Origin of the sequence: Achromobacter sp. JD-1, from assembly GCF_038594925.1 — a bacterium.
GTDB classification, from domain to species: Bacteria; Pseudomonadota; Gammaproteobacteria; order Burkholderiales; family Burkholderiaceae_B; genus Achromobacter; species Achromobacter spanius_C.
In genome coordinates, this window is sequence record NZ_JBCGCS010000030.1 from 1 (window position 1) to 57,671 (window position 57,671).

The following is a 57,671-nucleotide window of genomic DNA, read 5'->3' on the forward strand; positions in this document are numbered from 1 at the left end:
GAACGCATAGAAACCCTGCTGGAGCAGTATGGAGATCGCTGTACGCAGGTGCTGTTGGTGACGCACTCAATGGGCGGTCTGATTGCCCGGATGTGCGCGACCCTGCCCGGCATGGAGACCGCAATCTGCGGAATTATCCACGGCGTCATGCCGACCAACGGCGCCCCTGTGGCCTACAGGCGGTGCAAAGTTGGCATGCAAGATGAGGACTACGGAACCTCGCTTGTAATCGGCGGCAGCGGGCAGGAAGTGACGGCGGTTTTTGCTCAGTCGCCAGGTGCGTTGCAATTGCTGCCGACGCGGCGCTATGCGCCGGGATGGCTGAAGCTCTTGCGCGAAGAACAATCGCGCACCGTTCCAGCCATGCCGGCGGTTCCGTCCCCTTCGCAATGCCCGTATGAAACCATCTATCTGGAAAGAGACAGGTGGTGGGGTCTGGTCAAGGAAGAATGGCTGGCGCCGAAAGGCGGGACGACCATCGAATGGACCCATTACACGCGTGCCATTGGATTTGCTAAAGAGTTCCACGAAGAGTTGGGCACTTACTACCATCCAAATACCTACGTCTTCTACGGGTCGGATACCAAATTCGCCAGCTTCGAATCGATCCGATGGACGATACGCCCGGGGTTGCGCCCAGCACGCGCCACACAGCCACCTATCCCGATCGAAGCCCTTCTTGAAGCCCGAAACTCGGACATTCAGCACAATGGCCGCACGCCGCTTTATGCAAGAGGACAAAGCCGCGTGGCTTCTCCCTCGCTACGGTATGTCGACGCCACTTCCCCGCCGGAAAAATTGCAATACAGCGATTGGGAGCTGCACTGCGACATGCAGGACGGCATTGGGGACGGCACGGTCCCCATCAGTTCAGGCCGCGCACCGCTTGATCAGGCCAAGCGCGGCCAAGTGAAAGAACAACTCGAAATGCAGGGGTTCAAACATGAAGGCCCATTCCGAAATGAATTGGTCCAGCAGATCACGTTGCAGTGGATCCTGAAACTAGCGGCCCAGGCGAGGAAGTCATCATGAAAACCCGCGTCGTTGCCGCCGCAATTGCGCTTGCGGCCCTCGTAGCCGGCAGCATCCTGCTCCTACAACACAAGGACACCCCCGTGACCAACGCAACCACAGACATCCGCACCTGGGCATTCGGCCGACACTTGATTGATTTGCCTTCGAACTGGTTTTACAGCACAGGCAGCTACGTCACGTTGTATTACGGATTGGATACCGATTTCAAAACCGTCGAAGTCAGGGTGTTAGGGATGGAAGTCTCCCCCGAACGCTTTGCGGACGCGGTGAACGACAGATCATCCCAGATTAAAAACGTCGATCATGATTCAGGTGGCTCGATGATGGTGGCCCAAATCAAGTTGAGCGAAACGAAAACGTTGCTACGTTTCTTTCATAGTCCCGAACTGAGGAATTACCACACCCATGAAATCCACCTTCTCGTGGACGACGTCTATGTCCTGATCAAGGCTGATTCATTCGAGAACGTCATCGCGCCAGTCGAAGCCCGCATCCAAACCCTGGCCAAGACCATCTCGAAGATCGACGACCCGCAGAGTGCCGGACCAGGCTTTGGGCTCGGTCCCGTCATCATCCGCGAACATCACGATCAGGAAATCGGCATGCTGGAGTTCTATGTAGACGGCTCCAACATTGAACTGGAAGCCCGAATTACCGCCCTGCAGCCAGACTCATCCACCGGCCTTCAAGCACGCGCCAAGAAACAGCTATCCGGTATCTGGCATAACAGGTTGCGCGCGGGAAAGCTGACCCTTGCCGCCATGCAAGCGGAACAGTTTGCGTTCGGATACACGGACACCGACCATCATGCCTTCCTCTTTTTGGCGGAAAGCTACCGGGACACGCCGGGATTTACCCAGCCGTCCATTCACTTGACCATGAGTGGCGGCGGCGCGCTTATGCAGACCGTTCCCGACGAAGTCAAACTGGACCTCGTCCGCTGGTCCCTGCCCCGCTTCGTCCCCGACAAACACGCCATTCCCCCCTGGAAACGTCCACCCGCGCCGCCCCGCGTGAACGCGGCCCTGTCCGATAGGGAAGCCGGCAAGATCTGGGACGCCATGTTGGCGTCAATACGCCTGCGTTACCGAGCCGTCGCGCCCAAACCGCCATCGGTGTTCGATCAGGTCGGCAACCCGGAGAAGGCAGCTGCCGACAAGAAGGCGCTGGACGATTTTCTCAGCACCGATGAAAACGGAATGCCCTGGACGCCGCCGGAATCTGGAATTGAGTGACGCCATGACGCCATGCTCGGCCATCCCGGCTTATGCGGTCGTCTGATTGCGATAGGCTCAAGGACACTTGAATAGTGTGGCCGCGCTAGTGGTTTTCCCTGAAATCCGTTAATTAGGCGGCCCAGCCCGTTCACAAGCCGCACGCGCTCCGGTACATTTCGTCCAGTGGCCTGACCACTGGACCATCAGGCATCTCAACAAAATCCAGCCACGCTTACGCCCACGCAAGACACCACCACCCCAAACCTATTACGCTCAGCGTCCCGAACACTTCAACCCGCCACACGATGACTTCCCTACAGGCCGTAGCCTCAACCCGCCTTTACCGCATGATTGCCGACCAGATCGCCGCGCGCATCAAGGCGGGCGACTTTCCCGCTGGGGGCCGCCTGCCCGCCGAGCGCGAGCTGGCCGAGCAATTGCAAGTCAGCCGGGCGTCGGTACGGGAAGCCTTGATCGCCCTGGAAATCGAGGGCTATGTGGATGTGCGCGTGGGCACGGGCGTGTTTGTGTGCCAGCCGCGTGAAGATGGCCAGTATCAAGACCCGGCGCCGACCGCCGCCGCCGACAGCGTCGAAGCCACCGACATCGGCCCCTTCGACCTCTTGGAAACGCGCTTGCTGATCGAACCGGAATGCGCCGCCCTGGCCGCGCAAAAGGCCTCGCCCGCGCAAATTGCCGCCATCCGCGCCGCGCACGACGGCATGTCGCTGACCGAATCGCCCAGCGTGCATGACCGCGCCTTTCACAGCGCCATCGGCGCCGCTTGCGGCAACGCCGCCCTGGCCGCCGCCATTTCGCACATCTGGCACCTAAGCACTTTGAGCCCGGTGTTCCATCGCCTGGAAGAACACTTCGTGACCACCAAGGTGTGGATCGAAGCCCAGAAAGAACACGAACGCATCCTCGCGGCCATTGTCGACCGCGATCCCATCCGCGCGCGCCACGCCATGCACGACCACCTGGTCGGCATCCTGGCGCGCTTGCGGGAAGACTTCGGCAACGTTGGGATCCGATGATTTGACGAACTTCTAATCCGCCACGCCTGAGACGCATCAGGCCCCTTCCCTGACCGACCGTGCATGCACCGCCGGCGCAATATGCGCCGCCCGCGGCAAGGGGAGCGGCTTGCCTGTCGATAGGAAAAAAGCGCAACCAACGCAGCACCGCAAGACCGCAGCACAGCACCCCGTAGGCCCCACACATAAAACATATCAAGGTGAAAACATGCAGCTAACCCGTACCGTGAAGTTCGTGAGCGCGGCGCTACTGGCGCTGGGCGCCCATGCCGCCCAGGCCAACAAGGCCGACAATTCCCTCAACATTGCGTTTGACGCCGCGCCCGCCACGCTGGACGCCTACAAGGAATCGGACCGTCCCGGCCTGGCGCTCGCGCGCATGGTCTTCTCGGGTCTGCTGCAAAAGAACCAGGACACGGGCGAGTTCGGCCCGGCCATCGCCACGGGCTACAAGTTCGTGGACGACACCACCATCGAACTTCCCATCCGCCGCGACGTGAAGTTCCACGACGGGTCGTTGTTGACCATCGACGACGTGCTCTACACGCTGAACCTGGTGTCGTCGGACGCGTTCAAGGCGCGCTTCCAGAACCAGGTGGCCTGGATTGCGAAGGCGGAAAAGGTCGGTGACGACACCGTGCGCATCAAGATGAAGACGCCCTACCCGCTGGCGCTGGAAATGTTGTCGGAAAACCTGCCGATCTATCCGCGCAAGTATTACGAGGCGAATCAGTCGGACATGGGCGCCAAGCCCATCGGCACGGGCCCGTATCGCCTGACCGACAGCCAGCCCGGCAGCCGCTATGTGTACGAACGCTTTGACGATTACTTCGGCCCGAAGCCCGCCGTGCAAAAGCTGGTGGTGCGCGTGCTGCCTGATGCCAACACCCAATACGCCGAGCTGCTGTCCGGCGGTCTGGACTGGATCTGGCGCGTGCCGCCCGATGTGGCCAAGCGCATGGAGAAAACGCCGTCGGTCACGGTGAAAAGCAGCAGCATCATGCGCATCAGCTATATCTCGCTGAACCCGCGTTTTGACGACGGCAAGTCGCCGCTGGCCAAGCAGGAAGTGCGCCAGGCCATCAACCACGCCATCGACCGCGAAGCCATCCGCAAAGCACTCGTGGGCGGTGCGTCCAAGGTGATCAACACGGCCTGCAACCCGGCGCAGTTCGGTTGCACGACAGACGTGCAGTCCTACAAGTTCGACCCGGCGCGCGCCAAGCAACTGCTGGCGCAAGCCGGCTACCCCAATGGCATCACGCTGGACCTGGTGATCTCGGCGCCGCCGCGCAGCATCCTGGACGCCGCGGCCGCCCAGATGGCGCAGGCCGGCATCAAGGTGAACCTGGTTGAACAGCAGTACGGCACCGCCATGACCAACTGGCGCGAGGGCAAGACCGCCATGCTGGCGTCCAACTGGGGTTCCTACGGCATTGCCGACGCGGCGCTGTCCACCAGCAACTTCTTCCGGGGCGGCCCGGATGACCAGGCGCGCAACCCGGAGGTCATCAAGCTTCTGGAAGCGGCCGACACGTCCGTCGACCGCGACCTGCGCGCCAAGAACTACGCGGCCGCGCTGAAGATCGTGGCCGACCAGGCGTACTGGGTGCCCTTGTGGAACCACTCGCTGAACGCCGTGCAGGCCAAGGGCCTGAATTTCTCGGTGGACGGCGACGAGTTCCCGCGCTTTTACAAGGCCTCCTGGAAATAAAGCTTGCGGCGCTTGCGCCCAGGCCTTGTTCCAAGCGTTGTGCCATTCCGGTCCGGGCGCGTGTAAGCCCCCGGCCGGAACGGCGCGCGCCGCTGCACGTCGACGCGCGCCGACGCAAGCCCATAAAGGTTGACCCATGATTGCATTCCTGTTTCGCCGTGTGCTGGTCGCCGCCCTGCTGGTGGTGTTCGTGTCGCTGATCAGTTTTTCGCTGGTGTTTGCGTCCGGCAACCCGGCCGCCCGTCTGGCTGGCGAAGGCAGCGCGGCGGATGCCGCCCGCCTGTCGGTACAGCACGGCTTTGACGACCCCATCCTGCTGCAATACGGCCGCTGGCTGACCGGCGTAGTGCGCGGCGATTTTGGCGACAGCCTGTATTTCAGCCGCCCCGTGGCCGAACTGCTCAGCCAGCATTTTCCCGCCACTGCCAAGCTGGGCCTGGCCGCCATGGCGTTTGCGCTGCTGCTTGCCATCCCCTTGGGCGTACTGGCCGGCATGCGCAAAGGCTCGCTGGCGGACCGCGCCACCATGTTGCTGTCGGCCTGCGCGCAAGCCATGCCGCCGTTCTGCCTGGCCTTCCTGTTGATCATCGTGTTCAGCGTGCGCAACCAATGGTTGCCTGCCTCGGGCTTTGACACCTGGAAGCACTACGTGATGCCGGTGGTGGCGCTGGGGCTTTTCGCCATGCCCGCCATGCTGCGCCTGATGAAATCCGAAATGGAAACCGTGCTGGCCACCGACTACATCCGCACCGCCCGCGCCATGGGCCTGGGCGGCCCCAGCGTGGTGCTGAAGTACGCGCTGCGCAATGCGCTGCGCCCGCTCGTGTCGCTGGCGGCGGCGCAGATGGGCACCTTGCTGGCGGGCTCCGTCGTCATTGAAACCGTCTTCGCCATCAACGGCGCGGGCCTGCTCGCCTGGACCTCGATCCTGCGCGGCGACTTTCCCACGATGCAGGCGCTGATCCTGATCTTTGCGCTGATCTACATCGTCCTGACTCTCGTCGCCGACCTGATCAACGGTTGGCTGGACCCCCGCGTGCGAGCCGCCTGATGAATACCGCTATCCCCTCCCCCCTGCCCGTCGCGCCGCGCGGCGACCGCCTGGCGCGCGCCGGCCAACGTGTGGGCCTTATCGTGCTGGCCCTGCTGGTGCTGGCCGGCTTGATCGGCCCCTGGCTGATTCCGCACGACCCGTATACGCAAGATCTGCTGGCCCGGCTGCAAGAGCCGGTGTGGGCCGAAGGCGGTGACTGGAATCACATCCTGGGCACCGACCAGTTGGGCCGCGACGTGCTGGCGCGCGCGCTGTACGGCGTGCGGGTGTCGGCCTTGATCGGCCTGTCCGTTGCACTGATGGGCGGCTTGATCGGCACCACCTTGGGTGTCGTCGCCGGCTACTTCGGCGGCGGCGTGGACCGCGCCGTGTCCTTCCTGATCACCGCGCGCCTGGCCTTGCCCATCATTCTGGTGGCGCTGGCCGTGGTGTCGGTGGTGGGCGCGTCGCTCACCGTGGTGGTGCTGGTGCTGGGCCTGCTGCTGTGGGAACGCTACGCGCTGGTTGCACGCACCATGGCCGCCGGGCTGCGCAACGCGGAATTCGTCACGGCCTCGCGCTTGCAAGGCTGCACGCATCTGCAAATCATCTGGCGCGACATCCTGCCGAACCTGGTGGGCAACCTGCTCATCATCGGCACCGTGGATGCGGCCATGGCCATCACGCTGGAAGCCTCGCTGTCGTTCCTGGGGCTGGGCGTGCCCGCGCCGATGCCGTCGCTGGGCCTGATGATTGCCGAGGGCAAGGAAAACATGCTGTTCCAGCCCTCGCTGGTGGTCATCCCCAGCATCGTGCTGTTCGTGCTGGTGCTGTGTGTGAACCGGGCGGGCGAAACGCTGCGCGCCATCCAGATGAAGAAAGGTTGACGCCATGACCGCCACTTCCCACTCCCTGCTGCGGGTTGAAAACCTGCACATCGACATCCATACCGCCACGCACACCAAGCACGTGGTGCGCGCGGTGGACTTCACGCTGGAACGCGGCAAGACGCTGTGCATCGTGGGCGAATCCGGCTGCGGCAAGTCGTTGACGGCGCTGGCGTTGCTGGACCTGCTGCCCGCCGCCGCGCGCCGCCGCATGACGCGGCTGGAGTTCGCCGGGCAGGACCTGTCCACGCTGAACGCGCGCCAGTTGGCGGAATTGCGTGGCGCACGCATCGCCATGATCTTCCAGGACCCGATGACGTCCTTGAACCCGGTGTTTCAGATAGGCACGCAGCTGATCGACGTGATGCGCCGTCACAAGCGCGTCAGCCGTCGCGAAGCCGCCGAGCGCGCCGAATACCTGCTGCGCCGCGTCGGCATCACCAACCCCGAAGAACGCATGCGCCAGTATCCGTTCGAACTATCGGGCGGATTGCGCCAGCGCGTGATGATCGCCATGGCGCTGATGTGCGGCCCCGAACTGCTGATTGCCGACGAACCCACCACCGCGCTGGACGTCACCGTGCAGGCCGAACTGCTGGACCTCTTGCGCGACATCCAGGCCGAGTTCGGTTTGGGCATGGTGTTCATCTCGCACGATATGGGCCTGGTGGCGCGCATTGCCGACCACGTCATCGTCATGTACGCCGGCGACATCGTGGAAGGCGGCACCGTGCAAGAGGTGCTGACCCGCCCCAGCCACCCCTACACCGCCATGCTCCTGAACTGCATACCCCAGCCGGGCCGCACCGCCCCGCGCACTGACCTGCCCACCATCGCGGGCGCGGTGCCGTCGCTGGACGTGGCCATCCGGGGCTGCGCCTTTCGTGAACGCTGCCCGGTGGCCGAAGCCCGTTGCGCGCAGCCGCTGGTGTCGCGCATGCAAGGCAGCCACCGTTGCCTGTGCGTGAAGCCAGGCGCGTTGCTGGCGACGAAGATTGCGGGAGTCTCGGCATGAACGACAAGCTGAAGTCCGCCAGCATCCGCCTGAACGCGCTGTCCTTCCAATACGGCCGCGCCGGCCTGTTCTCGCGCCGCCCCGCGCCGCGCATCCTGCATGACATCGACCTGCACGTACCCGCCGGCCAGACCATCGGCCTGGTGGGCGAATCCGGCAGCGGCAAGTCCACCATCGCCAAGCTCATGCTGGGCCTGTTGGCGCCCACCCAGGGCCAGGCGCTGCTGGACGGCCAGCCGCTGGCCGCGATGCCGGCGCGCGCCCGCGCCCGCCGCATCCAGATGGTGTTTCAGGACCCGTATTCGTCGCTGAACCCGCGCCGCACCATCAATGAAATCCTGACCGCGCCGCTGCGCGTGCATGGCATCGGCAATGCGGCGTCTCAGGCGGCATCGGTGCGCCGCATGATGGACGCCGTGGGTCTGGTGCCCGCCTTTGCCGCGCGATATCCGCGCGAACTGTCCGGCGGCCAACGCCAGCGCGTGGCGATTGCGCGCGCCCTGATGCTGGAGCCGCAACTGCTGATCTGCGACGAACCCACGTCCGCGCTGGACGTATCGGTGCAGGCGCAAATCTTGAACCTGCTGATGCAATTGCAGCGCGACCGTGGCCTGGGCTATCTGTTCATCAGCCATAACCTGGCGGTGGTGCAGCACATTGCCGATGACATCGTGGTGCTGCAAGGCGGCCGCATCGTCGAACGCGGCACGGCCGATCAGGTTTACTTTTCGCCCCAGCATCCTTACACCCGGCAATTGATCGGCGCGACGCTGGCTGTGCCCGACGCGCAGGAACTGGCCGCATGAGCGCCGCGCCGCATTACCTGCTGGTCGGCAACGACGAAAAAGTCACCTGGGACGACGGCCAGATTCGCTTCCTGGCGCCCGGCCGCGACACGCTCAGCATTTTCGACGCCGCCGCCAACCCGGCCGCGCCGATGCATGTGGCGACGCTGCCCCTGCCCAATTCGCTGTTCGGCCCGCCGGTCAACCTGGCGGTAACGCCGGACCAGCGGCTGGCGCTGATCGCCGATTCCATGGCATGGCCGGAACGCCCCGACGGTCAGGGATGGCAGCCCACGCCGGGCCGCGATCTATACGTGGTGGACCTGGCCGCCACGCCGCCCGCCATCGTGCAAACGCTGCAAGTGGGCCTGCAACCGTCCGGCCTGTCGATCAACCGTGCCGGAACCATGGCGCTGGTGGCGAACAAGGCGGGGAAGTCGGTATCGGTGCTGAGCATCAACGATGCCCGCGTCAACGTTGTCGCAGAAATCGACCTGGGCACGCCCGTTGTCGCCGTGTCGTTCTCGGCCGATGGCCGCCGCGCCTTCGCCGTCAAGACCGACACGCACCGGCTGGCCGTGCTGCACATCGACAACAGCGGGCCCGTGCCGCGCGTCACGCATGACCCCGCCGAAGACCTGACCACGGGCCTCGTGCCCTTCAACCTGGTGGTGTCGCCCGACGGCGCGCTGGCCTTGGTGGTGGACATGGGCAGCCCGACGGCCTCCGACGGCCATGCGGATTCCATCAGCGTGGTGGATCTTCAAAGCGCGCCGCCGCGCGTCATCGACCGCCTGATGGTGGAAGACGGCCCCGAGGGCATCGCCATCAGCCCCGATGGCCGCCATGCCGCAGTCGCCATCGTGCAGGGCTCGAACAACCCGTCATCTGAATGGTTTCACCACCCGCGCGGCCAGATCGTGCTGCTGCGCATTGAGGGCTTGCGCGTGACGCGCGCGGGCGCCATCGAGGTGGGCGCGCTACCCGAAGGCATCGCCTTCAGCCCCGACAGCCGCTATCTGTATGTCGGCAATTTTCTGGACGCAAGCTTGCAGGTGCTGGCCGTGGGAGACAACGGCCTGACCGATACCGGTACGTGTATCCCCCTGCCCGGCCACCCCGCATCCATGCGGGGGCAATCCTACTGAGCGGGGCCGCACCCCGCCGCCTGTTGAACCCACCCCACCTTCTCTTTTCGCATCTGGAGTACCCCCATGACCCACGCTCCCCAAACGTTTCGCGCCCTGATCGGTGGCGCGCTTGTCGCCATGGCCGGCTTTGCGCCGCTATCGGCCCATGCCATGGACATCAAGCTGGGCCACGTGCTGGCCCCCAACCATAGCTGGAACAAGGCCGCCGAAGGCTTTGCCGCCGAGGTCAAGGAAAAGACCGACGGCCGCGTCAACTTCGTGCTGTTCCCCAGCGGCCAGTTGGGCAATGAAAAGACCATGCTGGAAGGCTTGCAGATCGGCAGCCAGGGCGCGGCCATCATCGGTTCGGGCTCGTTGCAGCCGATTGAACCGAAGTTCGGCGTGGTGGAACTGCCCTACACCTGGTCGTCGTCGCAGCAGGCCTACAAGGCCTTTGACGGCGAGCTGGGCGCGGCGCTGGCCAAGCTGGCCGACAAGAAAAACCTGACCATCATTTCCTGGTGGGAAAACGGTTTCCGCCACGTGACCAACAACCGCGGCCCCGTTGCCAAGCCCGCCGACCTGGCCGGCCTGAAAACCCGCGTCACGCCCGACAAGATGCGCCTGGACACCTTCACCGCCCTGGGCGCCAACCCGGCCCCGCTGGCCTTTGGCGAGCTGTACTCGGCATTGCAGCAAAAGGTGTTTGACGCGCAAGAGAACCCGCTGTCCATCATCTACACCTCGTCGTTCTTCGAAGTGCAGAAGTACCTGTCGCTGACGGGCCACGTGTGGGGTCCGGCCAGCCTGATCATCTCCAAGCCCGTCTGGAACCGAATTTCGGCCGACGACAAGAAGGTGGTGCAGGCCGCCGCCGACAAGTGGCGCGACGCCCAGCGCAAGATGATCACCGACGGCGATCAGCAATTCGTGGCGCAGCTGAAAGAGAAAGGCATGCAGGTCAACGAGGTCGACAAGGCCGCCTTTGCCGCCGCCGTGCAACCCGTGTGGAAGACCTACTCGGTCACCTACGGCCCTGAGTTGATGGCGCTGGTGCAGAAGTACCGCGAGGCCAAGTAATGCTCAACCGACTGTCCGCCATTCTGTCGGGCATCAGCAAGGCCTTCGCCGCCCTGGCGGTGGCCTTGCTGGCGATCCTGATCTCTTACGTGGTGTTCTCGCGTTTCGTCACGCACACCACGCCGCATTGGGCCGAGGAATTGCCGCGCCTGGTGCTGGTGTGGTCGGCCTTCATTGGCGGCGTGGCGTGCAGCCATGACCGCTCTCATCTCATGGCCGGCCTGCTGCCCTTCATGGTGCGCAGCCCGCGCGTGCTGAACGTGGTTGAACGCGTCAACCAGGCGCTGGTCATCGTGGGGCTGGCGGTGTTGGGTTACGCCGGCTGGCAGTTGGCCGAACTGACCGGCGACCAGACGCTGCCCGCGCTGGATGTGTCCGCCGGCACGGTGTACCTGGCATTGCCGTTCGCGTGCGCCATCACCATCGTGGTTCATCTGGCGCAGCTATTCGCGCCCACCCCCGCCATGGCAAAGGAATAACAAGATGTCTTCGGGAGCTCTCTTCCTGATGGGCGTGTTCACGATCACGGTGCTGATCGACATGCCCATCGCATTCGGCCTGGTGCTGGCGTGCCTGGCCTACCTGGCCGTGTACGACGCCGCGCCCATGATGGTGGCCGCGCAGCAGTACGTGGTGGGGCTGGACAGCTTCACGCTGCTGGCCATTCCGCTGTTCATCCTGGCCGCGCAACTGATGAACGGCGCGGGCCTGACGCAGCGCATCGTGCGCTTGTGCGCCGCCATTGTCGGAGACATCAAGGGCGGCCTGGCGGTCGTGGCCGTACTGGCCTGCCTGATGTTTGGCGCGCTGTCCGGCTCGGGCGTGGCCGACGTGGTCGCCATCGGCAGCCTGCTGTTGCCCGCCATGGCGCGCAGCGGCTACGACAAGGGCTTTTCCTGCGCGCTGGTGGGCAGCGCGGGCGCCACGTCCACCATCATCCCGCCCAGCATCGTGCTGATCGTCTACGGCACCATCACCGATACGTCGGTGGGCAAGCTGTTCGTGGCCGGCATCGTGCCGGGAATTCTGCTGGGTTTCTCCTTGATTGGTGTTGCCATCTGGCAGTCGCGCAAGCACAACTGGGCGGGCGGCCAGCCGTTTTCCTGGGGCGAACTGCGTGCCGCCACCATCGATGCGCTGCCCGCGCTGATGGTGCCCGTGCTGATCATCGGCGGCATCCGCTTCGGCATCTTCACCGCCACCGAGGCCGCTTCCAGCGCCATCGTCTACGCCTTGCTGATCGGCTTTTTCTGGTATCGCTCGCTAAGCCTGAAGTCGCTGTGGAGCAACCTGAAGTCCACCGGTGAAAGCAGCGCGTCCATCTTGCTGCTGATCGGCGCATCCGGCCTGTTCGCCTGGGTGCTGGTGGCCGAGCAGGTGCCGCAGGCACTGTCCACCCTGCTGGTGGAATGGACCGACAGCAAGACCGCCGTGCTGCTGGTGCTGACGGTGGTGTTGCTGCTGCTGGGCACCTTCATGGAAGCCATTCCCGTCATCATCATCGTGGCGCCCGTGGTGATGCCGGTGCTGGCACACTACAACATCGACCCGGTGCATTTCGGCATCCTGCTGTCCATCAACATGGCCATCGGCGCCAATACGCCGCCGGTCGGGGTGGACCTGATGGCCGCTTGCAAGATTGGCGGCATCAACATGATGCAGACGCTGCGCCCGCTGTCCTGGATGATGCTGGCCATGACCGCCGTGATGTTGCTGCTGACCTTTGTTCCTGAACTGGTGCTGTTCCTGCCGAGGCACGTGCAATGACAACGACCGCTTATCTACGCCGCCCCGCCGCGCTGCGCCGCAGCTGGATGTTTGTGCCCGGCATGGACGCGGCCGCGCAGGCCGCGGGCCTGGCCAGCGGCACGGACGCGCTGGTGGCCGACCTGGAAGAGTTCACCGCGCCCGTCGAGCGGCCCGCCGCCCGGCCGCGCATCGCCACGCTGTTCGCCACCTGCCGCGCCCAGGGCGTGGTGGCCGCCGTGCGCATCAACAAGCTGGAAGACGACGGCCTGGCCGACCTGCGCGGCGTGATGCCCGGCGCGCCGGACGCGGTGTTCCTGCCGCACGCCGAAAGCGCCGCGCAGATCATCGCGCTGGACCAGGCCATCAGCACGCTGGAAGCCGAACTGGGCCTGCCGGCCGGCAGCACGGAAATCGTGCCCACGCTGGAATCCGCGCTGGGGCTGGTGCGCGCCTATGACATCCTGACCGCCAGCCCGCGCGTGTCCGCCTGCCTGCTGGCCGCCGAAGACCTGACGGCCAGCCTGGGCGCCGAACGCGGCAAAGACGGCATCGAACTGCACGCCGTGCGCGCCCGCTTTCTGGTGGACTGCACCGCCGCCGGCTGCGTGCCGATCGACTGCCCGTTCAACTACCGCGACCTGCCCGCGCTGGAAGCGGACTTGCGCTGGGCGCGCCGCCTGGGCCTGAAATCCAAATGCGCGACGGTGGCCGAGCAAGTGCCGCTGATCCACCAGGTGTTCACGCCCAGCGCGCCCGACGTAGACGCCGCGCGCAACTGCGTGGCCCGCTTCGAGGCCCAGCGCGCCGGCATGCATGACGCCGAACGCATCGACCCGCCCACCTACAACACCGCGCGCCGCCTGTTGGCGCGCCACGACCAATTCGAACGATGGGCCGCCGAGCGCCGCGCGCAGGCCGTCCCACAACCAGGAGACCTTGCATGACGTCATCCGCACTTCCCGAACGCAACGGCGGCCAGATCCTGATGCAGCAGTTGCGCATCCATGGCGCGCGCCGCGTGTTCATGATTCCCGGTGAAAGCTACCTGCCCTGCATCGATGCGCTGAACGAACACACCGACGCCATCGAACCCATTGTGTGCCGCCAGGAAAGCGGCGCGGCCTACATGGCCGAGGCCTATGGCAAGCTGACGGGCGAACCCGGCATCTGCTTTGTGACGCGCGGCCCGGGCGCCACCAACGCCAGCATCGGCGTGCACACCGCCTACCAGGACTCCACGCCGATGATCCTGTTCGTGGGCCAGGTGGGCAATGACTTCATGGAACGCGAAGCCTTCCAGGAAATCGACTACCGCCGCATGTTCGGGCAAATGGCCAAGTGGGTGGCGCAGATCGACCGCACCGACCGCATCCCCGAATTCATCTCGCGCGCCTTCGCGGTAGCCACGAGCGGCCGGCCCGGGCCGGTGGTGCTGGCCTTGCCGGAAGACACGCTGTGGGGCACCGCCCGCGTGGCGGACCTGCCGCGCTACCCGCGCGTGCACAGCCACCCCGGCGCGGCCGATCTGACGCGCATGGTCGACTTGCTGAACGCCGCCGAACGCCCATTCCTGCTGCTGGGCGGCAACGGCTGGCACCAGACCGCCATCGACCAGATCGCCGGTTTTGCCGAGCGCTTCGAGCTGCCCGTGGGCACCGCGTGGCGCCGCCTGGAGTGTTTTGACCAGCGCCACCCCAACGCCGCCGGCCACGTCGGCTGGGCCATGACGCCCGACCTGCGTCAGCGCTTGAAAGACGCCGACCTGGTGCTGGCCGTGGGCACGCGCCTGGGCGAAGCCACCACCGAAGGCTATACCGTCATTGAAAGCCCGCTGCCGCGCCAGAAGCTGATACACGTCTACCCCGACGCCGCCGAACTGGGCCGCGTGTTTTCGCCCACGCAGGCCATCGTGGCCGACGTGGCCAGCTTTGCCGCCAGCGTGGCTGACCTGGCGCCCGGCCATGCCACACCGCGTGGCGAGGCCGTGCGTATCGCGCATCAGCAACTGACGGAGAGCCTGACGCCGCTGCCCTCGCCCGGCGCGATGAGCCTGGACGCGGCCGCCGCCTATGTGGACGCGCATCTGCCCGCCGAGGCCTGCGTGACCGTGGGCGCGGGCAACTACGCGCTGTATCCGCACCGCTATCGTCGCTACGCAGGCCCGGGCACCAGCCTGACGCCCACAGTGGGCTCGATGGGCTACGGCCTGCCCGCCGCCATTTCCGCCAAGCTGGAAGACCGCCAGCGCGACGTGGTCTGCTACGCGGGCGACGGCTGCTTTCAGATGAACATGCAGGAACTGGGCGTGGCCTTGCAGTACAAGCTGGGCGTGGTGGTGCTGGTGTTCAATAACGGCATCTGGGGCACCATCCGCGCGCATCAGGAACGCGAATTTCCCGCGCGCACCATTGCGTTGGGCTTTGAAAACCCTGACTTCACGCAGATCATCCGGGGTTACGGCGGCCATGGCGAAGCCGTGGAAAACACCGCCGACTTCGGCCCGGCGTTTGAACGCGCGCTGGCGTTTGCGCGGCAACACAACCTGCCCGCACTGCTGGAAATCCGCTACGACGCCAACGGCATCGCGCCGGGCGAAACGTTGATGGGCATCCGCGAAGCCGCGCAGGCCCGCCTTGCCCGCGGTATCGGCACTAACAACACTGGCAATAACAGCGCCAGCGTCTGACAGGACCTGACTCCATGACAAGCACCATTTCAATCAACGGACAGCGGCTGTGGCAGTCGCTGATGGACCTGGCGCAAATCGGCGCCACGCCCAAGGGCGGCAACTGCCGGCTGGCGCTGACCGCGCTGGACGGCCAGGGCCGCGATCTCGTCACCGGCTGGATGCGCGACGCCGGCATGACGCTGCGCGTGGACCAGGTGGGCAATATCTTTGCCCGCCGCGCCGGCCGCAATAACGACCTGCCGCCCGTCATGACGGGCAGCCACATCGACACCCAGCCCACCGGCGGCAAGTTCGACGGCTGCTACGGCGTGTTGGCGGGGCTGGAAGTCATGCGCAGCCTGAACGACCACGGCGTCGTCACCGAAGCGCCGCTGGAAGTGGCCATCTGGACCAACGAAGAAGGCTCGCGCTTTCTGCCGGTGATGATGGGCTCGGGCGTATTCGCCGGCAAATTCCCGTTGGAAGTCGCGCTGAACGCGCGCGACCACGACGGCAAATCCGTGGCCGACGAGCTGGCCGCCATCGGCTACGCCGGCCCGGATGCGGTCGGCGGACGGCCGGTCGGTGCGTATTTCGAGGCGCACATCGAGCAAGGCCCGATTCTTGAGCACGAAGAAAAAGTGGTTGGCGTGGTGACGGGTTCCTTGGGCGTGCGCTGGTACGACGTGGTCATCACCGGCATGGAAATGCATGCCGGCCCCACGCCCATGCCCATCCGCCGCGACGCGCTCTACGCCGCTACCTTCCTGTTGCAGGCGGTGATCGGCATCGCCAACGACAACCAGCCGCACGGACGCGGCACGGTCGGCGAAATCCACGCGCACCCGGGTTCGCGCAACGTCATCCCCGGCCAGGTGCGCTTCACCGTGGACCTGCGCCATGAAGACGAAGCCACGCTGACGCAGATGGACGAGCGCTGGCTGGCCGCCTGCACCGACGTCGCCGAACGCCACGGCGTCACCGTGGACGTGAAGCAGGTGCAGTATTTCCCCCCCACCCCGTTCGACCCGGACCTGGTCGCCAAGGTGCGCGACGGCGCCACGCGGCGCGGCCTGGCCGCCATGGACATCGTCACCGGCGCCGGCCACGACGCCGTCTACATGGCCAGCGTCACGCCCACCGCCATGATCTTCGTGCCCTGCAAGGACGGCGTGAGCCACAACGAAATCGAAGACGCCAAACCCGCTGACCTGGAAGCCGGCTGCAACGTGCTGCTGGACGCCATGGTCGCGCGCGCCAACCACACCGGAGACCCAGCATGAGCCAACACGATCACGCTTACTGGCAAGCCCGCGCCGCCGCGCTGAACTTCAATGGCCAGGCCTACATCGACGGCGCCTACTGCGACGCCGCCGACGGCGCCACGTTCGCGGCATCCAGCCCCATCGACGGACGCAAGCTGGCCGACGTGGCCGCCTGCGGCCAGGCCGATGTGGACCGTGCCGTGGCCGCCGCCCGCCGCGCCTTCGAAGCCGGCGTATGGAGCCAACTGGCCCCGCGCCAACGCAAGGAACGCCTGCTGCGCCTGGCCGCCCTGATCGACCAGCACACCGAAGAACTCGCCCTGCTGGAAACGCTGGACATGGGCAAGCCCATCCGCGACGCGCTGGCCTTTGACGTACCGGAAACCGCCCGCTGCTACGCCTGGTACGCCGAAGCCATCGACAAGATCTACGACGAAATCGCCCCCACCGGCCCCGACGCGCTGGCCACCATCACCCGCGAAGCGCTGGGCGTGGTGGCGGCCGTGGTGCCGTGGAACTACCCGCTGATGATGGCCGCATGGAAAGTGGCGCCCGCCCTGGCCGCGGGCAACAGCGTCATCTTGAAGCCGGCGGAACAGGCGTCGCTGTCGGCCATCCGGCTGGCGGCGTTGGCCGAAGAAGCGGGCATCCCCGCGGGCGTCTTCAGCGTGGTGCCCGGCTTGGGCGCGGTAGCGGGCCAGGCGCTGGGCCGTCACCCGGACGTGGACTGCGTGGCCTTCACGGGCTCGACCGCCACCGGCAAGCGCTTCATGACCTATTCCGGCGAATCCAATCTGAAGCGCGTGTGGCTGGAATGCGGCGGCAAGTCGCCCCACATCGTGTTTGACGACTGCCCCGACCTGGACCGCGCCGCGCAAGCCGCCGCGCTGGCCATCTTTTCGAACCAGGGCGAAGTCTGCATCGCGGGCTCGCGCCTGTACGTGCAGGACGGCATCTACGATGCCTTCATGGAAAAAGTGGCCGCCTGCGCCGCCACGCTGCAACCCGGCGACCCGCTGGACCCCGCCACCGCCATGGGCGCCATGGTGGACGAACGCCAGATGCAAGGCGTGCTGGCCCGCATCGCCGCCGGCCAATCCGAAGGCGCCACCTTGCGCATCGGCGGCAAGCAAGCCCGCAGCGCGTCGGGCGGCTACTACATCGAACCCACCATCTTCGATTGCGCCCACCAGGATTCCGCCCTGGTACGCGAAGAAATCTTCGGGCCGGTGTTGGCAGCCCAACGTTTCAGCACCGAAGACGAGGCGATCCAGTTGGCCAACGATTCGGTGTACGGCCTGGGCGCCGGGCTGTGGACGGCCAACCTGTCACGCGCGCATCGCTTGTCGCGCCGCCTGCGCGCGGGGCTGGTGTGGGTGAATTGCTATGCGGACGGCGACATCACGGTGCCGTTCGGCGGCGTCAAGCAATCGGGCTCCGGGCGCGATAAGTCGCTGCACGCGCTGGATAAATATTCGGACCTGAAGACCACCTGGATCAGCTTGACCGTGTAATCGTGTCATGGCTCACGCCCTTGGGCAGAATCACCGCCAAGCGGGTAGGTGATTCCGCCCAAGGGCAAGCTAAAACCACGATCTTCGAGAATCCAGGTGCTGAGCCAAGTCCATCACATCGTGCAGCACTCGGCCGATTGGATAGCCGATAGACCCACATTACTTCCTCATGTTTACCCTGGCGGCAGCCTGCGCCCCAAGCTGTTCGATGAAACTCTCGAGCTGATCGTCTGTGACATCGGTAAAGCGCCCTGCGGCGATGTCAGCCCATCCCTTGTCGGCGGCGTCGCGGAGCACGTTGAGCTTGGCTTCTTCTATCCCAATCATCCACCCTTCATCCCTCAACATCGTCCACCCCTCCGTACAGCGATGGCAGCAGCACAGGCAATGCATCCAGGGCGAAGGCAAAGCGCACGGGGCCGCGCGGGGTATCGGATGCCACCAATCCACTTTTCAATGCCGCCGCCAACAACGATCGCCCCGTGCGTTCGCCCAGCCCCGTCATCTGAATAAACTCGCCTCGGCTGACGGGGCCTGCGGCAAACAAAAAGTAGATGGGTAAGGCCGCCTCGGCCCGCAAGCGGCCGTGCGCGGCTTCCACCTGCACGGCGGCATGGATCTTCGTTTTCATCGAATCCAAGGCCAGCATGCGCGTCATGTAGGCCACCTGATCTTCACAAACGTCCAGAAAGTATTCAACCCACTGCACCAGGCCCTTTTCGCTCAGGTTGCCGCGGCCGTCCAGGTCACCCTGGCGCGGCGCGTCCGCGCACGCCAGATAGCCGTAGTAGTCGTTCACGCTGCGCGCCAGGCCACGGTTGACGGACCAAAGCCCCTGCGTGATCGGCAGCATCGCGGCATGGGTCTGTAAGCGCGACGCGCGGCCATTGCCATCGGCAAACGGATGCATCCACGCCATGCGATGGTGCGCGCAGGCGATGGCGATCAGCTGCGCGTCGGCGGGCCTGGGGCGGTCATAGTGCTGGGTGAATGCCGCCAGGAATTGCGGCAATGATTGCCAGGCGGGAGGATGATGGCGGCCTACCGTGACATCGATCGTGCGCAACGCGGCAGGCTGCACCACGTAGCCGTCCTGGGTGGTTCTGTCGCGGGCGTCCAGATGGCTGTACAAGGCGCCATGCGCGGCGGTGGCAAAGTCAGCGCCCAGCGCGCCCTGGGTATCGGCCAGGCGAGACATGGCTTTTTCAGCCTGGATATGCGCCACGGCAATGCGCTGCAATTGCGCCACCTCGGGCCGGTCTGAAAATTCCTGATGCAAGGCGGCTTCGATGTTGCGGGGCGTGGTGCTTTGGCCTTCGATCCGGTTGCTGTAGTAGGAATTCATGTTGCGCAATAGATCGCGCAAGGCGTCGCGCGTGGCGGGATGCGCCAGCGCCCCGAGTTCTACCGATTGGTGAACGATCGCGCGAGCGCGTTCCAGCAGCCGCACGGATGTGGCTTCGGCGGGCTGGAGGGGCAAGAATTGATGCGGAGAATCGTACATTTGGCCCGAGCATTTTCCGGTTCTTTTGCCGGTTTTTTTGCCGATTATTATTGCATTTATCAAATTGATAAATAAGCAATATATTTAATTAATTCGGTGATTGTACGAAATTTCTTGCCGGTTTCTTTGCCGGTTCATTCTCCCGCTGTTTCAGCGCGCTAAGCTCCCTTCACCACCCGATGCACGAACTGCAACTTCCCGATCACCTGCGCCGGCAGCACGAATGGATAGAAATCCCGTTGCCCCATGCTGCGGGCCAGTTCGTTCAGCACGCCGGTCAAGGCGACCCAGGCGTTGACCAAGTCCAGGAACGCCTGCCCTTCCGGGTCGTCCGGGTCGTATAGCGCGTCCTTGGTGAAGGGTTCATAGGACTGCTCGACCGTCGTCCGCGTGATGCCGAAGCTGATGGCGGTGTCCAGCGTGTCCATCATGTGCAGGTAGTGGGCCCAGGTTTCGGCCCAGTCTTCCCAGGGGTGGCAGGACGCATAGGTGCTGATGTAGTGCAGCGCCCAGTCGGCGGGGGGGCCTTGCTCGTAGTTGCGTTGCAGCGCCTGGGCGTAGTCGGCCTGTTCGTCGCCGAACACCTGACGAAACGGCTCCAGCCAGGGGCCGCCGGCAATGCGCTGGTCCCAGTAGTAGTGGCCGATCTCGTGGCGGAAATGGCCGAGTAGCGTGCGGTACGGCTCGCGCATGTCTTCGCGCACTTTCACGCGGTAGGCGTCGTCGGCTTCCTGGATGTTGATGGTGATGAGCCCGTGCGCGTGCCCGGTCAGCAAGGGCGCGCCGTCGGCGCCGGGCGCCAGCAGGTCGAAGGCCAGGCCGCCGTCATCGGGCGTTTCCGAGCGCCGGATGGGCAGGCCCAACATCAGCACCTGCGCGATCATCTGGCGCTTTGCCGCTTCCACCTTGCACCATAGCGGGCCGTTTTCGGGCACCGACAGGTCAGGAATGGTGTGGTTCAAGCTACAGGCCAGGCACAGCGTGTCGGCCGATTGGGCCGGCAGCAGCCAGTTGCACAGGGCCGGCATGGCGAAATTGGCGCAGCGTTTGTAAGTCCTGCCACGCACCTTGCCCGATTCACGCAGGATGCCGCTGGCCGGCTCCACGTCCAGCGCCACCACGTGCCCGCGCTTGGGGTCAAAGCCCAGTTGGCGATGGCAGTTCAGGCATTCCGTGTTGCTGAAAAAAATGGGCTGCCCGCACACGCACTGAAAGGCCTTCGCCCGCGCATGCCGCACGCGTGCGCGTTTCGGGGCGCGCAGTTGGCGGTGGATCGCGTCGAAGAAGTAGGTCATGCATCCATTCCAGTCGGAAACTCGTCTATGGGCGCGACGGTCACGCGCACATCCAATTCATGGCCGCCGCCTCGGATGACACCCCGTAAGGGCGTCACGTCGGCGTAATCGCGGCCGTAAGCCAGCACCACATGCGCCGTGCCCGGCACCACGTCGTTGGTGGGGTCCAGGTCAATCCAGCCGCCATTGACGTCCACCCCCGCGCAATGCACCGACACCCACGCGTGCGAGGCGTCGGCCCCGATCAGGCGCGGTTGGCCGGGTGGCGGCTGCGACATCAGATACCCGCTGACATAGCGCGCCGGCAAGCCGATGGCGCGCAGGCAGCCGATCATCAGATGCGCAAAATCCTGGCACACCCCGACGCGCTCGTGAAAGACGTCAAGAATGGGCGTGGACACCTGCGTATGCGCCGGCTGGTAGCTGAAGTCGGCGTGGATACGGTGCATCAAGTCCAGCGCGGCTTCGGCCACGGGCCGCCCCGGCGTGAATGACAGCAAGGCGTATGCCCGAAGCTCGGCATGCAGCGGCACGTAGGTGGAGGGAAAGCTGAATTCCGCTTCCGGCGCAAACGGCAAGGCGGGGTCGTACCGCAAGCGCCGTGCCGCGTCTTCCCAGGGCAAACCCGCCGTGGGGTCCAGCGCGCCAAAACGCGGGTAAACGGTGACGCGGCTGGTGGCGCGCACGGTCAGCGCGTCATGCGGGGCGTACAGGGCGAAGAGGCAGCGCGTATTGCCAAAGCCGTCCACGGTCTCGGTGATGGCGGGCGGTGCTGGCGTGACGCTCAGTGTGTAGGCGTCGACCGCCTGGCAAGCGTCGTTCAGCGGGCGTAAATAACCCAGGTGATGCGCCAACTCCACGGGCGCGGCGTAGCGGTAAGCGGTTTCGTGGTCCACGCCCAGGGTCATCCCTTGGGTCGCCTCCACGGCCACCTCCGGGGCGTCGGCGGGTGCATCCAGGTAGGAAGTCGAAGAATTCATGGGTGCGGGGCCGGTAAATTACGCGCTAAGCGTCTGGTCATGGCCGGCTGCGTGGCTGAAGTAGCGCAGGCTGATGGCGTTGGACAGCGCACTGGCGGCGTCCTCAAGTTGTGCGGTCAGCGCCAGCACGCCGCCGTATTGGCTTTGGCCTTGGCTTTGGTGCTGTCCACACAGCTCCGCCAATGTCACGCCCACGCCGTCTTCTGGCAACAGGCGGACCAGGTCCGTGGCGGGGCCCGCCACCGTATCGGGCAGGCGCGCCACCTCTTTGCGCAGCACGTTCAGCACGCAGGCGAGCGACCGCGGGTTGGCGGGTTCCTGCACCAGCAGGTTCAGCAGCGCCGGCACTTCCTGGCGGCCCGGATAATACGCGCGGTAGGTGATCTTGCTATCGAATAGGTCCAGCAGCATGTTGAAGCCGCTATCGCCCAGCACCGCATTCTGGCGAAACAGCGCGCCCAGCAGACCGGCCATGGCGGACAGGCGTTCAATCTGCCGGCCGATTGTCAGCAGGCGCCAGCCATCGTCGCGCGTCATGCGGTCGGTTTGCGAGCCGGTGATGGCCGATAGCTGCATGCCCAGGCTTTTCAATCCGCGCAGCACGTCCGGCGCGGACATCGGCGGCGTGTCCGACCCCGACTCCGGCACCCCGGGTTCGCCGCCCTTGCCGCCGGACGCCATGCGCATGAAGCCTTCGTGCGCCGTCACAACCAGCCGCCAATGCTCGGGCGACAGCCGGTCGCGAATCTGGCCCGCGGCGAATGCCAAGGCGCCCAGGTTGCGCGCCACGCCGCCTTGCGTCGGGCCGCCCGCCAGCTCGGCCACCAACGTGGCTTCAAACATGCGCACCGACAAGGTGGGCGCGGCCGGCACCAGGCCGCTGCGCTGGCACAAGGCATCGACGGCGGCAAACAGTTCGCCGGCATTGTCTTCGTCGCTATTCAACCAGGTCAGCGCCACCGTGGCCAGGCGCACGTCGTTCTCCGCGCGTTCGGTGTAGCGGCCCATCCAGAACAGGTTTTCGGCGGCGCGGCTGGATACCGGGCGGCTCGCCGGCACCAGCTCTTCGGGCCGCAGTTGCACGGGCAGCATCGAAAATGTATCCACCGCGCCCCGGGTGGTGACCCAGGTGTCCATGCTGCTGCCGCCGCGCTGCATGGACACGATCTGCTTTTCTCGGCTGGCGATGCGGGTCAGCCCGCCTGGCAGCACATTCCAACCGCCCTCGCCGTCCGCGATGACGAACACGCGCAGCATGGCCGCGCGCGGCACGATGTGGCCGGCGGACCAACTGGGTGCTTGCGACAGCGGCAGGTATTGCTGGATGGTGTAGGCGTCGGGGTGGTCGGCGATGCGGGCTTGCAGCGCGGCATGTTCGGACGGCGGCACGGCGCCCCCGATCACGGGTTCGAAGCCGCCCCGCATATTGTTGGGATAGGTGGACTTGACCACCGTGCCCGGCAGGTTGGCCAGCACCTGTTCGCGCGCGGCCGCTTCCCCGCACCACCACGACGGCAGCGACGGCAGCAACAGGTCGGCATCAAACAGGTGGCGACTGATGGCGGGCAGGAAACCGTTGATGGCGGGGGATTCCAGAAAGCTCGTGCCCAACGAGTTCGCCACCAGCACGTTGCCCGCGCGCATGACTTGCAGCAGGCCCGGCACCCCTAGCGTGGAGTCCGAGCGCAGCTCGAGCGGGTCGCAGAAATCGTCATCCAGCCGGCGCAGCACGGCGTGTACGCGCTCCAGGCCGTGCAGCGTTTTCAGGTACAGCATCTGATCGCGCACGACCAGGTCGCCGCCTTCCACCAACGTAATACCCAGGTAGCGCGCCAGATAGGTCTGTTCGAAATAGGTTTCGTTGTAGGGGCCGGGCGTCAGCAGGACGATGCGCGGTGGAGTGTGCGGCAAGGCTTGGGCCGACGACCCGCCCGGGCTCAACTTGTACAGCATGTCCATCAGCCGGCGATAGCTGGTCGCCAGATGCTGCACGCGCAGTTCCTTGAAGGCCTCGGGGAACATGCCGGAAATGGTCAGGCGGTTTTCCAGCAGATAGCCCAGCCCGGACGGCGCCTGCGTGCGTTGCGACACCACCCACCAGTTGCCGTCGCTGGCGCGCGCCAGGTCGAAGGCGGCAATGTGCAGATAGGTGCCGCCCGGCGGCAGATAGCCGCGCAAGGGGCGCAGGTAACCGGGATGGCCGAACACCAGCGCGGGCGGAATCAGCTTGTCGGCCAGCAGGGTTTGCGGCCCATAGACGTCGCCCAAGATGCGGTTCAGCAAGGTGGCGCGTTGGCGCAACCCCTGTTCGATAACCGACCAGTCGGTGTCGTTGATGACGAAAGGCAGCAGGTCCAGCGACCAGGGCCGGGCCGAGCCGTTGGCGTCGGCGTAGATGTTGTAGGTGATGCCGTTTTCGCGGATCTGCCGGGCCACCACGTCAACGCGCCGGTCCAGGTCGGCAAAGCCGTTGGTGCCCAATAGCTCGAAGAAACGGGGCCAGGGTTCGCGCAGCCGGGTGGCGCCCGACGCCTCTGCCGGTGCGCGCAGTTCGTCATAGTGGCCCGGCCGTGCGGGCAGCGCCGCATGAACCGCCAGGGATGCGACATCCTGCGACGGATCGGTCTGAAAAAGAAATTGCGGCATGGGGAATCAGAGGGCGACCGGTGCGCCGGGTTCAACATCCAGAAGGGGTCAATCGTGCCTTAAATCCAGCGAGAACGGAAACTCGCGGCTGACCTGGGCAGGCGCCACGTCCATGCGCCCCGGCGTGTGGCCAATTTTTTCAAAGCGGGCCAGGCGCCGGCTCTCGGCCTCGTAGGCGTTGATGGGGAACGTTTCCGGGTTCAGCCCGCCCGGATGCGCCACATGGTAGCGGCAACCTCCCAGGGAACGCTGGTTCCAGGTGTCCACAATATCCACCGTCAGCGGCACATGCACCGGAATGGTGGGATGCAGCGCGGATGGCGGCGCCCAGGCTTTGTAACGCACGCCCGCCACGTATTCGCCCACCCGCCCCGTCGGTTGCAAAGGCAGCGCGCGCCCGTTGACCGTCACAACATAGCGGTTGTCGTTCAAGCCCGATACCCGGATTTCCACCCGTTCCAGCGACGAATCCACGTAGCGCACCGTGCCGGCCGACGAGCCCTCTTCGCCCATCACGTGCCAGGGTTCCAGCGCGCCGCGCAGTTCCAGGTGGATGCCACGCGCGGCCACGTCGCCAAACAGCGGAAAGCGGAATTCGAAATGCGGGGCAAACCAGGCGGTGTCAAAGGCGTAGCCGGCTTCGTTCAGGTCAGCCAGCACGTCCTCGAAATCCATCTTCACAAAGGTCGGCAACAGAAACCGGTCGTGCAGCTCGGTGCCCCAGCGCGTCAGGCGCGCGGTGTACGGGGTCTTCCAGAAGTGGGCGATCAGGCCGCGCAGCAACAGTTGCTGCGCCAGGCTCATGCGCGCATGCGGCGGCATTTCAAAGGCGCGCAGTTCCAGCAGACCAAGCCGGCCCGTCGCGCTGTCAGGGGAATACAGCTTGTCGATGCAGAATTCTGACCGGTGCGTGTTGCCCGTGACGTCGACCAGGATGTTGCGCAGCGCGCGGTCGATCATCCAGGGCGGCACCTGGGCGCCCTGCTCCGCGCAGCGCCGATGGATTTCCTGAAACGCCAGTTCAAGCTCGTACACCTGGTCGTTGCGCGCTTCGTCGATGCGCGGCGCCTGGCTGGTGGGGCCGATAAACAAGCCCGAAAACAAGTACGACAAGGACGGATGGTTGACCCAGTACGCCAGCAGGCTGGCCAGCACGTCGGGGCGGCGCAGGAATGGGCTGTCGGCCGGCGTGGCGCCGCCCAGCACGAAGTGATTGCCGCCGCCCGTGCCGGTGTGACGCCCGTCGGCCATGAACTTTTCGGTGGACAGCCGTGTCTCGAACGCGGCCTCGTACAGGAATTCGGTGTGGTCGACCAGGTCGGCCCAGTTGCTGGCGGGGTGGATGTTGACTTCGATGACGCCGGGGTCGGGCGTGACCTGAAGCATCTTCAAACGGGGGTCGCGCGGCGGCGGATAGCCTTCCAGCACGATCTTCACCTTCAGGTCACGCGCAGTGGCTTCCACCTGCGCCACCAGCGCCAGATAGTCTTCCAGACGCGGCAGCGGCGGCATGAAGACAAAAAGCAGGCCATTGCGCGGCTCCACGCACATGGCGGTGCGGGCCAGCCACGAGGCCGATTCAAACTTGGCGGGCGCGCGGGTGGCGTCCGGGTTTGGTGCGGACCCCGGTCCTGCCCCGGGTCCTGTGCCAGATCCCACCCCTGCTGCCCCGCCCGTCCCCGATCCCGATCCCGCCCCCACCGTGGCGCGCGGGTTCTGCGCCAGCAACTGCGCCGGCCCAGGCAACGAACGCCGCGCGTCAAAGGGATCCCGATCCGCCACCACGGGCGCATCGGCCTCGGCCGTCCAGGGCAGCGAGTCCAGCGGCAGGCGCAGGCCCATCGGCGAATCGCCCGGGAACAGATACATGCGTTCATCGCGCAGGAACCAGGGGCCGGACACCCATGGCCCGCCCTCGCCCGCCTGGATCGGCAAGGCGTAGCCGACCACGCTGTCCAGCTTCTGTTCGAACACGCGGCGCAGGCGCGCGCGTTCCATTTCGTCGTCCAGCCGCGAATCAAAGGGGTCCACGTTGGCGGGCAAGCGGCGTTCGCGCCACAGGTAGTAGAAAACGTCTTCGTAGCCCGGCACGATGTGGCGCGCGTCCACTTCCAGGCGCTCGGTGAGGCGCGTGATGAAACGCTGCGCGTCCGCCACGGTGTAGTTGCTGCGCTGACGCTCGTCGGCGAACAGCGCCGGGTCGCCCCAGCAGGGTTCGCCGTCAGCGCGCCAGAAGATCGACAGTGCCCAGCGCGGTAATTGCTCGCCCGGATACCACTTGCCCTGCCCGGCATGCACAAAGCCGTTGCCGCCGTAGCGGGTGCGCAGGCGGTTCAGCAGTTCCAGCGCAAAACCGCGCTTGGTGGGGCCGAGCGCGGCGGTATTCCATTCGGCGCCGTCGCGGTCGGCGACCGACACGAAGGTAGGTTCACCGCCCATGGTCAGGCGCACGTCCATGTGGTCCAGGTGGTCGTCGATCTTGTCGCCCAGGTCCAGAATGGCCTGCCATTGCTCGTCGGTATACGGCTTGGTGACGCGCGGCGATTCGAACACGCGCGTGACCGACATGGTGTGCACGAATTCCACCTCGGCCTTGTCCACCGCGCCCGTTACGGGCGCCGCGCTGCCCGGTTCGGGGGTGGCCGCCAGCGGAATATGGCCTTCGCCCGCCAGCAGGCCGGACGTGGGATCCAGGCCGATCCAACCGGCGCCGGGCAGATAGACCTCGCACCAGGCATGCAGATCGGTAAAGTCGGTTTGCGCGCCGCTGGGGCCGTCCAGCGCGCGCACGTCGGGTTTCAACTGGATCAGGTAACCCGACACAAAGCGCGCCGCCAGCCCCAGATGGCGCAGGGCCTGCACCAGCAGCCAGCCGGAATCGCGGCACGACCCGGCGCAGCGCGCCAGCGTTTCTTCCGGCGTCTGCACGCCCGGTTCCATGCGGATCAGGTAGCTGATTTCCTTGTGCACCTGCTGGTTCAGAGCCACCAGAAAATCCACCGTGCGTTGCTCGCGCACGTCCACCCGCGACAGGAATTCCGCGAACAGCGGCGTGGCCTCGTCGCAAACGCGGTACGGCGCCAGTTCGCGGGCCAGCACATCGTCATAGGTGAAGGGGAATTCCTCGGCGTCGGGTTCCAGGAAGAAGTCGAACGGGTTGTAGACCGCCATCTCGGCGACCAGGTCAACGGTGATCTTGAATTCGCGCGTCTTGCCCGGGAAATTCAGGCGCGCCAGATAGTTGGCGAACGGGTCCTGCTGCCAGTTCAGGAAGTGCTCGGCGGGTTCCACCGTCAGCGAGTACGACAGGATCGGCGTGCGGCTGTGCGGCGCGGGCCGTAGCCGCAGCACCTGGGCCGACAGGCTGACCAGGCGGTCATAGTTGTATTGCGTGACGTGCTTGAGCGCTACGTGGATAGTCAAAGCCTTCTCCGGATCGACTGTACTGCCGAAATTCTTGGGGGGTCACGCCTTGCTTGCGGAATGTCACGCCATTCGTGCAGGGTACGCCAATCCTCAGTGGCTGGTCTGTACCTGCACCGATACATTCATCGACAGCGTGGCCGCCACGCCATGCAGCCAGCGCACGGGCGAGGCCGATTCGTAGTCGCGGGCAACCGCCAGGCGGCAATGGCCGTCGGACGCGAACGTGGCATGGCTGACGTCCACACTGACCCAGCCGTGCCCGGCCAGCCAGACGTCGGCCCAGCCATGGCTGGCCGCGTCGTCGCCCGCTTCGTGCCAATACCCGCTGACAAAGCGGGCCGGCGTGCCGAAGGCGCGCACGCAAGCCAGCAGCAGATGGGTTTGGTCATGGCTGCCGCCACGCCGGGCCGCGAGCGTTTCGGGGGCTGTCATGGGCGCGCTGCCCAAGCCGGGCTGGTAGGCGACCCGCTCGCGGATCGCGCCCGCCAGGGTCAGCACGTCTTGCGGCACATGCACGCCGCCCGGCACCACGCGGCGGCAAAAATCGCGGACGCTATCGTCGCACTGCGTCAAGGCCGTGGGCACGCCATAGATGTACACCGGCAGGCGTTCGTCTTCGTCGCCCACATGGCCTTGGGCCAACGGGTGGATGTCTACCTGCCCCACCGCATGGATTTCGATTTCGCTGTGGGTGCGGTGCAGCGTCAAGGTGTGGGTCACGTTGCCGTAGGCGTCCACCTGCGGCTGGATCTCGCCCGGCGTCTGAATCTGCCAGCGCAGCGCGTGCTGATGGTCGTCGCGCCGGGGCGTCAGCCGCAAGGTCTGGATGCTGTAGTTGACCGGGGCGGGATAGCGGTAGCGGGTCACGTGCTTGATGAGATGCTTCATGAAAGTCTCCACACATCGATTCGGCAACGCCATCAAGAAAAACAAGCAACATGCGTGCCAGGCAGCCAGCTTGCGCGCGCCGGGTTACGGCATTGCGACGCGACCCCGCTAGGTAACGGCTGGTATCCCTTCAGGCGCCCAAGACGCACCAATGCGGTGCGCCGGATGCGTCGGGATATGCCCTGTTGTGGAACATCCCGCGCGCAACTGCCGCCCCGTCCGCTGCCCGGCGGCCACCATCCCATTCTTCAAAGCGGCTGACAATCGTTCAATACACCGATAGCAGGGACAGGCACAGTGCTGGCGTCTTCCGGAATTTCTCGGAATGTTCGGATTTCCACCCACGGCATCCCAAGGAGCCCCCATGTCCGTCACCGCCTACGCCAAGCCCGGCGCCAAGCTGCTGTCCCCCAAGGACCACACGCTCATCATGATCGACTTCCAGTCGCAGATGGCGTTCGCCACCCACTCCATCGATGCCATCACGCTGCGCAACAACGCCGGCTTGGTCGCCCACGCCGCCGCCGGTTTCGGCGCGTCCACCATCCTGACCACGGTTGCCGAAAAGAGCTTTTCCGGCCCGATGTTCACCGAAGTCACCGCCCCGTTCCCGGGCCAGGCGCTGCTGGACCGCACGTCCATGAACACCTGGGAAGACGAAGCCGTCATCAAGCAGGTCAATGAAATCGGCAAGAAGCGCATTGTGCTGGCCGGCCTGTGGACCAGCGTGTGCATCGTCGGCCCGGCCCTGTCGGCGCTGGACCAGGGCTTTGAGGTGTATGTCATCACCGACGCTTGCGGCGACGTGTCGCTGGAAGCCCATAACCGCGCCGTCGAGCGCATCGTGCAAGCCGGCGGCCAGCCGATCACCGCCTTGCAGTACCTGCTGGAAATGCAGCGTGACTGGGCGCGTACCGACACCTACGACATGACCACCGGCATCGCCAAGCAGTTCGGCGGCGCCTACGGCCTGGGCATCATCTACGCCAAGTCCATGTTCAACGCCCACGAAGGCTGATAGGAGCCCGCCCATGAAGGTCTACCTGGTTTCGTTGGCGCTTGGCCTGCTGGTCGGCGTGATCTATGCGCTGTTCAACGTACGCTCGCCCGCGCCTCCGGTGATTGCCCTGGTAGGCCTGCTGGGCATCCTGGCGGGGGAACAGATTCCCCCGCTGGTCAAGCGCATGCTGGCCGAACCGGCCGCGCGCACGTCCTGGTTGCACGAGCAGGTCAAGCCGCATATGTTCGGTGAACTGCCTAGCTGCCCCAAGACTTCCCCCCTCCCTGAAACACGCGCCGAAGCCTGTGGAGACAAGCGCCATGGTTGACACCCAAGCCCCAGACCTGATCCTGCACCAAGGGCGCTTCACCACGCTGGACCCGGCGAACCCCACAGCCGACGCCGTCGCCATCCACGACGGCCGCTTCACCCGCGTGGGCGCCGCCGCCGACATCCTGCCGCTGGCCGGCCCCGCCACCAAAGTGATTGCCTTGAACGGCCGTGGCGTGCTGCCCGGCTTGATCGACAACCACCTGCACATCATCCGTGGCGGCCTGAACTACAACATGGAATTGCGCTGGGACGGCGTGCGCAGCCTGGCCGACGCCATGGCCATGCTGCGCCGCCAGGTCGCCATCACCCCCGCCCCGCAGTGGGTGCGCGTGGTGGGCGGCTTTACCGAGCACCAGTTTGCCGAAAAGCGCCTGCCCACCATCGAAGAACTGAACGCCGTGGCGCCCGATACGCCCGTGTTCATCCTGCACCTGTACGACCGCGCCCTGCTCAATGCCGCCGCCTTGCGCGCCGTGGGCTACGACAAGACCACGCCCGCCCCGCCCGGCGGCGAAATCGTGCGGGATTCGGCCGGTAACCCCACCGGCCTGCTGCTGGCCAAGCCCAACGCGTCGATTCTGTACGCCACCTTGGCCAAGGGCCCAAAGCTGCCGCTGGAATACCAGGTGAACTCCACGCGCCACTTCATGCGCGAACTGAACCGCCTGGGCGTCACCGGCGCCATTGACGCGGGCGGCGGTTTTCAGAACTACCCCGAGGACTATCAGGTTATCCAGCAGTTGGCCGACGCCAATCAGCTGACCATCCGACTGGCCTACAACCTGTTCACGCAAAAGCCCAAGCAGGAAAAGGAAGACTTCCTGAACTGGACCGCCACGTCGCAATACAAGCAAGGCACCGACTATTTCCGCCACAACGGCGCGGGTGAAATGCTGGTGTTCTCGGCCGCCGACTTCGAAGACTTCCGCCAGCCGCGTCCCGAGATGGGGCCCGAGATGGAAGGCGAGCTGGAAGAAGTGGTGCGTATCCTGGCGCAGAACCGCTGGCCCTGGCGCATGCACGCCACTTATGACGAAACCATCAGCCGCTCGCTGGACGTGTTTGAACGCGTCAACCAGGACGTGCCGCTGGCCGGCCTGAACTGGTTCTTCGACCACGCCGAAACGATTTCCGAGAAATCCATCGACCGCATCGCCGCGCTGGGCGGCGGCGTGGCCGTGCAGCACCGCATGGCGTACCAGGGCGAATACTTCGTCGAACGCTATGGCGCGGGCGCGGCCGAAGCCACCCCACCGGTCAAGCGCATGCTGGAAAAAGGCGTCAATGTGTCGGCCGGCACCGACGCCACGCGCGTGGCGTCCTACAACCCGTGGGTGTCGCTGTCGTGGCTGATCACCGGCAAGACGGTTGGCGGCATGCGCCTGACGCCGCAACGCAATTGCCTGGACCGCGACGCCGCCCTGCGCATGTGGACGGAGAACGTCACCTGGTTCTCGAACGAACAGGGCAAGAAGGGCCGCATCGCGGTCGGCCAACTGGCTGACCTGGTGGTGCCTGATCGCGATTTCTTTGCATGCCCGGAATCCGACATTGCCGACACCAGCAGCCTGCTGACGGTGGTGGGCGGCAAAGTGGTCTGGGGTGCGGGCGAATTCTCGGCCCATGACGACGCCGCCCCGCCGCCCGCCATGCCGGACTGGTCGCCCACGCGCTTGTTCGGCGGCTATGGCGCCTGGGGCGACAGCGAAGGCAAGCCCTTGCAGACCACGCTGCGCGAAGCAGCCGCCGCCTGCGCTTGCCTGAACGACTGCAACGTGCACGGTCACCAGCACGCGGGCGCCTGGGCCAGCAAGCTGCCCGTGTCCGACCTGAAGGGCTTCTGGGGCGCGCTGGGCTGCGCGTGCTGGGCGGTATGAGCTTGCGCCCTTCCATGGCGCACCCGCCTGCGTTGCGCCGTCCGCTGCTCTCGAAAACGGTGCGCTGGCTGGCTCTGCTGGCGCTATGCGGCGCGTATATCCAGGGCGGGCTGGTCAAGCTGCTGGACTTCGCGGGCGCGCAGGCCGAGATGGCGCATTTCGGCCTGCATCCCACGGCGCTCACGGCCAGCGCGGTCATTGCACTGGAACTCGGCGCCAGCGCGCTGATTCTGTCCGGACGCCTGCGCTGGCTGGGCGCGCTGGCGCTGGCGCTCTTTACCGCCGTCGCGGCACTGATGGCCAACCGCTATTGGGAAGCCCCCGCCGACGCGCGCTTCATGGCAATGAACGCGTTCTATGAACACTTGGGGCTGGCCGGGGCATTCGTCCTGGTCGCCTGGCATGATTTGACGGAGCGCCTGCATGGCCGGACCTGACCGCATCACCCCGCCCGCCGCCGTGGGCGGCCTGGCGCCCTTGAAGCACACGCTGTTCGCCGTGCTGTGGGGCGCCACCATCCTGGGCAATATCGGCAGCTTCATGCGCGACGTGGCCAGTGCCTGGTTGGTGACGGACCTGTCCAGCAACCCGGCTGCCGTGGCCATGATGCAAACGGCGGCCACCCTGCCGGTATTCCTGTTGGCCATTCCGGCGGGCGTGCTGTCCGACATTCTGGACCGGCGGCGTTTCCTGATCGCCATCCAGGTGCTGCTGGGCTGCGTCAGCTTCACGCTGCTGGTCATGGCCAAGACCAACACGCTGACCGTTGAAACGCTGATCGCGCTGACCTTTCTGGGCGGCGTGGGCACGGCGTTGATGGGGCCGACCTGGCAGGCCATCGTGCCTGAACTGGTGCCCAAGGCCGAACTGAAAACCGCCGTGGGCCTGAATTCGTTGGGCGTCAATATCGCGCGCGCCTTGGGGCCGGCCGTGGGCGGCCTGCTGCTGGCCGCGTTTGGTGCTGCCGCTGCCTATGGCGCGGACGTGCTGAGCTATGTATTCGTGATTGCGGCGTTGATCTGGTGGAAGCGGCCCAAGAAAGTGGACGATGGCTTGTCCGAGCAGTTCTTCGGCGCCTTCCGTGCCGGCGTGCGCTACGCCCGCGCCAGCCGCGAGCTGCATGTGGTGCTGTTGCGCGCGGCGGTGTTCTTCATTTTCGCCAGTTCAGTCTGGGCCCTGTTGCCGCTGGTGGCGCGCCGCATGCTGGGCGGTGGAGCGGGCTTTTATGGCGTGTTGCTGGGCGCCGTGGGCGTGGGCGCGATTCTGGGCGCGGTAGTGCTTCCCAAGCTACGCCAGCGCCTGAACGCCGACGGCCTGGTGCTGGCCGCCGCCGTGGCCGCCGCCGTGGTGATGGCGGCACTGTCCTTCGCGCCGCCACAATGGGCCGCCGTCTTGCTGTTGCTGCTGTTGGGCATGGGCTGGATCGTGGCGCTGACCACCTTCAACGGCGTGGCGCAAGCCATCCTGCCGAACTGGGTGCGTGGCCGTGGTCTGGCCATCTACTTGATGGTGTTCAACGGCGCAATGGCGGCGGGCAGCCTGGGCTGGGGTTTGCTGGCGCAGGAAATCGGGGTGCCCGGCACCCTGCTGGCCGGCGCCGTGGGCTTGCTGGTGGCGGGCCTGGTGCTGCATCGCCTGCGCCTGCCGCAGGGCGAGGCCAATCTGGATCCCTCCAACCACTGGCCCGAGCCGCTGCTGGACGCGCCCATTGAACATGATCGCGGCCCGGTCATGGTGCAGATCGAATACCGCATCCGTGTGCAGGACCGCCCCGCGTTCCTGCAGGCGCTCAAGGCGGTGGCCGAAGAGCGTCGGCGCGACGGCGCCTACGCCTGGGGCGTGGCCGAACACACGGGCGAGCCCGAGCGCGTGCAGGAATGGTTTTTGGTGGAGTCCTGGGCCGAGCACTTGCGCCAGCACCAGCGCGTGTCGCACGCCGATGCCGACCTGCAAGGCGAAGCGCAGCGCTTTCATATCGGGCCGGAAAAACCCGTGGTGCACCATTTCCTGGCGCTGGACTTGCGCCAGGGCCAAGCGGAACAGCGGCCCAGGCTAGCGAGGCGGCGGACGAGTTGCGCAGCAGACTAGTGCGCCGAGGCGTCCAGGAAGCGGTGCACCACACGCACCGCCGCCGCGCCCTCGGCGATGCAGGCAAGCACGTGCTTGACGGATCCTGCACGCACCGCGCCCACCGCGAACACGCCGGGCTGCGAGCTTTCATACGCGCGCGCCTGCATGGACCCGGCTGCCGCCCGGCCCGTCAGGATGCAGCCCAGGTCATCGGTGTCCAGGCAGCCGTCCAACCAGGCGGTGTTGCCCTCGCCAGTGCCATCTGCCACCCGCCCGGTCGCCACGATCAAGCTGCGCGCCTCGATCATCTGGCCGTCATCGAGCCACACGCGATATGGGTAACAGGTGCTGTCAAAAGCCGTGGCCAGGCGCACGGGCATTACACGCGAGCCGAAGCGGCGGCTTTGCGTTTCGGCGCGGCGCAGCAGACCGCCGTCGCACAAGCCCGTGATGGTGCCGGGAAAGCCGGGCAAGGCCTGCTTGCCCGGCGTGTTAAAGCCCGACGCAGCGGCGCCCGACGCAGCGGCGCCCGACGGCCCGGATTCGCATAAAGAGCCGCCCACCAGCAAGGTGTGCAAGCCTTCCGAGGCGGCATAAGCCGCCGCCGCCAAGCCCGCCGGCCCGCCGCCTATCACGGCCAGGTCCAGCACCGGGTCGACCTGCCCCGCCGCCGCTCCCGACCGTGAAACAGCGCCGCCACGCGAAATGGCGCCGCCATAGGGCCGGCGCCGCAAATACCCGATGCGGCGCAGCATGAAGGCGCGCAGCACGATGTCTGCCAGCAACGGCTCGGCCAGCAGCAATTGGGTCAGCCCCGCGCGCGACAGGCGCAGCAGCCGGCTGTCGGAATCGGCGCGTGCGCTCACCGAGTTGGGGCGGTCGGTGAACAGGTCCAGGCTGCCGGTGAATTCGCCGTCGCGATGCATCAACAGGCTGTGCTGGCCGCCGTCGGGTTCGTCTTCCAGTACTTCGACGTACCCGTCCAGCACGATGTAGAAGGCGGCCTCCGCGCCGCCGCTTTGCAAGAGCACGGTGCCGGCCGACACCCGCACTTCCTCGCCGTAAGGCGCGGCCAGGCGGATCTGCTCGGGGCTCAGCATGGGAAACGCTTGCGCATGCAGGGCCGGTAACTCAGGCGGATGGCAAGCGGCGTCAACGGGCGGACGATTCATGGGATTCAATTCCGGGGCATCCGAAGAAAGCGGCAAGGTACAGCGCTAGGCTAGCTTCGGGCTGCCGGACGGTCTTGCGTACTTGGGTGCTGCTTTGTCTGAAAGAGCAGTGATCGTACACCGCGGCTAAAACCCCGGCTTGGACCCGGGCTGATACCGCCCGATGCGCTCTAGGCGTTGACCTTGCGCCAGGCCCCGGGCGACAGGCCCACCACGCTGGTGAACACCCGCGTCAGATGCGCCTGGTCGGCAAAGCCGCACAGCAGCGCGATGTCGGTGATGGAACGGCCCGGCATGCGCAGCAGGTCCTGCGCTTTTTGCACGCGCTGCTCCAGCAGCCAACGGTGCGGCGTGGTGCCCACCGTCTGCCGGAACGCCTTGATGAAATAGCTGCGCGACAAATTGCAGGCCTCGGCAATGTCGGCAATGGACGTGTCCGCGCGCAGGGACGACAACAGCATGTCCTTGGCCCGCGCTTCCAGCTTGCGCGACAGCACGCGGCCGCCGCCGGATTCCGTGAAGCCGCTGGTGGCGCCCGCGCCATAGCGCGACAGCAAGTGCGCGCCCAGCGCCAGGCTCAGGTGTTCGACGAACAGGCCGCCCTGTTGCTCCGGCTGCGCCAAGACGCTGGTCAACACATGAGACATATGCGCCAGCACGGGGTCACCCTGCCCTGCGCGCGGCAACAGGCTGCTGACGCGCGGGCCGCCGTTTTCGTCATTGATGCGCTCGATGAAAGCGCGCGACAGTTCGATCAGCACAAAATCGAAACCGCCATGCAGGTCGGCACGGTAATCGTCAGTGAAATCGCGGATATAGACCGACCCGATGTCGAAATCATGGGTCGATGCGTGGTTGCCTTGCAGGATGCGGCGTCGGTGTCCGCCCTGCATGGCCACGCCCACCAGATAGCCCCGGTCGGACGCGGGCGTGGCAACGTGGCCGAAATGTTTGTTGTCGGTGCTTTTGCGATAGAACGTCAGCCCGCCGCCTTCAAAATGCTGGTTCAAGATGAGCTTGCTGGCGGCACACCCAAGCGCGTCGGTCGCGGCGGTGGGCTTGGGCGCTGGGGCAGACAATACCGCTGTCTCGGACTCCGGGGCGAGCGCTGGCGCTAGGCGTGGGCGGGCAGGCATGGTGGTGGGTTCCCCAAAGTCACGATAGAAGCGGTACGGCCGGAAGATAGCAAACGATGTTGCCTTGCAACAAGCGTCGTCACGGTTTTTTTCAATGCCGTGGCCTGCATTGCAACCGCGCGGCATGTCATGCACGTTTCAAAGCCGCGTTTCAATGCCGCGTTTCAATGTCGCGTTCCACCGCCCCTAGCGGGGCAGCGCGGGCCCCGGCGTCAAGGGTCCCAAGGGTTGCCCACGCTGCGGCATCGGCGGCAGCTTCGGTTGCGCCGGGCCGCTCCATGGCGGCGGCGCGCGGTTTGCATTCGCGCCCGATGCCGGCTCCGGGTAGCGCGCGCCCCCGCAGGACGTGCCCAGGCAAGGCTGGCCGGTACGGCCGGGATCCACCTTCCTGGAACATGAAGTCCCCAGGCAGGTGTCCGGCAAGGTGCGCGCGGACGCGGGCGGCTGCGGCACGGTGGGAACGCCGTCCCGCGCCAGCGCGGGGCCAGCGGCCAGCGTGCCGCAAGCAAGCAGCCCGAAGGATGCGGCCAGGGTCAGGGCTTTCATCGCGGCTCCAAGGCAAGACGAACCAGGCACGAGTGTGCGCCCATTCGTCCGCCCCTCGCAACACGCGCGTCCTGGCCCCGGTTCAATCCAGCTTGATGTTCGTGCTTTCCACCACCTTGGCCCAGCGCGCACGTTCGCTCGCGAAGAACTGCGCCAGTTCGGCCGGGCTGCGCGTCACGATTTCGGCGCCCTGCTCGTTCAATTGCGCGGTGACGTCCGGCTGGGTCACGATCTGCGCCATCAGCATGGCCAGGCGTTCGGCCACGGGGTCGGTCATGGTCGCCGGCGCCATCACGCCCTGCCACGTACCGGACTCAAAGCCCTTCACGCCTTGTTCGGAAATGGTCGGAATGTCGGGCACGAGCTTCATGCGCTCGCCCTTCGAAATCGCCACCGCGCGCAGCTTGCCGGACTTGATGTGCGGCAAGGTCGCCAGCAGCCCGTTCATGATGATCTGGGTCTGCCCGCCGATCGTGTCCGTCACCGCTTGCGAGCCGCCCTTGTACGGCACGTATTCCCATTGCGCGCCCGTGGCCTGCTGCACGGCCACCGCCGCCAGGTGCGGCGCGCTGCCGATGGCCGTCACGGCAAAATTCAAGCGTTCTTTTTTCGACAGCGCCACCAGGTCCTGCAAGGTCTTGGCCGGCACGTCGGGGTGCACGGCCAACACGTGCGGCGAATAGGCCAGCATGCCGACGGCGCGCAGGTCCCTGGACGGATCGAACGACAGCTTGGTGTAGACGGACGGGCTGATGGCCAGGGCGCCTACGTCGCACAGCAGCACGGTATGCCCCTCGGACGCCTGCTGCACGACCAGCCCCGCGCCCAGGTTGCCGTTGGCGCCGGGTTTGTTCTCAACCACCACGGTCTGCTTCAGCGCATCGGACAGACGCGGCGCCAGGATGCGCGCGATGATGTCCGACGAGCCCCCGGGCGGATACGGCACGATGATGCGCACCGGCCGCGTCGGCCAATTCGCCGCTGCGCCGCTTGCGCCAGCGCCTGCTTGCTGCGCCCAGGCGGGCACCAGGGGCGACAGGCATAGCGCCGCGGCGCCGCCCAGGAAATGTCTCTTGCTTACGTTCATGCTGTCTCCACACGGGTTGATGTTGTTCTGGGATAAAACCGGCGCGGCGCCCTGCAACGCCTTGCCGCTTGCAAACGTCACACGGCGCCGCGCGTTTCCACGTACAACGCGTATAGCGAATGGCTGCTGGCCATGAACAGGCGATTGCGCTTGGCGCCGCCAAAGCACAGGTTGGCGCAGCGTTCGGGCAGGCGGATGTGGCCGATGGGCTTGCCCGCCGGGTTGAACACCATCACGCCGTCCAGCTCTTCGGGCTTGGCGCCGGCCGAGCCATTGCTGCCCCAGCCGCACCACAGGTTGCCGTCTTCATCGCACTTGATGCCGTCGATGGCGCCGGGGCCTTGCGCGTCGATATGCAGGCGCTTGCCCGATAGCGCACCGTCCGCGCCCACGTCGTAGGCCCACACCACGCGGTTGGGTTGGTGGCGCGACTCCACCACATAAAGAACCTTCTCGTCCGGCGAAAAGCACAGGCCGTTGGGCGCGGCCAGATCGCCCAGCGCCTGCGTCACGCGGCCGTCCGATGGGTCGATGCGGTAAACCCCATGCGGCAGTTCCGACTTGGCCTTGTCGCCTTCCCAATGGCCGCCGATGCCAAACGGCGGATCGGTGAACCAGATGGCGCCGTTGCGCTGGCAGATGATGTCGTTGGGCGAATTGAAGCGCTTGCCGTCGTAGCGGTCGGCCAGCACCGTGATGGAGCCGTCGTACTCCGTGCGCGTGACGCGCCGCGTCAGGTGCTCGCAGGTCAGCAGCCGGCCCTGGCGGTCGCGGGCCAGGCCGTTGCTGAAGTTGGCGGGCTTGCGGAATTCGCTGATTTCGCCGGTGGTGTCGTCCCAGCGCAGGATGCGGTCGTTGGGAATGTCGGACATCAGCAGATAGCGGCCGTCGCCTACCCACACCGGCCCTTCCAGCCAACGGAAACCCGTGGCCAGTTGTTCGACGGTGCTGCTGTAGATGCGGTATTTGGAAAATGCCGGATCCAGGATCTGCACGGACGAATCCGGGTAGCGTTGCTGCGGCGTAAAGCTGAACGACTGCGCCTGCGCCAGCGTGGCGGGTCCCAACGCCAATGCGGCGCCCAGCAGTCGGCGGCGGCCGGGTTGGGCCAAGGGGGCATGCTCCATCGGTGTCTCCTTTTGTCGGTGTAGTGCGATGGCAATGCGGTCGAGCGGGTGGGCGGCAGGCGGCGGGCCTTTGGCCCTTAAGTCACCGGGCCGGGGTTGAACAGCGCCAGGGCGTTGTGCAGCTTGAGCTTTTCCGCACAGGTCTGCTGGCGGCCGCTGGCCACGTCCAGCATCAGGCGAAACAGCTCCCAGCCCACGTCTTCGATAGACGCCTGGCCCGTGGCGATACGGCCGGCGTTCACGTCCATCAGGTCATGCCAGCGGCGCGCCAGGCTGTCGCGCGTGGCCACCTTGATGACCGGCACCTGCGCCAGTCCGTAGGGCGTGCCGCGCCCGGTGGTGAAGATGTGCAGGTTCATGCCGGCCGCCAGTTGCAGCGTGCCGCAGATGAAATCGCTGGCGGGCGTGGCGGCAAAGATCAGGCCCTTTTGCGTGAGGCGGTTGCCGGGCGACAGCACGCCGTGGATGGGCGACGAGCCCGACTTCACGATCGACCCCATCGCCTTTTCCACGATGTTCGACAAGCCACCCTTCTTGTTGCCCGGGCTGGTGTTGGCGCTGCGGTCGGCCATGCCGCGTTGCAGGTAATCGTCGTACCAGGCCATCTCGCGTATCAACGCGTCGGCCACTTCGGGCGTGGCGGCGCGCGCGGTCAACTGGTCGATGCCGTCGCGCACTTCGGTGGTCTCGGAGAACATCACGGTGCCGCCCGCGCGCACCAGCAGGTCGGTGGCGAAACCCACGGCGGGGTTGGCCGTCAAGCCCGAAAAGGCGTCGCTGCCGCCGCATTGCACACCTACCGTCAGGTCCGACACCGGGCAGGTTTCGCGGCGGCGCGCATTCAGCTTTTGCAGATGGCGTTCGGCGGTGCGCATGATCAGGTCGATCATCGACTGAAAGCCCACGTTCTCTTCGTCTTGCAGCACGATGGTGTCCACGCCTTCACCGTCGGCGCCCATGCCCTCGCCCGCGCGGATCGGAATGGCGCCCGGCGCCAGCAGCCGTTCGGGTTGCAGCTTTTCGCAGCCCAGGCTGACCACCATGGACGTGCCGCCGAAGTTCGGGTTGCGGGCGATGTTGTGCAGGGTGCGGATGGGAATCGCCGCGCCGGGGGCATCAATGGCCACGCCGCAGCCGTAGGTGTGTTCGATCCCGACCACGTCGTCCACGTTGGGGTAGCGCGGCAACAGTTCCTGCCGGATGCGCGCCACGGCGTGTTCGACCACGCCCTGCACGCATTGCACCGTGGTGCTGATGGCCAGGATATTGCGCGTGCCCACGGTGCCGTCGGCGTTGCGGTAGCCCTCGAACGTGTAGCCCTCCAGCGGCGGCAGCGGCGTGATGCGCGTGCCCACGGGCAGGTCTTGCAAGGTGCGCGCGGTGGGCATGGTGGTGACACGCTCGTTGATCCAGCTGCCGCGCGGCAGATCCTTGGCGGCAAAACCCACCACCACGTTGTAGCGCACCACGGGTTCGCCTTCGGCCAGGTCTTGCAAGGCCACCTTGTGCCCTTGCGGCACGGCGTCCACCAGTTGCAAGCCATCGGGCAACACCGTGCCGGCAGGCAGCCCCCCTTCGTTGGCCACGATCGCCACATTGTCTTGCGGGTGAATCTTGATAAGCACCGGTGTTTGGTCTGCCGCAACCTGCATGAAAAATCCTTTTGCCTGAGGGAGATACGCAGCGATGCACACGAATCCGCGCATCGGGTTCGTTATCGTACAACCATGAGAATATCCGCGAAATAGTTGATGAATAAATTTCGGGTTTCCCCTTGTCTACAAGTACATACATAGAGCAATCATCTTGAAATTGGGGTGTTTCGTGTTGTACGATGACTTACATTCAACGCGGCATCTACCGCGCACCTACGCCCCCGACCAGGGGCTGTCTTTTTTGGAGAATTCATCATGACCCTGACCGGCCAAATGCTGATCGGCAACAGCGCCGTCCTGGGCTCGGGCGCGGCGCAACACGCCATCAACCCCGCCACCGGCGAACGCCTGGAACCCGCCTTCCCCGCGGGATCGGCGGACGACGTCGCGCGAGCCGCTGAGTTGGCCCGCGCCGCCTTTGACCCCTACCGCGCCGCGCCGCTGGAAACCCGCGCGCAGTTCCTGGAAAGCATCGCCGAAGGCATCCTGGCGCTGGGTGACGCGCTGATTGAACGCACCCACCTGGAAACCGGCCTGCCCGTGGCGCGCCTGCAAGGCGAACGTGGCCGCACCGTGGGCCAGTTGCGCCTGTTTGCGCGCGTGGTGCGCGACGGCTACTTCCTGGACGCCACCATCGACCCCGCGCAACCGGAACGCCAGCCACTGCCGCGCGCCGACCTGCGCCTGGCCAACGTGCCGCTGGGCCCCGTGGCGGTGTTCGGCGCCAGCAACTTCCCGCTGGCCTTCTCGGTGGCTGGCGGTGACACCGCATCGGCGCTGGCCGCCGGTTGCCCCGTCATCGTCAAGGCGCACAATGCGCATCCCGGCGCCTCTGAAATGGTGGGCCGCGTGATCCAGGCCGCCGTCGCCAAGCACGGCTTGCCCGAAGGCACCTTCTCGTTGCTGTTTGGCGCCGGTAGCGAAATCGGCACCGCCCTCGTTTCGCACCCGGCCATTGCCGCCGTCGGCTTCACGGGCTCGCGCCGTGGCGGACTGGCGCTGGTTGCGGCCGCCAATGCCCGCCCGGTGCCGATTCCCGTCTACGCCGAAATGTCCAGCATCAACCCGGTGTTCCTGATGCCGGCCGCCCTGGACGCGCGCGCCGAAGCCATCGCCCGTGGGTTTGTGGATTCACTGGCCATGGGCGTGGGCCAGTTCTGCACCAACCCCGGCCTGGTGATCGGCGTGGAAGGCCCGGCGCTGGACCGCTTCCGTCAAGCCGCCGCCGAAGCCGTCAAAGCCAAGGGTGCGGCCACCATGCTTACCCCCGGTATCTTTGCCGCCTACCAGGACGGCGCCGACGCGCTGGCCAAGCACGCCAGCGTCACCACGCTGGGCCAGGGCGAAGCGTCCAAGCCGGAAGCCAACGCCGCCGGCGCGGTCGTGTTCGGCACGCAAGCCGACCGCTTCCTGGCGTCGCACGAGCTGGAAGCCGAAGTGTTCGGCCCCGCCTCACTGGTGGTGGCCTGCCGCGACGTGGCCCAGATGACGGCCGTGGCCGAGCACCTGGAAGGCCAGTTGACGGCCACTCTGTTCGTGGACGATGCCGACGTGGCGCAAGCCCAAGCGCTGCTGCCCGTGCTGGAACGCAAGGCCGGCCGCATCCTGGCCAACGGCTACCCGACCGGCGTGGAAGTCAGCCACGCCATGGTGCATGGCGGCCCCTTCCCGGCCACGTCGAACCCGGCGTCCACGTCGGTGGGCGCCACCGCGATTCGCCGCTTCCTGCGCCCGGTCTGCTACCAGGACCTGCCCGACGCGCTGCTGCCCGACGGCGTCAAGCGCGCCAACCCGCTGTCGCTCATGCGCATGGTCGATGGGGTGATGACGCCAGCCTGACGCCGCAGCGCCACACTGGTTTTATCCCGGGTTGCCAAGGCCACGGGGGGCAAGCCATAATCTGCGCTCGTTAAATAATTGATAAGTGTTCGCATTAGCATTAATCGCTGTTCATGGATGCGGACACTTATCGCGAGCGAGCGGGATCTTGAGCGCTGCCCCCCCTTTGTCCCAGGACTTTGAACACCTGTACGGCAACCATCACCACTGGTTGCTGGCCTGGGTGAACTGGCGCCTGGGCAACGCAGCCGACGCGGCGGACCTGGCGCACGACGCTTTCGTGCGACTCTTGACCCGCCCCTGCCACTTCGACACCCCGCAGCAGGCGCGCAGCTACTTGCGCAAGATGGCCAACGGCATGTGCGTGGACCTATGGCGCCGCCGCAGCCTGGAACAAGCCTGGCTGGACGCGCTTGCCGCCCAACCCGAACCCACCGTGTCGTCCGCCGAGGACCAGGCCATGGTGCTTGAGGCGCTGGGCGAAATCGACACCATGTTGCGTGAACTGCCGCCCAAGGTTGCGCACGCCTTCGTCATGGCGGTGGCCTGCGAAATGACTGACCAGGAAGTGGCCGACACGCTGAACGTATCCGCGCGCATGGTGCGCAAGTACGTGGCGCGCGCCATGCTGTGCTGCATGAAGCTCGAAGCCCGACTGGTCGCCGAAACGATCACCCCCGCCCCGGCCACGCCATGAACACCCTGGCCGCGTCCGAACCCACGCACGACGTCATGGAAGAAGCCGCCGAGTGGTACGCCTTGCTGCGCACCGGCCAGGCGTCCGCCGCCGAGCGCCAGCAATGGCGGCAGTGGCTGGACCGGGGCGCCGAGCAGCGCCAGGCCTGGAGCTACGTGGAACGCATCGATCGCCGCTTCAACCCCTTGCAAACCAGCCCCGACCGCAACGCCGCCGTGTCGGCGTTCCACCAGGCCATCAGTGCCGCGCCGCGCCGTCGGCGCCAGGTCTTGCTGGGCTTGGGCGCGGCTTTCGGCCTGTCGTGCTTGGGCTGGACCGCATGGCGCCAGACACCCTTGTCCACCCTGGCCACCCTATGGGGCACCGACTACCGCGCCGGCGTGGGCGAAACGCGGCAAGTGACACTGGCTGACGGCACCCGCGTCTGGATCAATGCGCTCAGCGCCTTCAACGTGGCCTACAGCGACACGCAGCGTCGGCTGCAATTGGTGGCGGGCGAAATCCTCGTCGATACCGGCAAGGACCCGCTGCGCCCGTTTTTCGTGGACACCGAACAAGGCTCTTTGCAGGCCCTGGGCACGCGCTTTTCGATCAGCGAGGCCGACACGGACACGTTGGTCGCCGTCTATGACGGCGCGGTCCGCGTGACCACCTTGCGTTCGGGCGCCAGCGAAGTCGTCTCGGCGGGCCGGCAGGCGCGGTTCAGCCGCGACACCTTGCAGCCCCTGGCGCCGGCCGACCCCGCGCGCGAAAGCTGGCGCCAAGGCTTGCTGCTGGCCGACGGCACGCCTTTGTCGGAAGTGGTGGCGGCGCTACGCCGCTACCATGCCGGGCACCTGGGCCTGGCGCCGCCACTGCGGAATCTGCCGGTGTTTGGCAGCTATCCGCTGAACGACGTGGACCGCGCGCTGGACATGCTGGCCTCGGTGCTGCCCATCCGCCTGCAGCGCACCTTGCCCTGGTGGATCAGCCTTGAACCGCGTGCGTAGAAAATAAATCCAAAAAAAATCAAAAAAAGTCCGCGCGGCGGTTCCGGGTTTTGAAGACAGGTTCGATTTAGGAAAGTGAGAGCTCCTGCAACGCAGGACATTGCCAACTTCCTTTTCCTTTTTCGCAAGCGCGCACAGGTTCCGTCATGTCCCATCGTTTTACCCCCGCCCCCACGCTGGCGCTGGCCCTCGCCCTGTCGGCGATCTGGGCGCCGGCCCTGCATGCCCAGCCCACGGCGGCGGGCGCCGGCCAGGCCAGTGAACTGCTGACGTTCGACATTCCCGCCGCCCCCGTCGCGCAGGTGCTGACCCGCCTGGCCAATGAAACCGGCATCTTGCTGGCCGCCCCGCCGCAACTGCTGGCCGGCCGCCAAAGCAGCGGCGTGCGCGGACGCTATTCCCGCGCCGACGCCCTGAGCCAGGCGCTGGCCGGCACCGGCCTGCGCGCCACGCGCGAGGCGCCCAACCAGTTCCGTCTGTCCGCCATCCCCGACGCGGGCACCGCCACCACGCTGGAACCGGTCACCGTGACCGCCACCGGGCTGGGTAGCGGCCTGCCCCCCGCCTACGCGGGCGGCCAGGTGGCCACGGGCGGCCGCGTCGGCCTCTTGGGCAACATGAGCGACATGGACACGCCGTTCAGCGCCACGCAATACACCGCCAAGCTGATCGAAGACCAACAGGCGCAGAACATTGGCGACGTGCTGGTCAACGACCCATCGGTGCGCAACACCTATTCACGCGGCGCGGGGCGCGACGAGTTCAACATCCGCGGCTTCACGCTGTTCAACTATGACGTATCGTTCAACGGCCTGTACGGCGTGTCGCCGCGCAACGCCAGTTCACTGATCGGTGTCGAACGCGTGGAAGTGCTGCGTGGCCCCAATGCCCTGCTCAACGGCATGGCCCCTTACGGCTCGGTGGGCGGGGCCATCAACCTGGTGCCCAAGCGCGCCGGGGCCGAACCGCTTAACCGCTACACGGTCAACTACATCGGCGACTCGCAGTTCGGCGTCCACGCCGACCTGGCGCGCCGCTACGGCGACAGCAAGGAATGGGGCGTGCGCCTGAACGTGGCCGGCAGCGATGGCGACCTGCCCCAGGACGGGTCCAAGGAAAGCCTGGGCGCGGTGGCGCTGGGCCTGGACTACCAAGGCGAGCGCTTCCGAGTAGACGGCGACATCAACTACCAGAACCGCAACACCGACGCACGCAGCGGCTTGCTCTTCGCGCCGGCGCCGGGCACGGACATCGGTTCCGCGCCCGACGCGCGCCGCAACTTCTTCCCATCGTGGACCTATTGGAAAACCAAGGAATGGTCGGGCGCGCTGCGCGCCGAATACGACCTGACGCCGGATTGGACGGTGTATGGCGCAATCGGCGCGCGCAAGCACGACTTTGAAAGCCTGCAAACCAGTTGGCTGATGCTGGACACCAATGGCGACATCGGCGCCGTGCCCGCCCGCCTGAATGAATCGCTGCTGAGCAAGACCGGCGAAGTCGGCCTGCGTGGTCGCTTCAACACCGGCCCCGTCAAGCACGAGCCCTCGATCAGCGCCAGCGCGCTGGACATCGACTATTCGTCGGCGCGCATCCGTTCCAGCACCATCTTTTCCAACCTGTACGACCCGGCCGACCTGCCCAAGCCGAACATCGCGCGCCCCGGCGACCTGCCCCGCACCAGTGAGTCGCGCTTATACAGCGTGGCGCTGGCCGACAAGCTGTCGTTTGCCGATGACCGCGTCCAGATCATTGCGGGCTTCCGGCACCAGCGTATCGAATCGACCAACTTCGATGCCGCCACGGGCCGCACCGCGTCCGAATACAAGAAGTCGGCCGTCACGCCCGCCTTCGCCTTGACGGTGCGCCCCACGCAACGCCTGTCGCTGTACGGCAACTACATCGAGGGCTTGAGCCAGGGCGCCACCGCGCCTGAAGGCGCCGTCAACGCGGGTGAGATGTTTGCCCCGGAAATCGCCAAGCAGATCGAAGTGGGCGGCAAGTACGACTTCGGCGACTTCTCCACCACGCTCAGCGCGTTCCAGATTGAAAAGCCCAGCAGCTATCTGGATCCGGCCTCGCTGCGCTACGTGTCCAACGGCCAGCAGCGCAATCGCGGCCTGGAATTCCTGGTGCAAGGTGACGCCGCGCCCGGTGTGCGACTGCTGGGCGGCGTGGCCTACACCGACGCGCGCCTGACCCGCACGGAAGGCGGCGTCAACGATGGCAACCACGCACCGGCCGTGCCGCGCTTTCAATTCAACGCGGCGGCGGAATGGGACACGCCCTTTCTGCAAGGCCTGACCTTGACCGCGCGCATGCTGCGCACCACCCAGCAGTACGTGGACGTCGGCAACACGCAGACGATCCCGGGCTGGACGCGCTTCGACCTGGGCGCGCGCTATGCGTTCAACGCCAACGGCACGCCGATGGTGGTGCGAGCCACGGTGGAAAACGTGTTCAACAAGAACTACTGGCAGTCCGCCGCGCGCGAAGGCCTGACCGTTGGCGCGCCCCGGACGGTGCTGCTGTCGGTGTCGGCGGAGTTCTGATCGGACGCGGTAACTAGGCCGCGCCCCCGCGCGGCAGCTCTACCCGAAAGCGGGTGATGCCATCGCGTGATTCCGCGTTGATGCGCCCGCCATGGCTCTGCACGATCTGCTGCGCAATGAACAGCCCCAGGCCCAGCCCGTCAGGGTTGTCGGCCCGGCGCTCGCCCCGGCGAAACGGGTTGAACAGGTGCGGCAGCAAAGCCGGGGCAATCGTGCCGCCATTGCTGACGGTCACGGTGACCCGGTCCGCCGCCGCGCCATCGGCCTCTACATGCACGGGTACATCGCGCTCGCCATGGTGCAAGGCGTTGCCAATCAGGTTGGCAAACACCTGGCACAGGCGTTCGCCGTCCCACACGCCCGCCATGTCGCCCACGCAATCACAATCGATCTGGCGGTCGGGAAAGCCCGTCTGCGCTTCATCCACCGTGCGGCGCACCAGCGTATCCATGCGCTGCGGCGCCGACGCCAGCGTCAGGCCGCCAGCCTGGCGGATGCGCGTCACGTCCAGCAGGTCGTCGATCAGCCGCGCCATGCGCTCACTGCTTTGCAGCATGCGCTGGGCCAGGCCGGCCACGCGCGTCGGGTCGTTCTGCCGCTGCAGCAGGGCCGCGCCCATGACGATGGACTGCAAAGGCGTACGCAGGTCATGGCTTAGCACCGCCATGAACATCTCGTTGATGCGCAGGGCTTCGGTGCGCTCTTCCAACTGCTGCGCCAGCGCGCGCTTGCGCTCGTGCAGTTCGAAGAACACGTTGGCCTTCATGCGCAGCATGTGCGGGTCGATCGGCTTGTACAGAAAGTCCACGGCGCCGCTTTCGTAGCCACGGAACTGCCAGTTCTGCTCGCGCGAGCCGGCGGTGATGAAAATCAGCGGAATGTGGCGGGTGCGCTCGCTGCCCCGGATCAGCTCGGCCAGTTCGAAGCCGTTCATGTCGGGCATTTGCACATCCAGCAGGGCCAGGGCCACGTCGCCATGGTTCAGCAGCAGTTCAAGCGCTTCGGGGCCGGACTGTGCTTTCAGCACCTGGACCCGGCTGCTATCCAGCAGCGCTTCCAGCGCGACGAGGTTTTCGGGTACATCGTCGACCAGCAGGCACTTGATGCGTTCTTCTTGTGGTTTGGGGGGCGTCAGGAACATGGTGTCAAGGCAGTGTTGGGTTACAGCACAGGCTGCGTTGGCAATTGGGACAGCATGGCGGCAATTTCGTCAGGCGTCAGGACATCGTCCACGGCAAAACGCGCCAATGCCGCATTCGGCATGGTGGGCATGGCGGCGGACGACGGCGCTTGCACCACGGTGCGGCCCCCGGCGGCGTTGATCGCCGCCAGGCCTTGCGCGCCGTCTTCGTTCGCGCCGGACAGCAAGATGCCCATCAATCGGTCGCCATAGCTGTCGGCGGCGGATTCAAACAAGACGTCAATCGATGGCCGCGAAAAAAACACGGGCGCGCCCACCGACAAGGCCAGGCGAGGCCCCTGGTCCACCAGCAAGTGGTAGTCCGGGGGCGCAAAGTACAGATGGCCGGGCTGTATCGGAAGCTGGTCTTCCGCCTCCAGCACGGGCAAGGCGCAGCGTTCGCGGAAAATATCCACGAGCAGGCTGCGGCGGTCGCGTGGCAGGTGCAGCACCACGATCACCGCCGCGCACAGCCGCGCGGGCAAGGCCGGCACCAGCGCGTTCAAGGCGTCGATGGCGCCCGACGACCCGCCGATGACGATGGCGTCAATGCGGTTCCATGGCCCGGCATTCGCGCTCATAGCCCCGCCTTCTTGCGGTAAATGCGCTCTTCCAGCACGAAGTCGTCGAAGTTGTCGGCCTGCGCCGAAAACCGCAGCGACTCGCGCGAGCCCAAACCCAGAAAGCCGCGATGCACCAGCGCGTCGTGAAACAGCCCCAGCGCGCGGCTTTGCAGGTCGCGCTCGAAATAGATCAGCACATTGCGGCACGAAATCAGGTGCACTTCGGCAAACACGCTGTCGGTGGCCAGGCTGTGATCCGAAAACACCATGTGTTCGCGCAAGCGCTTGTCGAACACCACACGCCCGTACCGGGCCGTGTAGTGGTCCGACAAAGACGTACGCCCGCCGGACCGCGCGTGGTTGTTGCTGAAGGCCGCCACCCGGTCCAGGTCGAACACGCCCTGCTCGGCGGCGCGCAGCGCGTGCGGGTTGATGTCAGTGGCGTAGATCAGCGCGCGGTCCAGCAAGCCTTCTTCGGCCAGCAGGATGGCAAGCGAATAGACCTCTTCGCCCGCGCTGCACCCCGCCACCCACACTTTGATGGACGGATAGGTGCGCAAGAGGGGAATGACCTCGGTGCGCAGCGCCAGAAAATACGCCGGATCGCGAAACATGTCGCTGACCTGCACGGTCAGGAATTGCAGCAGCGCGGTAAATACCGAGGGCTCGTGCAGCACGCGGTCTTGCAGTTGCGACAGCGTTTTGCAGCCGAACTGCGTCAGCGCGCTTTGCAGGCGCCGCTTCAGCGAGGCCTGCGCATATTGCCGAAAGTCGTAGTGGTAATGGTGATAGATCGCATCAAGCAGCAGGCGCTGCTCGATATCATCAACACGGGCTTTGGCGGAGGCGGGCATGGGGGTGTTCTGCGGAAATCGGCGCGGGCGGCAGCGTTAGCTGCGCATCCAGACGCGCACCAGGGACAGCAGCCGTTCAACGTCCAGCGGCTTGGCGATGTAGTCATTGGCGCCCGCCGCCAGACACTTTTCCTGATCGTCCTTCATGGCCTTGGCGGTCAGCGCAATGATGGGCAAGCGCCGCCACTCGGGCCGATTGCGAATGTGGCGCATCGCCGTGTAGCCGTCCATCTCGGGCATCATGATGTCCATCAGCACCAGGTCGATCGCGGGCACGCCATCAGCCCCGGCGCGCTCCAGCGCATCCAGCGCCTCGCGGCCATTGCGCGCAATTTCCACCCGCAGGCCGGTGGGCTCCAGGATGCTGGACAGCGCGAACACATTGCGCACGTCATCCTCCACCACCAGCACCGTGCGGCCCTCCAGCGCCGAATCGCGGCTGCGCGCCAGCTCCAGCATCTGGCGGTGCTCGGGCGGCAGTTCGGCTTCCACCTGATGCAGGAACAAGGTCACCTCGTCCAGCAGGCGCTCGGGCGAACGCGCGTCCTTGATGATGATGGATTTGGAAAAGCGGCGCAGGTGCTGCTCTTCGTCGCGCGACAGCGCGCGGCCCGTATAGACGATGACCGGCGGGAACGACACGCTGTCCTGCTCGGCCATCTGTTCCAGCAACTCGTAGCCGCTCATGTCGGGCAGGTTCAAGTCCATCACTACGCAATCAAAGGTGTTCTCGCGCAGCAATGCCAGTGCGGCCTGCGCCGTGGCGGCGGGCACGATCTCGACGTCATTGCGCGCCAGCAGTTGGCGCACGCTTTCGCGTTGGCGGTCGTCATCTTCCACCACCAGCACGCGCCGCACATGCTGCGTGAACTTGGCCTCCAGGCGCCGCAAGGCTTCGACCAGCTCTTCGCGCTTGACCGGTTTCAGCGCGTAGCCCACCGCGCCTCGGCCCATGGCTTCCTGCGCATAGTCGGCCACCGACACCACGTGCACGGGAATATGCCGGGTCTGCGGGTTGCGCTTCAGTTGGTCCAGCACGCCCAGGCCGGAAAAGTCGGGCAGGTTCACATCCAGCACGATGGCGTTGGGCCGCTTGCGCACCGCCAGGTCCAGGCCGTCCGTCGCGGTGTGCGCCAACAGGCAGCCAAAGCCCATTTCGCGCGCCAGATCGGCAAGAATGCCGGCAAAGCGCTCGTCATCTTCAATGACCAGAATGCTGCGATCGGACTCCGGGCCGTCGCTGGCGGGCGGTTCAGCGGCGGGCGCCGTGGCAGGCCGCGCTTGAGCCACGGGCGGGCGTTGCTTGGGCGCATCCCACAAGGTCGGCGCCGTGGCCCGGGACGATGCCGCCGCGCCACCCGCACCGGTCGCTGGCTGCTGGCCTTCCAGGCGCACCGGCACTTCCAGGGTAAAGACGCTGCCCTGCCCGGGCGTGCTTGTCACGGTCAGCTTGCCGCCCAGCAGTTCGGCCAGGTCGCGCGAAATCGACAGGCCCAGCCCCGTGCCGCCGTACTTGCGATGGGTGCTGCCGTCGGCCTGGCGGAACGCTTCAAAAATCAATTCCTGTTGCTCGGCCGGAACACCAATGCCGGTGTCGTGCACGGCAAAGGCCAGCCGCTCGCGCCCTTGCCCCAGCACCCGCGACACCCGCAAGGTGACGTTGCCGCGCTCGGTGAATTTCAGCGCATTGGACAACAGGTTCTTCAGCACCTGGCCCAGGCGCTTGGGGTCGGTATGCATGGTGGCGGGCACGGCCTGCTCGATGTCCAGCTCCAACGCCAGGCCTTTTTCCAACGCCATCGGCCGCAACGGCTCCAGCAGGCGCTGCAAGGTCGGCGCAATGGGCACCTGCTCGATTTCCATGGTGGCCTGTCCGGCCTCGATCTTGGCCAGATCCAGAATGTCGTTGATCAGCGTCAGCAGGTCGCTGCCGGCCGCGTAAATGGTCTGCGCGTACTTGACCTGCTCGGCGCTGAGGTTGCCCGGTTTGTTGTCCGACAGCAGCTTGGCCAGGATCAGCGTGGAATTCAAGGGCGTGCGCAATTCGTGGCTCATGTTGGCCAGGAACTCGCTCTTGAACTGGCTGGCCTGCGTCAGTTGGCGCGCTTTTTCGGTCAGCGCGCCCTGCACCCGCAGCAACTGTTCGGCCTGCGCTTCCAGATTGGTATTGGTCTGCTCAAGCTCGGTCTGCTGCAGTTCCATGCGCGCCTGCGACTCCTGCAGGATGCGGCTTTGCTGCTCAAGCTCTTCATTGCTGACGCGCAGTTCTTCCTGCTGCGTCTGCAGTTCTTCCGCCTGACGCTGGGTTTCTTCCAGCAGCGCCTCAAGGCGGCTACGGTCCTGACCCGCGCGGATCGCCGACGCCAGCATTTCCGACGCGCCTTCCAGCAGGCTGCGCTCCAGGTCACCCACTGGGTGATTGAAGCCCAGTTCAATCACGGCATAGACGCGGTTGTTATGCATGGCGGGCGCCAGCATCAGTTCAGCCGGATTGGAGCGCCCCACGGCCGAGGCCAATTCCAAATGCCCCGCCGGCACGTCGCGCACATGCAGCAAGCGGCGCGAGGTGACCGCCTGGCCCGTCAGCCCTTCGGCGGGCAGGAATTTTTGCGCCAGACGTTCGGGCGGCAGCGCGAAGCCGCCGAACAATTCCAATTCCCCCGTACTGCGCTCGACCACATAGCCCGCGCCCACGTCCGCATTCAGGTATTCGGCCAGGTAGTCCAGCGTGCGCTTGCCGATCTCGTCCAGACGCTGATCGCCCTGCAGCCGCAGACTAAGGCCCGAAAGCCCGGTCGTCACCCAGGACTGGCGCGCCTTGGCCTGATATTCGCGTACGGTCATGCCGGCCGAAATGGAGATCAGCACCAGCAACAGCAGCGAACCGCCCCAGGAGTAATAGGCCGAGGTGGTGGTGGCGTCGGACCAGGCGTTCTTGCCCGCCGCCAGTTCCTCCATCTGCCGCGTGTACAAATCAGCGACCAGGTCGCGCAGCCGATCCATCGCCTCTTTGCCGGTGTCGGTACGGACCACGGCCAGCGCGCCTTCCACGTTGCCCGCCTTGCGCATGTCGATGGTGCTCTGCAACTCGGCCAGCTTCTGTCGGGTGATGCCTTCGATATCGTTGACCAGGCGGCGCTGCCCGGAGTCGTGGTCGGTGGCCCCCCGGATCACGGCAAGGCGCTGCTGGATCAAGGGCAGCGAACGCAGATACGGTTCCAGATAAGAGGGGTCGCCGGTAAGCAGATAGCCGCGCTGGCCGATCTCGGCATCCTTGACCGCTGAATTGAACAGGCTCAGCTGGCGCAGGGTCTCGGTGCTGCGGTCCATGGCCATGACCGCGTTGGACCGTCCATCAGCCGAGCGCACGTTGACGAAGGCGATCAGCAGCGTGGCAAGCGCCGCCGTCAAGAAACCGGCCAGCAGCGTCCGAGGAAAGGCAGAGCGGTTGGCGGGCTGCGACGACGATTTTGGCATGGTGGCGGGTGGGGGTTGGGGCTGGGAATTCGTGGCAGGAATTCGCGTCGGGAATTCGCTAAAGGTGAAATCCTACCGGAATTTTTCCCGCCGCCCTGCCGCGCCGGCTGGCCGCCCCGCTGCCCCGCCCGCCCTGCCGGTTTGGCCCCGCTTACTGGGGTCGCAACTTGCCGTCCGCAATGATCTTTGCCCACTTGGCTTGTTCCCCGGTTTGAAACGCGTTGAACTCGGCAGGCGTGTTCGGCGTGTACGCCAAGCCCAGGCCCTTCATCTTCGCGTCCACCTCGGGCTTGGCGATGATGGCCGCAATCGCCTTGTTCAAGCGGTCGACCACCGCCGGCGGCGTATTGGCGGGCGCGTAAATGCCCTGCCAACTGCTGACGTCGAACCCCGCCACGCCCGCTTCCTGCATGGTGGGCACGTCGGGCATGACCTCGGTGCGCTTGGCTGACGTGACGGCCAGCGCGCGCACCTTGCCGCTCTTCACATAAGGCAGAGCCACCAGCGCGGTTTCAAACGAGCTGGGAATCTGGCCGCCGATCAGGTCCTGGATGGCTGGCGCGCTGCCTCGGTACGGCACGTGCGTGAGATGCGCGCCGGTCAATTGCTTGAACACTTCGCCCGACAGATGCTGCGACGTGCCCTGGCCCGCCGAACCAAAAGCGATGGTGTCCGGGTTGGCCTTGGCCGCCGCCACCACGTCCTGCACCGTCTTATAGGGCTGGTTCGCGCCCACCAGCAACACGTTCGAGATGCTGCCCAGCAAGATCACCGGCGCAAAGTCGCGGGCGGCGTTGTAGTTGATGCCGGGCAACAGCGCCGGGTTGATCGCGTGCGTGGCAATGGTGCCCAGCAGCAAGGTGTAGCCGTCCGGCTTGGCGCGCGCCACCGCGTCGGCGCCCAGCACGCCGCCCGCCCCGCCCTTGTTTTCCACCAGCACGGTCTGGCTCAGGCTGGCGCCCAGTTCCTGCGCGACCATCCGGCCCAGGATGTCGGACGTGCCGCCCGCCGCGAACGGCACCACCAGGGTGATCGGCTTGGCGGCCGGCCAGTCGTCGGCGGCATGGGCGGCGACGCCCAGGGTGGTCAGGGCCAGCGCGGCCAAGGTACGGCGGAACAAGGGAAATGCCTTCAAGGTTTGTCTCCTGATTGGGACCCGAGGGTAAGGTCGTCTTTTCTTGTACGTTGTCGTACAACTTATCGGAAACGGAGAATACTGCGGCAAATACCGGCATTTCAATCTAGGGTAATTACGGAGCTTTTTTTACCGCGGGATGTAGCGATTCTTCACTCAAGATCCGAGCGCATCCCGGACCTATTGCCTACCTTAATTTCATGTTGTACGATGACCGACATCTATTCAAGACAGATGGCCCCGCCATCGCCCAGATCGCTTTTCTTACTTACTTTTTATTGGATGAAGGCATGACGACTCCCCAGGAACTCAAGGAAATCGTATCGGAAGGCTTGCTCTCCTTCCCCGTGACGGACTTTGACCAGAACGGCGATTTCAACCCCAAGACCTACGCCGCCCGCCTGGAATGGCTGGCCCCGTACGGCGCCACCGCGCTGTTCGCCGCCGGCGGCACGGGCGAGTTCTTTTCCTTGGCGCCCCAGGAATATTCAGACGTCGTCCGCACCGCCGTGCAGACCTGCGCCGGCAAGGTGCCCATCCTGGCCGGCGCGGGCGGCCCCACCCGCACCGCCATCGCCTATGCACAAGAAGCCGAGCGCCAGGGCGCCAAGGGCATCCTGCTGCTGCCCCACTACCTGACCGAAGCGGCCCAGGACGGCATCGCCGCCCACGTCGAACAGGTTTGCAAGTCGGTCAAGATCGGCGTCATCGTTTACAACCGCGCGCAGTCGCGCCTGTCGGCCGACAGCCTGGCCCAGTTGGCCGAACGCTGCCCCAACCTGGTCGGCTTCAAGGACGGCATCGGCGACATCGAAGCCATGGTCCGCATCCGCCGCAAAATGGGCGACCGCTTCTCGTACCTGGGCGGCCTGCCCACCGCCGAAGTCTATGCCGCCGCCTACCGCGCGCTGGGCGTGCCGGTGTATTCCTCGGCCGTCTTCAACTTCGTGCCCAAGACCGCCATGGACTTCTACCGCGCCATTGCCGCCGGAGATTCCGACACCACCAACCGCTTGCTGGACGACTTCTTCCTGCCGTACCTGGAAATCCGCAATCGCAAGGCCGGCTACGCCGTCAGCATCGTCAAGGCTGGCGCGAAACTTGTCGGCCATGACGCCGGCCCCGTGCGCGCGCCGCTGACCGACCTGACCGGCGAAGAAATGGAAATGCTCAACGCGCTGATCAAGAAGCTCGGGCCCCAGTAAACGCCCAGCTATAAAACCAGCCACTGGCTGACAAGAACGCCCTCGGATTTTCGAGGGCGTTTTTTTGCTCACTGTTTTTGCCGACGCATTGGGCACAAACCCGCATCGCCGTTTGTCTCACCTGTATGTTGTCATACAGCATACTGTTCCGGCGGGCTCGATATCGTGGCATCAACGCCGGAACCCCGTTCTATCGCCCCGTTGAACGCCCGGCCGCGGCGTCTGGAAGGCGTACACTTGCGGCTCCGGACGCGGGCTCATGGCCCGCTGCAATTGCCACACCCCCATAAGAGAGACGATGGAAACTCCCGCCCGGCCCCGCCAGCGTTCGCGCCTGACAGACGTGGTCATCGAGGAACTGAACAAGCGCCTGGATGCCCGCACCTATCGCGCCGGCGACAAGCTGCCGTCGGAACACGCACTGTGCGACGAATTCAACGTCAGCCGCACGGTCATCCGCGAAGCGGTCGCGTCGATGCGCCTGAGCGGCCGGTTGGTCAGCAAGCCCGGCATCGGCGTATTCGTCACCGAAGACCGCGAAAAGCCCATCGACTTCGTCATCGAACCGGCCACCGATCCGCGCTGGGCGCTGCACATCATGGAGCTGCGCGCGGGGCTTGAAGTCGAAGCCTGTGGGCTGGCGGCCGAGCGCCGCAGCGCGTCCGACCTGAGCGGCATCGTCGAAGCGTTCGACGCCTTCAACCGCGCCACGCGCGACATGGAAGCCGCCGTCAAGGCCGACTACGAATTCCATCTGTCCATCGCCAAGGCGTCGAACAACCCGCACTTTCCCGCGCTGCTGCGCGCCGCCGTGCGCGACGTCATGCTGGACTTGAACATCAAGCACGGCGGCAAGACGCCCGAAGAATTGGAAACCTACGAAACCCGCAACGTGCGCGAGCACGAAGCCATCCTGACGGCCATCATGCGCCGCGACCCCGGCGCCGCGCGCGCCGCCATGGCTCGCCATCTGGGCGACAGCATCGCGCGCTACCGCAAACTGCTATCTCAAGGCCCCGCGCAGTAAGCCGTTTTACCAGGTGAACCGTGCCGGCAATGTCACCGCCGGCACGGCAATTACGGGAATCCCCTTACTTGCTAGCTTGTATGACCACTGCCATCATACGTCTTATGACTTAGCGGTCGGGAAGGACGCCGGTTTGCCGGCCCTGCCCGCCCCGCCAAGCATGACCCTCGTTATGACCCACGTTGTACAAGTACCGCCGATGAGTCCGATCCTTTCCCTACGCACCACGTTCCAGCGCTACACGACGCGTATCCATCGGCATACCCCCTGACCGCATAGTCCGGTCACACCGCGCCCGTTCCGGGCCCGCTTCCCTTTCCCCTCCGCACTCGTGCGCCACTGCCCGGCCCCGGCCGGCGATCGGCTGCGCGCGTTGCGGAAGGTTTCGGCTTTCCCCCGCTTATCCCAAGCGTTTTCGACCCCCTCCCCAGGAGCATTCTTCATGCGTAAGTTTCTGACCACCGCCGTTGCGGCGACTTTGCTGTGCGCCGCCTCTGGCGCGCAAGCCGGCGTGACGTTCGATGCCGTCAAGAAAAAGGGTTTCTTGCAGTGCGGCTTTGCCGGCATTCCCGGCTTCTCGGTGTTGGACAGCAAGGGCGAATGGACGGGCCTGGACGTGGATATGTGCCGCGCCGTGGCCGCCGCCATGTTCGGCGACGCCTCCAAGGTCAAGGGCAATGTGTTGACCGCGCAAGCCAAGTTCACCGCCTTGCAGTCCGGCGAAATCGACATGCTGTCGCGCAACACCACGCAGACGCTGACCCGCGACACCACGCTGGGCCTGATCGGCGTGGGCGTGAACTTCTATGACGCGCAAGGCCTGATCGTCAAGAAATCCATGAACGTGAAAAGCGTCAAGGAACTGGACGGCGCGACGATCTGCGTGCAGCCCGGCACCACCACCGAACTGAACCTGGCAGACTACTTCCGCAGCCGTGGCCTGACGTTCAAGCCGGTGCTGGTCGAGAACTACGACGAAAACTTCCGCCTGCTGGAAACGGGGCGTTGCGACGCTTACACCAACGACAAGTCCAACACCGCCGCCAACATGCGCACGCGCCTGGCCAAGCCGGAAGACTGGGAAATCCTGACGGAAAACCTGTCCAAGGAACCCTTGGGCCCGATGGTCCGCCAAGGCGACGAGCAATGGTTCAACGTGGTGCGCTGGTCGCTGAACGCGATGCTGGAAGCCGAGGAATACGGCATCACGTCCAAGAACGTGGATGACATGTTGAAGAGCACGAACCCCAACGTGCAACGCATCCTGGGCGTGACGCCGGGA

46 protein-coding genes (1 of these 46 running past the window's edge) are annotated in these 57,671 nt (G+C 65.7%); 28 read left to right on the forward strand and 18 right to left on the reverse strand.

The window, feature by feature from the left end; genetic code table 11:
* The 16 genes from WBR68_RS28515 to WBR68_RS28590 form a co-directional block, all read left to right on the forward strand.
* On the forward strand, positions 1 to 1,032 hold a 1,032-nt coding region (locus tag WBR68_RS28515), incomplete at its 5' end, for a GPI inositol-deacylase (protein WP_230695921.1).
* The gene (locus WBR68_RS28520) at positions 1,029 to 2,270 is read left to right on the forward strand and encodes a T6SS immunity protein Tli4 family protein (protein WP_230695922.1); all 1,242 of its coding nucleotides are present in this window, start codon (positions 1,029 to 1,031) and stop codon (positions 2,268 to 2,270) included. The genes WBR68_RS28515 and WBR68_RS28520, both read left to right, overlap by 4 nt.
* A gap of 287 nt (positions 2,271 to 2,557) precedes the next feature.
* Complete coding sequence (locus WBR68_RS28525; protein WP_230695923.1) at positions 2,558 to 3,289, forward strand: FadR/GntR family transcriptional regulator; 732 nt, start codon at positions 2,558 to 2,560, stop codon at positions 3,287 to 3,289.
* 208 nt (positions 3,290 to 3,497) lie between these two features.
* The gene (locus WBR68_RS28530; protein WP_050444866.1) at positions 3,498 to 5,003 is read left to right on the forward strand and encodes an ABC transporter substrate-binding protein; all 1,506 of its coding nucleotides are present in this window, start codon (positions 3,498 to 3,500) and stop codon (positions 5,001 to 5,003) included.
* A 136-nt stretch (positions 5,004 to 5,139) separates the two neighbouring features.
* Positions 5,140 to 6,054, forward strand: coding sequence for an ABC transporter permease (locus tag WBR68_RS28535; RefSeq protein WP_230695924.1), 915 nt, complete (start codon positions 5,140 to 5,142; stop codon positions 6,052 to 6,054).
* A complete protein-coding gene (locus WBR68_RS28540) occupies positions 6,054 to 6,923 on the forward strand; it encodes an ABC transporter permease (RefSeq protein ID WP_230695925.1) in 870 nt (289 codons plus the stop codon). Before WBR68_RS28535 ends, WBR68_RS28540 begins: the two co-directional genes overlap by 1 nt.
* Positions 6,924 to 6,927: 4 nt before the next feature.
* Positions 6,928 to 7,938: an ABC transporter ATP-binding protein gene (locus WBR68_RS28545; protein WP_230695926.1), complete on the forward strand. Its 1,011-nt coding sequence runs from the start codon at positions 6,928 to 6,930 to the stop codon at positions 7,936 to 7,938.
* Positions 7,935 to 8,744: an ATP-binding cassette domain-containing protein gene (locus WBR68_RS28550; RefSeq protein WP_230695927.1), complete on the forward strand. Its 810-nt coding sequence runs from the start codon at positions 7,935 to 7,937 to the stop codon at positions 8,742 to 8,744. The genes WBR68_RS28545 and WBR68_RS28550 overlap by 4 nt, the downstream gene beginning before the upstream one ends.
* Positions 8,741 to 9,871 (forward strand): lactonase family protein, encoded by a 1,131-nt coding sequence (locus WBR68_RS28555; RefSeq protein ID WP_230695928.1) that lies wholly within the window; start codon positions 8,741 to 8,743, stop codon positions 9,869 to 9,871. Before WBR68_RS28550 ends, WBR68_RS28555 begins: the two co-directional genes overlap by 4 nt.
* A gap of 120 nt (positions 9,872 to 9,991) precedes the next feature.
* Positions 9,992 to 10,933, forward strand: coding sequence for a TRAP transporter substrate-binding protein (locus tag WBR68_RS28560; protein ID WP_370641290.1), 942 nt, complete (start codon positions 9,992 to 9,994; stop codon positions 10,931 to 10,933).
* Positions 10,933 to 11,412 carry a TRAP transporter small permease gene (locus WBR68_RS28565; RefSeq protein ID WP_127184522.1) on the forward strand — a complete coding sequence of 160 codons (480 nt, stop codon included), beginning with the start codon at positions 10,933 to 10,935 and terminating at the stop codon, positions 11,410 to 11,412. Before WBR68_RS28560 ends, WBR68_RS28565 begins: the two co-directional genes overlap by 1 nt.
* A 4-nt stretch (positions 11,413 to 11,416) precedes the next feature.
* Positions 11,417 to 12,700 (forward strand): TRAP transporter large permease, encoded by a 1,284-nt coding sequence (locus WBR68_RS28570; RefSeq protein WP_050444873.1) that lies wholly within the window; start codon positions 11,417 to 11,419, stop codon positions 12,698 to 12,700.
* Complete coding sequence (locus tag WBR68_RS28575; RefSeq protein ID WP_230695930.1) at positions 12,697 to 13,626, forward strand: HpcH/HpaI aldolase/citrate lyase family protein; 930 nt, start codon at positions 12,697 to 12,699, stop codon at positions 13,624 to 13,626. Before WBR68_RS28570 ends, WBR68_RS28575 begins: the two co-directional genes overlap by 4 nt.
* On the forward strand, positions 13,623 to 15,368 hold the full coding sequence (locus WBR68_RS28580; protein WP_230695931.1) for a thiamine pyrophosphate-binding protein: 1,746 nt from the start codon (positions 13,623 to 13,625) through the stop codon (positions 15,366 to 15,368). The genes WBR68_RS28575 and WBR68_RS28580 overlap by 4 nt, the downstream gene beginning before the upstream one ends.
* A 14-nt stretch (positions 15,369 to 15,382) precedes the next feature.
* Entirely contained in the window at positions 15,383 to 16,633 is a 1,251-nt protein-coding gene (locus tag WBR68_RS28585; protein ID WP_230695932.1) for a Zn-dependent hydrolase, read from the forward strand.
* The gene (locus WBR68_RS28590) at positions 16,630 to 18,129 is read left to right on the forward strand and encodes an aldehyde dehydrogenase (RefSeq protein ID WP_230695933.1); all 1,500 of its coding nucleotides are present in this window, start codon (positions 16,630 to 16,632) and stop codon (positions 18,127 to 18,129) included. Before WBR68_RS28585 ends, WBR68_RS28590 begins: the two co-directional genes overlap by 4 nt.
* Before the next feature lie 159 nt (positions 18,130 to 18,288).
* Here the strand turns inward: WBR68_RS28590 and WBR68_RS28595 are convergent, their stop codons facing one another.
* The 7 genes from WBR68_RS28595 to WBR68_RS28625 all read right to left on the reverse strand — a co-directional run bounded on the left by WBR68_RS28595 (position 18,289) and on the right by WBR68_RS28625 (position 28,868).
* Complete coding sequence (locus WBR68_RS28595; protein WP_164741255.1) at positions 18,289 to 18,456, reverse strand: hypothetical protein; 168 nt, start codon at positions 18,454 to 18,456, stop codon at positions 18,289 to 18,291.
* A gap of 7 nt (positions 18,457 to 18,463) precedes the next feature.
* Positions 18,464 to 19,609, reverse strand: coding sequence for a Fic family protein (locus WBR68_RS28600; RefSeq protein WP_230695934.1), 1,146 nt, complete (start codon positions 19,607 to 19,609; stop codon positions 18,464 to 18,466).
* Between the two features lie 182 nt (positions 19,610 to 19,791).
* The gene (locus tag WBR68_RS28605; protein WP_230695935.1) at positions 19,792 to 20,928 is read right to left on the reverse strand and encodes a zinc-binding metallopeptidase family protein; all 1,137 of its coding nucleotides are present in this window, start codon (positions 20,926 to 20,928) and stop codon (positions 19,792 to 19,794) included.
* On the reverse strand, positions 20,925 to 21,908 hold the full coding sequence (locus WBR68_RS28610; RefSeq protein ID WP_230695936.1) for a transglutaminase family protein: 984 nt from the start codon (positions 21,906 to 21,908) through the stop codon (positions 20,925 to 20,927). Before WBR68_RS28610 ends, WBR68_RS28605 begins: the two co-directional genes overlap by 4 nt.
* Positions 21,909 to 21,926: 18 nt before the next feature.
* A complete protein-coding gene (locus WBR68_RS28615) occupies positions 21,927 to 24,554 on the reverse strand; it encodes a circularly permuted type 2 ATP-grasp protein (protein ID WP_230695937.1) in 2,628 nt (875 codons plus the stop codon).
* Between the two features lie 48 nt (positions 24,555 to 24,602).
* Positions 24,603 to 27,977, reverse strand: coding sequence for a transglutaminase family protein (locus tag WBR68_RS28620; RefSeq protein ID WP_230695938.1), 3,375 nt, complete (start codon positions 27,975 to 27,977; stop codon positions 24,603 to 24,605).
* Between the two features lie 93 nt (positions 27,978 to 28,070).
* Positions 28,071 to 28,868: a transglutaminase family protein gene (locus WBR68_RS28625; protein ID WP_050444883.1), complete on the reverse strand. Its 798-nt coding sequence runs from the start codon at positions 28,866 to 28,868 to the stop codon at positions 28,071 to 28,073.
* A gap of 364 nt (positions 28,869 to 29,232) precedes the next feature.
* Here WBR68_RS28625 and WBR68_RS28630 point away from each other — a divergent pair, with 364 nt between their 5' ends.
* The 5 genes from WBR68_RS28630 to WBR68_RS28650 are packed head-to-tail and all read left to right on the forward strand — an operon-like array spanning position 29,233 to position 34,166.
* Positions 29,233 to 29,886 carry a hydrolase gene (locus tag WBR68_RS28630; RefSeq protein ID WP_050444884.1) on the forward strand — a complete coding sequence of 218 codons (654 nt, stop codon included), beginning with the start codon at positions 29,233 to 29,235 and terminating at the stop codon, positions 29,884 to 29,886.
* A gap of 13 nt (positions 29,887 to 29,899) precedes the next feature.
* Positions 29,900 to 30,196: a XapX domain-containing protein gene (locus WBR68_RS28635; RefSeq protein WP_050444885.1), complete on the forward strand. Its 297-nt coding sequence runs from the start codon at positions 29,900 to 29,902 to the stop codon at positions 30,194 to 30,196.
* A complete protein-coding gene (locus WBR68_RS28640; RefSeq protein ID WP_230695939.1) occupies positions 30,189 to 32,078 on the forward strand; it encodes an amidohydrolase in 1,890 nt (629 codons plus the stop codon). The genes WBR68_RS28635 and WBR68_RS28640 overlap by 8 nt, the downstream gene beginning before the upstream one ends.
* A 14-nt stretch (positions 32,079 to 32,092) precedes the next feature.
* Positions 32,093 to 32,515: a DoxX family protein gene (locus tag WBR68_RS28645; RefSeq protein WP_127184511.1), complete on the forward strand. Its 423-nt coding sequence runs from the start codon at positions 32,093 to 32,095 to the stop codon at positions 32,513 to 32,515.
* Positions 32,502 to 34,166: an MFS transporter gene (locus tag WBR68_RS28650; RefSeq protein WP_230695940.1), complete on the forward strand. Its 1,665-nt coding sequence runs from the start codon at positions 32,502 to 32,504 to the stop codon at positions 34,164 to 34,166. Before WBR68_RS28645 ends, WBR68_RS28650 begins: the two co-directional genes overlap by 14 nt.
* Here WBR68_RS28650 and WBR68_RS28655 read toward each other — a convergent pair.
* The 6 genes from WBR68_RS28655 to garD all read right to left on the reverse strand — a co-directional run bounded on the left by WBR68_RS28655 (position 34,163) and on the right by garD (position 40,868).
* Positions 34,163 to 35,320: a cyclic nucleotide-binding domain-containing protein gene (locus WBR68_RS28655; protein ID WP_127184510.1), complete on the reverse strand. Its 1,158-nt coding sequence runs from the start codon at positions 35,318 to 35,320 to the stop codon at positions 34,163 to 34,165. The two genes, WBR68_RS28650 and WBR68_RS28655, sit on opposite strands and share 4 nt — an antisense overlap.
* 170 nt (positions 35,321 to 35,490) lie before the next feature.
* Complete coding sequence (locus WBR68_RS28660; RefSeq protein WP_230695941.1) at positions 35,491 to 36,399, reverse strand: helix-turn-helix domain-containing protein; 909 nt, start codon at positions 36,397 to 36,399, stop codon at positions 35,491 to 35,493.
* Positions 36,400 to 36,642: 243 nt separating this feature from the next.
* Positions 36,643 to 37,002 (reverse strand): hypothetical protein, encoded by a 360-nt coding sequence (locus tag WBR68_RS28665; protein ID WP_050444890.1) that lies wholly within the window; start codon positions 37,000 to 37,002, stop codon positions 36,643 to 36,645.
* An 82-nt stretch (positions 37,003 to 37,084) separates the two neighbouring features.
* On the reverse strand, positions 37,085 to 38,089 hold the full coding sequence (locus tag WBR68_RS28670; protein ID WP_230695942.1) for a Bug family tripartite tricarboxylate transporter substrate binding protein: 1,005 nt from the start codon (positions 38,087 to 38,089) through the stop codon (positions 37,085 to 37,087).
* A gap of 77 nt (positions 38,090 to 38,166) precedes the next feature.
* Positions 38,167 to 39,216 carry an SMP-30/gluconolactonase/LRE family protein gene (locus tag WBR68_RS28675; protein WP_230695943.1) on the reverse strand — a complete coding sequence of 350 codons (1,050 nt, stop codon included), beginning with the start codon at positions 39,214 to 39,216 and terminating at the stop codon, positions 38,167 to 38,169.
* Between the two features lie 77 nt (positions 39,217 to 39,293).
* Positions 39,294 to 40,868 carry a galactarate dehydratase gene (gene garD / locus WBR68_RS28680; RefSeq protein ID WP_127184505.1) on the reverse strand — a complete coding sequence of 525 codons (1,575 nt, stop codon included), beginning with the start codon at positions 40,866 to 40,868 and terminating at the stop codon, positions 39,294 to 39,296.
* Between the two features lie 258 nt (positions 40,869 to 41,126).
* Here garD and WBR68_RS28685 point away from each other — a divergent pair, with 258 nt between their 5' ends.
* From WBR68_RS28685 to WBR68_RS28700, 4 genes are all read left to right on the forward strand, one after another.
* Positions 41,127 to 42,710 (forward strand): aldehyde dehydrogenase (NADP(+)), encoded by a 1,584-nt coding sequence (locus tag WBR68_RS28685; RefSeq protein WP_230695944.1) that lies wholly within the window; start codon positions 41,127 to 41,129, stop codon positions 42,708 to 42,710.
* A gap of 148 nt (positions 42,711 to 42,858) precedes the next feature.
* Entirely contained in the window at positions 42,859 to 43,407 is a 549-nt protein-coding gene (locus WBR68_RS28690; RefSeq protein WP_230695945.1) for a sigma-70 family RNA polymerase sigma factor, read from the forward strand.
* A complete protein-coding gene (locus WBR68_RS28695; RefSeq protein ID WP_230695946.1) occupies positions 43,404 to 44,396 on the forward strand; it encodes a FecR family protein in 993 nt (330 codons plus the stop codon). The genes WBR68_RS28690 and WBR68_RS28695 overlap by 4 nt, the downstream gene beginning before the upstream one ends.
* Positions 44,397 to 44,542: 146 nt before the next feature.
* A complete protein-coding gene (locus WBR68_RS28700; protein WP_230695947.1) occupies positions 44,543 to 46,948 on the forward strand; it encodes a TonB-dependent receptor in 2,406 nt (801 codons plus the stop codon).
* A 13-nt stretch (positions 46,949 to 46,961) separates the two neighbouring features.
* On the opposite strand, the gene WBR68_RS28705 is transcribed toward WBR68_RS28700, so the two are convergent.
* From WBR68_RS28705 to WBR68_RS28725, 5 genes are all read right to left on the reverse strand, one after another.
* Positions 46,962 to 48,089, reverse strand: coding sequence for a hybrid sensor histidine kinase/response regulator (locus tag WBR68_RS28705; RefSeq protein WP_230695948.1), 1,128 nt, complete (start codon positions 48,087 to 48,089; stop codon positions 46,962 to 46,964).
* Between the two features lie 20 nt (positions 48,090 to 48,109).
* Positions 48,110 to 48,709: a chemotaxis protein CheB gene (locus WBR68_RS28710; protein ID WP_050444898.1), complete on the reverse strand. Its 600-nt coding sequence runs from the start codon at positions 48,707 to 48,709 to the stop codon at positions 48,110 to 48,112.
* Positions 48,706 to 49,545: a CheR family methyltransferase gene (locus tag WBR68_RS28715; RefSeq protein ID WP_230695949.1), complete on the reverse strand. Its 840-nt coding sequence runs from the start codon at positions 49,543 to 49,545 to the stop codon at positions 48,706 to 48,708. The genes WBR68_RS28710 and WBR68_RS28715 overlap by 4 nt, the downstream gene beginning before the upstream one ends.
* Positions 49,546 to 49,581: 36 nt before the next feature.
* On the reverse strand, positions 49,582 to 53,022 hold the full coding sequence (locus WBR68_RS28720) for a response regulator (protein ID WP_230695950.1): 3,441 nt from the start codon (positions 53,020 to 53,022) through the stop codon (positions 49,582 to 49,584).
* 151 nt (positions 53,023 to 53,173) lie between these two features.
* The gene (locus tag WBR68_RS28725; protein WP_083447201.1) at positions 53,174 to 54,157 is read right to left on the reverse strand and encodes a Bug family tripartite tricarboxylate transporter substrate binding protein; all 984 of its coding nucleotides are present in this window, start codon (positions 54,155 to 54,157) and stop codon (positions 53,174 to 53,176) included.
* A gap of 290 nt (positions 54,158 to 54,447) precedes the next feature.
* Between WBR68_RS28725 and kdgD the strand changes: the two genes are divergently transcribed.
* The 3 genes from kdgD to WBR68_RS28740 form a co-directional block, all read left to right on the forward strand.
* Complete coding sequence (gene kdgD / locus WBR68_RS28730) at positions 54,448 to 55,362, forward strand: 5-dehydro-4-deoxyglucarate dehydratase (protein ID WP_050445009.1); 915 nt, start codon at positions 54,448 to 54,450, stop codon at positions 55,360 to 55,362.
* Positions 55,363 to 55,660: 298 nt separating this feature from the next.
* Positions 55,661 to 56,389 (forward strand): FadR/GntR family transcriptional regulator, encoded by a 729-nt coding sequence (locus WBR68_RS28735; RefSeq protein WP_230695951.1) that lies wholly within the window; start codon positions 55,661 to 55,663, stop codon positions 56,387 to 56,389.
* A gap of 442 nt (positions 56,390 to 56,831) precedes the next feature.
* Positions 56,832 to 57,671, forward strand: the 5' portion of a protein-coding gene (locus WBR68_RS28740; protein WP_050444902.1) for an amino acid ABC transporter substrate-binding protein. The gene runs 177 nt beyond the window's last position; only the first 840 of its 1,017 coding nucleotides appear in the window; the start codon lies at positions 56,832 to 56,834; its stop codon lies beyond the right edge, outside the window.

Bases quoted from the DNA above. Each gene is read 5' to 3' on its own strand.
- WBR68_RS28585 (WP_230695932.1), top strand. From the start codon at position 15,383: ATGACAAGCACCATTTCAATCAACGGACAGCGGCTGTGGCAGTCGCTG.
- WBR68_RS28675 (WP_230695943.1), bottom strand. From the start codon at position 39,216: ATGGAGCATGCCCCCTTGGCCCAACCCGGCCGCCGCCGACTGCTGGGC.
- WBR68_RS28560 (WP_370641290.1), top strand. From the start codon at position 9,992: ATGGCCGGCTTTGCGCCGCTATCGGCCCATGCCATGGACATCAAGCTG.
- WBR68_RS28540 (WP_230695925.1), top strand. From the start codon at position 6,054: ATGAATACCGCTATCCCCTCCCCCCTGCCCGTCGCGCCGCGCGGCGAC.
- WBR68_RS28655 (WP_127184510.1), bottom strand. From the start codon at position 35,320: ATGAATCGTCCGCCCGTTGACGCCGCTTGCCATCCGCCTGAGTTACCG.
- WBR68_RS28550 (WP_230695927.1), top strand. From the start codon at position 7,935: ATGAACGACAAGCTGAAGTCCGCCAGCATCCGCCTGAACGCGCTGTCC.
- garD (WP_127184505.1), bottom strand. From the start codon at position 40,868: ATGCAGGTTGCGGCAGACCAAACACCGGTGCTTATCAAGATTCACCCG.
- WBR68_RS28645 (WP_127184511.1), top strand. From the start codon at position 32,093: ATGGCGCACCCGCCTGCGTTGCGCCGTCCGCTGCTCTCGAAAACGGTG.
- WBR68_RS28630 (WP_050444884.1), top strand. From the start codon at position 29,233: ATGTCCGTCACCGCCTACGCCAAGCCCGGCGCCAAGCTGCTGTCCCCC.
- WBR68_RS28530 (WP_050444866.1), top strand. From the start codon at position 3,498: ATGCAGCTAACCCGTACCGTGAAGTTCGTGAGCGCGGCGCTACTGGCG.
- WBR68_RS28665 (WP_050444890.1), bottom strand. From the start codon at position 37,002: ATGAAAGCCCTGACCCTGGCCGCATCCTTCGGGCTGCTTGCTTGCGGC.
- WBR68_RS28635 (WP_050444885.1), top strand. From the start codon at position 29,900: ATGAAGGTCTACCTGGTTTCGTTGGCGCTTGGCCTGCTGGTCGGCGTG.
- WBR68_RS28520 (WP_230695922.1), top strand. From the start codon at position 1,029: ATGAAAACCCGCGTCGTTGCCGCCGCAATTGCGCTTGCGGCCCTCGTA.
- WBR68_RS28525 (WP_230695923.1), top strand. From the start codon at position 2,558: ATGACTTCCCTACAGGCCGTAGCCTCAACCCGCCTTTACCGCATGATT.
- WBR68_RS28575 (WP_230695930.1), top strand. From the start codon at position 12,697: ATGACAACGACCGCTTATCTACGCCGCCCCGCCGCGCTGCGCCGCAGC.
- WBR68_RS28640 (WP_230695939.1), top strand. From the start codon at position 30,189: ATGGTTGACACCCAAGCCCCAGACCTGATCCTGCACCAAGGGCGCTTC.
- WBR68_RS28710 (WP_050444898.1), bottom strand. From the start codon at position 48,709: ATGAGCGCGAATGCCGGGCCATGGAACCGCATTGACGCCATCGTCATC.
- WBR68_RS28700 (WP_230695947.1), top strand. From the start codon at position 44,543: ATGTCCCATCGTTTTACCCCCGCCCCCACGCTGGCGCTGGCCCTCGCC.
- WBR68_RS28735 (WP_230695951.1), top strand. From the start codon at position 55,661: ATGGAAACTCCCGCCCGGCCCCGCCAGCGTTCGCGCCTGACAGACGTG.
- WBR68_RS28580 (WP_230695931.1), top strand. From the start codon at position 13,623: ATGACGTCATCCGCACTTCCCGAACGCAACGGCGGCCAGATCCTGATG.
- WBR68_RS28650 (WP_230695940.1), top strand. From the start codon at position 32,502: ATGGCCGGACCTGACCGCATCACCCCGCCCGCCGCCGTGGGCGGCCTG.
- WBR68_RS28705 (WP_230695948.1), bottom strand. From the start codon at position 48,089: ATGTTCCTGACGCCCCCCAAACCACAAGAAGAACGCATCAAGTGCCTG.
- WBR68_RS28605 (WP_230695935.1), bottom strand. From the start codon at position 20,928: ATGACCTACTTCTTCGACGCGATCCACCGCCAACTGCGCGCCCCGAAA.
- WBR68_RS28565 (WP_127184522.1), top strand. From the start codon at position 10,933: ATGCTCAACCGACTGTCCGCCATTCTGTCGGGCATCAGCAAGGCCTTC.
- WBR68_RS28625 (WP_050444883.1), bottom strand. From the start codon at position 28,868: ATGAAGCATCTCATCAAGCACGTGACCCGCTACCGCTATCCCGCCCCG.
- kdgD (WP_050445009.1), top strand. From the start codon at position 54,448: ATGACGACTCCCCAGGAACTCAAGGAAATCGTATCGGAAGGCTTGCTC.
- WBR68_RS28610 (WP_230695936.1), bottom strand. From the start codon at position 21,908: ATGAATTCTTCGACTTCCTACCTGGATGCACCCGCCGACGCCCCGGAG.
- WBR68_RS28615 (WP_230695937.1), bottom strand. From the start codon at position 24,554: ATGCCGCAATTTCTTTTTCAGACCGATCCGTCGCAGGATGTCGCATCC.
- WBR68_RS28695 (WP_230695946.1), top strand. From the start codon at position 43,404: ATGAACACCCTGGCCGCGTCCGAACCCACGCACGACGTCATGGAAGAA.
- WBR68_RS28595 (WP_164741255.1), bottom strand. From the start codon at position 18,456: ATGATTGGGATAGAAGAAGCCAAGCTCAACGTGCTCCGCGACGCCGCC.
- WBR68_RS28670 (WP_230695942.1), bottom strand. From the start codon at position 38,089: ATGAACGTAAGCAAGAGACATTTCCTGGGCGGCGCCGCGGCGCTATGC.
- WBR68_RS28535 (WP_230695924.1), top strand. From the start codon at position 5,140: ATGATTGCATTCCTGTTTCGCCGTGTGCTGGTCGCCGCCCTGCTGGTG.
- WBR68_RS28720 (WP_230695950.1), bottom strand. From the start codon at position 53,022: ATGCCAAAATCGTCGTCGCAGCCCGCCAACCGCTCTGCCTTTCCTCGG.
- WBR68_RS28715 (WP_230695949.1), bottom strand. From the start codon at position 49,545: ATGCCCGCCTCCGCCAAAGCCCGTGTTGATGATATCGAGCAGCGCCTG.
- WBR68_RS28685 (WP_230695944.1), top strand. From the start codon at position 41,127: ATGACCCTGACCGGCCAAATGCTGATCGGCAACAGCGCCGTCCTGGGC.
- WBR68_RS28555 (WP_230695928.1), top strand. From the start codon at position 8,741: ATGAGCGCCGCGCCGCATTACCTGCTGGTCGGCAACGACGAAAAAGTC.
- WBR68_RS28590 (WP_230695933.1), top strand. From the start codon at position 16,630: ATGAGCCAACACGATCACGCTTACTGGCAAGCCCGCGCCGCCGCGCTG.
- WBR68_RS28570 (WP_050444873.1), top strand. From the start codon at position 11,417: ATGTCTTCGGGAGCTCTCTTCCTGATGGGCGTGTTCACGATCACGGTG.
- WBR68_RS28545 (WP_230695926.1), top strand. From the start codon at position 6,928: ATGACCGCCACTTCCCACTCCCTGCTGCGGGTTGAAAACCTGCACATC.